Here is a 45,402-nt window from a genome sequence, read left to right on the forward strand (position 1 = left end):
AAGGAGGTGCTGCTCGGCTGGTACCCCCGCACCCGGCTGGAGATGGACGAGGAGTCCCGCACCCGTAAGCACGGCAAGTTCGGCGCTCCCGCCCCGCCCGTCACTGTTCGCGTTCGGGCAACCGCAGCAGCGGAGACCGGCCCGGTGGCTGCTCGGGCGGCGGACCGGACGGCTCGGCCGGCGGCACCGGTACCGTCACCGGCTCGTCGCAGGTCACCCGCAGCATCTGGTCATGGTGGCGAAGCTCCACCACGTCGTCCGGGCCGCCGTGGCGCAGCGAGTACGTCGTCTGGTGCGGTCGGACATCCACCCGCAGCGCCAACCCCCGCCACTGGAGTGAGAACTCCAACCGGCTGAGTCGGCTGGAGAGCCGGGGGGCGAAGGACAGCTCGCCGTCGTGGTCCCGTAGACCGCCGAACCCGCTGACCAGGGCGAGCCACGCGCCGGCCAACGACGCCATGTGTACGCCGTCGCGGGTGTTCTCGTTGAGGTCGTGCAGGTCCATCAGCGCGGCCTCACGCAGGTAGGTGTGCGCGAGTTCGGGGTGGCCCACCTCGGCGGCGAGCACCGACTGGGTGCAGGCCGACAACGACGAATCGCGTACGGTGCGGCGCTCGTAGTAGAGGAAGTTGCGCACCTTCTCCTCGGGGGTGAAGGCGTCCCCCCGCCAGTGCATGGCGAGGACCAGGTCGGCCTGCTTCACCACCTGCTTGCGGTACAGCTCGAAGTACGGGTAGTGCAGCAGCAACGGGTACTTCTCCGCCGGTGTGTGCGTGAAGTCCCATTCCTGGAGGCGGGTGAAACCCTCGACCTGCTGGTGGACCTCGAGCTCCTCGTCGTACGGGATGTGCATGGAAGTGGCGGCGTCCCGCCAGCTCGCGGCCTCCTCGTCGGTGACGTCGAGGTGGAACGCCTCGTCCCGGTAGCGCATGACCACGTCGGCGGCCGCGAGCAGGTTCCGCTGCGCCATCAGGTTGGTGTAGACGTTGTCGTTCTTCACTGCGGTGTACTCGTCCGGGCCTGTGACACCGTCGATGTGGAACTGCCCGTGCCGGTCGTGGTGGCCGATCGAGCGCCACAGTCGGGCGGTCTCCACCAGCAGCTCCAGCCCGATCTCCCGTTCCACCTGGGTGTCCCCGGTGACCATCACGTAGCGGCGCACGGCGTCGGCGATGTCGGCGGCGATGTGGAAGGCTGCCGTTCCGGCCGGCCAGTACCCGGATGACTCCGGGCCGCCGATCGTGCGCCACGGGAATGCCGCGCCCCGGAGGTTGAGCGTCTCGGCGCGTTCCCGCGCCGAATCCAGCGTGCTGTGTCGCCACTGCAACGCGCTGCGTACCGCGCTCGGCTGGGTGTACGTGAGCACCGGCAGGACGAACATCTCGGTGTCCCAGAAGGCGTGACCGTCGTAACCGGGGCCGGTCAGCCCCTTCGCCGAGATCGGCCGCTGCTCGGCCCGCGCGCCGGCCTGCAACACGTGGAAGAGCCCGAACCGGACCGCCTGCTGCACCTCCGGGTCGCCCTCGACCAGCACGTCGGAGGCGTCCCAGAACGCGTCGAGGTAGTTGCGCTGCTCCCGGTGCAGCCCGTCCCATCCGTCGAGGCGGGCACCGGCGAGTGCCGCGCCGACCTGGTCGCGCAGCGCCGGCAGGGAGCGGCGACTCGACCAGCTGTACGTCAGATACTTGATCACCCGCAGCTTCTCGCCGGGTTGGAGCACGCAGGCGATCGTGGTGCGCACCCAGTCCTGGTAGCCCTCGGATTCGATGGTGGTGTGGTCCGGGCCGTGCACCTCGTGCTCCATGGCGGCGGCGACCCGCAGACCGGAGACCTTGGTGCGGTGGATCAGCTGGCCGCCGTCGGGGGTGGTCAGCTCCTCCTCGGCCTGGAGCGGCGACTCCAGCACCGCCGCGACCCGCGGGTCCTTGCTCTGCGCGGGCAGCGACTCGTTCGCCACCAACTCGGACTGCACGATCAGCCGCAGCGGGCCGCCGACGGCTTCCACCTCGTAGCTGATGGCGGCCACGGACCGTTGGGTGAACGAGACGAGACGGGTGCTGCGGACCTTGACCTCCCGGCCGGCGGGCGAGCGCCAGTGCAGCTCCCGGTGCAGCGTGCCGGCCCGCAGGTCGAGGATCCGCTCGTGGGCGATCAGCTCGCCGTAACGCACGTCGAGGGGTTCGTCGTCGACCAGCAGCCGGATCAGTTTGCCGTTCGTGACGTTGACGATGGTCTGCCCGGACTCGGGGAAGCCGTAGCCCGCCTCCGCGTACGGCAACGGACGCAGTTCGTAGAACGAGTTGAGGTAGGTGCCGGGCAGGCCGTGCGGTTCGCCCTCGTCGAGGTTGCCCCGCAGGCCGACGTGCCCGTTGGAGAGCGCGAAGACCGACTCCGACTGGGCCAGCACGTCCATGTCCAGCCGGGTCTCCCGGACGTGCCACGGCTCGACCGGATAGGCGCGCTCCCGAATCATCCGGAGCCTCGTTCGGCGGCGAGCGGGTCGGTCGCGGTGCGGTGCGGTGCCGGTGGATCGGCGCTGTCGAGGAGGTCGGCGAGGTCCGTCACCACGATGTCGGCGCCGTGGGCGAGCAACTCGTCGGCCTGCCCGACCCGGTCGACGCCGACCACGTAGCCGAAGCCACCGGCGCGGCCGGCGGCCACCCCGGAGAGCGCGTCCTCGAAGACGGCGGCCTGCGTCGGGTCGACGCCGAGCACCCTGGCCCCGGCGAGGAACGTGTCGGGGTGTGGTTTGCCGCGCAGCCCCTGCGCGCGGGCGACCAGCCCGTCCACCCGGGCCTCCAGCAGCGGCTCGAACCCGGCGGAGGCGACCACCTCACCTCCGTTCGCGCTGGCGGTGACCACGGCTCGGCGGAGCCCGGCGGCGGCCGCCGCCTTCAGATACCGCACCGAGCCCGGGTAGACCTCGACGCCGGCGGTCCGTAGACGTTGCAGCAGCAGGACGTTCTTGCGGTTGCCCAGGCCGTTGACGGTCTCCGCCTCCGGCGGGTCGTCCGGGCCGCCCTCGGGCAGCACGATCCCGCGGGAGGCGAGGAACGACCGGACGCCGTCGGCCCGGGGGCGACCGTCGACATAGCGGTTGTAGTCCGGGCCCGGATCGAACGGTTGGAACGGTTCGCCGGAGACCGTGGCGCGCTGGCGGAGAAACTCGTCGAACGTCTGCGTCCAGGCGGCGTTGTGTACGCGGGCGGTCTGCGTCAGCACACCGTCCAGATCGAAGAGACAGGCGGTCACGTGAGCAGGTAGGCCCAGCACGGTTCGAATCTATCCACCCTGCTGGGCCCGCAAACCCGTTTCGGCCGCCCTGAGGCATTTCAGTTCGGTCGCAGCGTCCAGATCACTGTCATCTCCGAGGTCGGCTTGCCGTCCTCGGTGGCGATCTGAACAGCGACGGGGAATTCCGGGCGCCGACCGGCGGCCAGTTCCTCGGTCACCTCGACCGCCGGCCGGCCGAGTCGCGCGGTGGCCAGCACCGGGCCCATGGCGAGTTTCCGGTAGGCGATCTCGGCCCGGACGGCCAACGGCACGGCCCGGTCGAGCAGCTGCCCGAAGGCGGCCAGCACGACCGCGCCGGAGGCCGTCTCGCCGAGGGTGAACATGGCGCCGGCGTGCGGGCCCCCGATGTGGTTGTGGGTGGCCGGCGAGTCGGGCAGCCGGACGACTGCCCGCACGCCGCCCTCCGCCTCGGGCGCCACCTCGACGAACTCGATACCGAGCGTACGAGCGAACGGCACCGCTTCCAGCATGCCGGCCGCCACCTGGCGGGAGTCGATAGTCATGGCCTGACGTTACTAACCGGTAACCAGGCCGGCAACCAGCGACTTCGCCGTCAGGGCACGGTCAGAGGTTGCCGATGATGCGCAGGATCTCCGCGTAGAAGTTGCCGTCGATGCTGCGGAAGAAGGAGAAATCCTGCCCCGGGTCGCCAAAGAACGGGCGCAACGTCCACGCCAGCTGGGTGCCGACAAAACCGAAGAGCAGGATCCAGATGTAGAGCAGGGTCATGCTGGCCGGCCGCTGCGTCGGCTCACCGCGTCGGGCCGTACGGCCGTCCCACGGGCGTTGCGCCACGTAGCCGGGCGGCAGCATGCCGGGCGGGAACGAGGCACCCGCCGGCTGACCGGCCCACTGCGTCGGAACCTGGGCCGGAGCCGTCGCGGTGGTCACGGCACCGTTCGCTGTCGACTCGGCCACTGCGGCCCCGGCCGGCACGGCGACCGGCTCGGCGCTCTGACCGGCGGCCGGAGACGGCCCGGCGGGCACCGCGGCGGGCACGGCCTGGACCGGCGCCGGGGCGCTGGCCCGCTCGTCGACAGTGACCTTGGCGGCCTCGGGCGCGAGCAGCCCGTTGTCGTTGAGCACCTGCATCCCGCTGGTCAGGAAGCGCAACCCGACCAGCGCCGACAGGGTCAGGATCGACACGTTGAGCAGCTTGAAGAAACCGTAGTCGTTGGCCGTGATCAGGAAGAAGAGGCTGATCGGCGCGAACGCCACCGCGAGCATCGAGGTGACAGTGATCGCCACCATCACCAGCGCCAACGACTGCCGCACCGAGAGCCGGGCGCCGAAGACCAGGTTGAAGAGGTAGAGCGTGGGCAGGCAGATGACCAGGGTGACCAGGAACAGCAGCGGCAGCTTCAGCGCCGAGGTCAGCGCCATCAGCGGGCTGTGGAAGAAGCCCAGCACCGCCCCGTAGCAGGCCAACGCGATGGCGGAGCTGGTCAGCATCCGCCCGGTGAGGGCGTTGAGGTCACGCTCGGCCACGATCTGCTGCCAGATGCTCTCGCGATCCCGCAGGATGCGCTCGATGACGAGCGGGCTGGGACGGTCACCCGACACGGGTGCACCCCTCTCGGTGGTCTTTCACAGTGGACTGGTGGGCAGACGGTAGGGCACGGGGTGGCGGGCCCGCCACCCCGTCCGGGTACGTCGTCAGCGCCAACCCACGTCGATCCGGTCACCGCGCTCGTCGAAGAAGTGCAGCGCGTCCATCCGTACCGAGACGGCGAGCGGGTGACCGGCGCTGACCGCCGGGTACGGCGCCAGCCGCACCGCCAACTCCGCCGGGCGGCGGTGGTGCCGGCCCGGATCGGGAAGCACGCTGGTCTGGACGCCACTGGCCTGGGCCTCCTGCGCCTCCACCGGCTTGCCGGTGAGCCGCTGCATCACCGAGCCGAAGCGGCGCAGGCCGCGCTGGCCGACCGGCGGCGGTTCGAGCGGGGCACCCATCTCGTCGACCACGATCGCTGTCGCGCCGATGTCGAGGAACGCCAACGACTCGTGCCCGTGGTGCTCCAGGTAGCGGATGCGCCCACGCAGCACGTCGCCGGGGCTGTCCGGTGCGACCGGAGTGAGCGCCTCGGCTCGCATGCCGACCACGATCCGCTCACCGTGGTAGTGCGCCACCGCCCGACTGCGGATGTCGTTCCAGGGCAGGTAGAGCGACTGGTCACCGAGGTTGAGGGTGACGTACCGGTCGAGATGGACGTAGACCGACGCCTCCAGCAGATTCATCCGTGGGCTGCCCAGGAACGCCGCCACGTAGAGCGTCGCCGGCCTGCCGTAGACCTGGGTCGGTGTGCCCACGTCCTGGAGCACGCCGCGGCGCATGATGGCCACCCGGTCGGCCATGGTGAGCGCCTCGGCCTGGTCGTGCGTGACGTAGACGGTGGTGACGCCCAGCTCGCGGGTAAGGCCGGAGATCTCCGCACGCAACTCGGCCCGCAGGCCGCTGTCCAGGTTGGACAACGGCTCGTCCATCAGGAACAGGCCGGGCCGGCGGACGATCGCGCGCCCCATCGCCACCCGCTGCCGCTGCCCGCCGGAGAGCTGACCCGGCTTGCGGGCCAGCACGTCACCGATGCCCAGCGCGCTCGCCACGTCGCTGACCCGTTCGCCCCGCGGCTCGGGCTCGACCCCGGCCAGCCGCAGCGGAAACGCGATGTTGTCGCCAACTGTCATGTGCGGGTAGAGGGCGAAGTCCTGGAAGACCATGGCGATCCTGCGGTCCCGTGGGGGCAGGTCGTTCGCCACCTCCCCGTCGAGCATTACCGCGCCGGTGGTCGGCTCCTCCAACCCGGCGATCATCCGCAGCACAGTCGACTTGCCGCACCCGGACGGCCCAAGCAGCACCATGAACTCGCCGTCGTTCACATCCAGGTTGATGCTGTCGACGGCCAGCGTGCCATCCCGGAAAACCTTGGTCACATCCTTGAGCGTGACGGTGCTCACCGTCTTCCCCCCCAGCGCGCGTCGACCGAACCCCACAAGACTGTGACCAGGATCATGGGTTTGTGACATCGGGTAAACGTCTCATGTTCGATCGATGACACTGCTATTACACGACAGAAACCGCGATCAGCAGCGCGTGGACCGCTCGCCCGGCTCCCCGAGGAACACCTGCCGCACCACCCGCTCCGCCGCCCGCCCGTCGTCCAACGTGCAGAACCGGGCCCGGAAATGCTCGCGGGCCTTGGTCGCCGCGTCCGAGCGCACCCCGTCGGTACGAAACAGGTCGAGCAGATCGTCGAAAGTGGATGCTACAGCGCCCGGCGGTTCGGCGGTGACGTCGAAGTAGACCCCCCGGGCCAGCCGGTACGCCTCCCAGTCCGGGGTGTAGAGCACTATCGGCCGGTCCAACACGGCATAGTCGAACATGGCCGACGAGTAGTCGGTGACCAGCACATCCGCCACCAGGTAGAGATCCTCCACCCGTTGATGGCCACTGACGTCACGAACCCGCTCCCAGTCCCTCGGCTGGCCGAGGCGTCGATCACGGTCGTGGAAGTAGTGGCTGCGCATCAGCAACCGGCCCGAGTCACCCAGCGCCTGGACGAACCGGTCCGGGTCGAACGGCGGCCGGTAGCCGGGCAGGTGCTCGCGGTGCGTCGGGGCGTACAGGACGACAGGCTCGTCGGGGTCGAGGCCGAACTCCGCGCGGAGTCGGCGCACCTCGGCCGGGCTGGCGGTGACCAGGCGGTCGTTGCGCGGGTACCCCACCTCCAGCGTGGTGTACGTGGCCGGGTACGCCCGGTCCCACATCTGGGTGGAGAAGCTGTTGGCGCTGACGCTGTAGTCCCAGCGGTCCACCCGGCGCAGCAGCCCGGCGAAGTCCATCCGGCCCGCACCGATCGGGTAACGCTGTTGATCCAGCCCCATCACCTTGACCGGCGTGCCGTGGTGGGTCTGCACGTGCACCTGCTCCGGCCGTTTGCGGACGAAGTCCGGAAAGTTGACGTTGTTGACCAGCCATCGGGCGCGGGCGAGCACCCGGTAGTACGCCGGCGTGCCGGCCACCACGTACTCCACTCCGGCCGGCACGGTGTCCACCCGGTCCCGGCGCACCACCCACACCCCGCGCACCCCCGGCGCCAACCGGCGGGCGACCTCGTAGATGGCCGCCGGGTTGCAGGAGTAACCCCGGTACCAGTACGCCGCGTACACCGCGAGCGTCGGGTCGACCGGCCGCCGCAACTCGGTCCGGTAGTACTCGCGCAGCAGCCCGTCCCGGGTCAGCCGGGCACCGCGCCGGGCGACCGGGCCGACAGTGCGGCGCGCGGTGCGGGCCCGCCGGCGGGCGGCGTCGCGGGCTCGGCTGGCGGCCCGCAACGCGCTGAAGGTGCGCCACCGGCCGGAGGCGACCAGCTTGTGCTTGATCCCCTCGACCCCGTCCGGTACCGGATAGCCGCCGGCCGGCAGCCAACGCTCGTAGTCGGCGGTGATCTGCGCGAAGAACGCCTCCCGCAACTCCGGCGCGATCCGCTGGCCGTTACCGAGCACTGTCAGGTAGTGCCAGATCATCCGTTCGAAGACCGCCGGACGCAGGGCCTCGGTCGCCGGCCCCCACGAATCCATCAGGTGGAAGACCCGGTGCCACTGCGGGAAGACCTCGAAGTGCCGGTCACCCCGGGTCCGGGTGATAGCGCCGGCGCGGCGTTGGCGGTAGTTGACGCAGACCCGGTCCAGTACGCCGATCCGGTGCGCGGCCATCAGCACCGGGTAGCTGAACGAAACGTCCTCGTACCAGCCGGGCGCGAAGCGCAGCCCCAGGTCGGCGAGGAACTCCCGACGGACCAGCCGGTTCCACGCGGTGTGCAGCAGGTGCATCGCCTGCGGCCGGTCCCGCAGGCGGAAGGTGCCTGGGCCGGGCGACTCCGGAAACACCTCGGCCATCGCGCTGCGGGTGGCGGTGTCGTTCCAGTGGGTGCGGACGTGGTCGACCAGCAGGACGTCCGGGCGGGTGGACCGCAACCGTTCGGCGACCTCGGTCAGGCACTCTGGCGCCAGCCAGTCGTCGCCGTCGAGGAACCACACGTACTCGCCGACGGCCCGGTCCAGCCCGATGTTCCGGGCCGGACCGAGGCCGACGTTCTCCGACAGCCGGACCGAGTGCACCCGCTGGTCTCGGGCCGCGTACTCGTCGATGATGTCGCCGCTGGCGTCCGGCGAGCAGTCGTCGACGGCGATCACCTCGATGTCGGTCTCCGGCTGACCGAGGATGGAGTCCAGGCACTCCCGCAGGTATCCCTGCACCCGGAAGGCCGGCACCACGAAGCTGATCAGAGTCATCCGGCCGCCCTCCGTCAGCGCGGCGCGGCACCTCCAGCGCCCGCCGGCGCCACCGACGCCCGCGCGCTACGGGCCGGTCGCACGAACCAGGCCAGGACGACGCTCACCACGAAAACCACGAGAAGGTACGCACCGAGTGTAGCCAGTCCGATACCCGCAATACCGGCGATCGCCGCGAGGGCCAGCAGCACCGAGCGCCCCTCCCAGCCCAGCGTCGCCGCGTGCAGGGGCGGTGCCGCCTGTCGCTTCTCCAGCCGGGCGGTCAGGTCGTAGTGGTGCACGGTGAGCACGAAGACGTACCCGAAGATCAGCCAGCCAGGCGCTCCGCCGACCACCCCGACCGCGATGGCGAACAGGTACTCGGCGGCCCGCAACGCCGCGGGCACCAGCCAGTCCAGCGGACCGTTGTGCGCCGCCCCGGCGCCCAGGCCGCCGACCAGCAGCACCAGCAGCGCCACCGGCACCGCCCAGCGCAGCCCCCCGGGCGCGTCGCTCAGCAGCGCCCCGACCAGCAGCACCGCCGGGCCCAGCGCGGCGACCACCGCCAGGGTCAGCGGCCCCATCGGGCGGACCACAGGCAACCAGCGGGCCAGCGGTCCGTCGTCGCGGTGCAGTGTGGCGTCGACAGTGTCCAGCACCGGCACCCACATCCAGCGGGCCCGCAGCGTCCGCAGCGCCCCGGTGTACGCGAACGCCAGCACCCCCCAGACCAGCACGGCGATGAGGCTGACCAGCGGGTTGAACAGCGCCACCGTCAGCGCGATCAGCGCCCACCGCTCACCGATCGGGAAGACCACCGTCCGCTTCAGCCAGTACGACACCGACCCGGTGTCCGCCTGCACACGTGTCGACGCCGCGTTGAGCCGGTCACCGATCCCGCCGCTGGCGTTCGTCGCCGTACGCGGGCGACGGGCTGCCTCGTCGTGCAGCACCCCGTACCAGGTGTCGGTCATGTGCCGGACGGTCTGCAACGTCATCGCGGCGATCGCGAGCGCCCACCCGTTGCCCAGCCCGGCGTGGCTCACGCCGAAGCCCAGCCCGGCGTAGACCAGGTACTCCTTGGCCCGGTCCGCCATGGTGTCCAGCCAGCCACCCCAGGCGCTGAAGTGCCGGGTGTAGCGGGCCAGTTGGCCGTCCACGCAGTCCAGCACGAAGCCCAGGTAGAGCAGCACCGCGCCACCGACCAGCGCGGGCCGCCCACCGACCCCGAACAGCACCGCCGCGCCCAACGCGAAGAGCACCGAGATCACCGTCACCCCGGTCGGGGTGAGCCGGAGCCGGGCCGAGAGCCGGACCACGTACGGCGACCAGGTGCTGACGAAGTAGGTGGAGAAGAAGTCGTCCTTCTCCTTCACCGACAGCCGCAGCTCGGCCCGGTCCTCGTCGACAGCTGTCACCGTCGCCTCGGCGGCGGTCAGCCCGGCCTGGTCCTCGACCCGGTGGGCGACGAGCAGGCGTACCCGCTGGGCGAAGATCAGGGTGCCGAGCGCCGCGAGACCCGCGAAGAGCCGGTCCACGGCGGACCCGGGGCCACCGGCCGCTACCGACCCTCCGGAGCCGGTTCCGCCGGTCGCCGGCAGCGGCGCCACGTCGCCGGCCGGGCCGATCGGGGCGGCGACGGGGAGCATCCCGGACGCGGCGGCCCGGGCGGCGGCCGCGAGGGTCGGCAGGTCGTCCACGCCTACCCGCAGCGCGCCGCCGAACACGCCGGTGGCGGCCCCGTCGAGGGCATCCAACGCGCCGGCGTCGACCACCTGGCCGCGCTCCTCGCGTACAGCGGTCCGACCGGGCACCGGCGGGTCGCCGAGCACCAGCGCCACTGTGGGGCCCACCGGGCTGGTGGCCAGGTGCCGCAGTACGGCGGTGTGCGCGACCAGGTCCGTGCCGGTGATCAGCACCGGGGCGGTCGCGCCGGTGACCAGGTCGGACAGCTCGTCGAGGTTGGCGGCGAAGCGCACCTCGTCCGCCCCGGCCAGGCGCAACTGGGCGGCCAGCCGGTCGGCCAGCGGCTCACCGGTCGCAGTGGTCAGGCCCGCCGCGGGCATCCCGGCGGCGAGCACGATCGCGAGCGTCACCGCGGGACCGCGGCGTGGTACGCGTCGAGCGCCTCGGCGATGGTGCCGTCGAGAGTCAACCGGCCCGCGTCGAGGTACAACCCCCGACGGCAGAACCGGGTCAGGTCCTTTTCGTTGTGTGACACCAGCACCAGCGTGCGCCCCTCCCCGAGCAGACGATCAATAGTCGCGTAACACTTCTTGCGGAACTCCGCGTCCCCGACCGCAGTCACCTCGTCCATCAGCAGGATCGGATGCGGCAGGTGCGAGATGATCGCGAAGCCCAGCCGCACCTTCATCCCCGACGAGTAGTGCCGCACCGACGTGTCGATGGCCCGTTCCACCTGCTCACCGGCGAACTCGACGATCTCGTCGAAGTGCCGCTTCAGGTAGCTCGTCGACAGTCCGTGCAGCCCACCGACCAGGTGCAGGTTCTCCCGCCCGGTCAGGTCGTTGGAGAAACCAGCGGACAACTCCAGCAACGGCGCCACCGCGCCGTGCACCCGGATGCCGCCCTCGTCCGGTATGAGCACCCCGGCGATCAGCCGCAGCAGTGTGCTCTTGCCCGTGCCGTTGCGTCCGATCACGCCGACCGTCTCGCCGGGCTCGATGGTGAACGACACGTCCCGCAACGGCCAGAACTGGCCGGGCAACGCGCCACGGGCGCCCCGGTGGATGAACAGCTCCCGCAGCCGTAGCTGGCGGCGACGGTTGCGGACGAACCGAATGCCCAGGCCGTCGGCCTCGATGATCGGCGCGGCCACCTCAGAGCTCCTTGAGCACGGCGGGCTCCAACCGGCGGAACGACCACCAACCGGCGGCCAACACCAGCGCGCTGCCGACGATCGTGGTGGCGAGCAGCCGGGCGTCCGGGAACTCGTCCGGATACCAGATCGCGTGGTGCAGTTGGAAGATCCCGACCAGCGGGTTCAGCTCGTACACCACCTTCAACCAGCCGGGCAGCCCGGACTCTCGGACCAGGCTGAGCGGATAGATGATCGGCGTGGCGTAGAAGAGCACCCGGATGATCAGCCGCATCAGCCGTTCCACGTCGCGCATCAGCACGTTCCACGCGGACAGCAGCAGGGCGAGCCCGGTCAGCAGGACGGCCTGGACGGCCACCGCCAGCGGCAGAGAGAGCAGCGACCAACCGGTGTGGATCCGACCGTGCACCGCGTAGATCACCGCGATGGCGATCAGGATCGGCAGGCCGGCCGCGTACTCGGCGAACCGGCCGGTGACCCTGCCGATCGGAAAGACCTGACGCGGCACGTTCATCGTGGTGATCAGCCGGGACTGGCCGGTCAGCGCGTTCGTCGCCTCACTCAGCGCCGAGCTGGTCCACATCCAGGCGAAGATGCCGGTGATCAGGAACAACGGGTACGACTCGGCCGCCTCACCGAGGTGCCGACCGGTGTCGGAGGAGTAGAGCACCCCGAAGACGAACCAGTAGATGGCGCCCATGCCGAGCGGCTCGATCAACGACCAGAAGTAGCCAAGCACCGACTGCTGGTACTTGACCGCGAGATCCCGCCTGACCAGGATGCGCAGCGAGTTGCGGTGCGACCACAACGCCGCGACGCCAGAGGTCACCGCGAGCCTCCCGCCTCCTGAAACGGACGACAGGTTAGCAGTCGGTGAACGATTGCCCCGAATCGACCGGACTCAGCACTCGATCACGTTGACGGCCAAACCGCCACGCGCCGTCTCCTTGTACTTGACCTTCATGTCGGCGCCCGTCTCCCGCATGGTCTTGATGACCTTGTCCAGCGACACCTTGTGCACCCCGTCGCCGCGCAGCGCCAGCCGGGCGGCCGTGATCGCCTTGATGCTAGCCACCGCGTTCCGCTCGATGCAGGGGATCTGCACCAGGCCACCCACCGGGTCACAGGTCAACCCGAGGTTGTGCTCCATCCCGATCTCGGCCGCGTTCTCCACCTGCTCAGGGGTGCCACCGAGCGCCTCGGCCAGCCCCGCCGCCGCCATCGAGCACGCCGAACCGACCTCACCCTGGCAGCCCACCTCGGCGCCCGAGATCGAGGCGTTCTCCTTGAACAGCACACCGATCGCGCCCGCCGTCAGCAGGAACCGCACCACACCCTCGTCATCGGCGTCCGGCACGAACCGGGTGTAGTAGTGCAGCACCGCCGGAATGATCCCGGCCGCACCGTTCGTCGGCGCGGTGACCACCCGGCCGCCGGCGGCGTTCTCCTCGTTGACAGCGAGCGCGAACAGCGTCACCCAGTCCATCACGTGCAGCGGGTCGACCGAACCGGCCTCCGCCTCCAGGCCGCGCCGCAGCTCCGCCGCGCGCCGCCGAACCTTCAACCCCCCGGGGAGTACGCCGTCCCGCTCGCAGCCGCGCTGCACGCACTCCTGCATCACCCGCCAGATCTCCAGCAGACCGGCCCGGATGTCCGCCTCGCTGCGCCAGGAGCGCTCGTTGGCCAGCATCACCTCGCTGATCGACAGCCCGGTGCGGGTGGTGACCTCGAGGAGTTGCGCCCCGGTCAGGAAGGGGTACCGCACCGCGGTGCTGTCCGGCTTGATCCGGTCCGCCCCGGCCGCCGCCTCGTCCACCACGAACCCGCCACCGACGGAGTAGTAGGTGCGGCTGCGCAGCACGGCGCCGGCCCCGTCGTACGCCACGAAGGTCATCCCGTTCGGGTGGTACGGCAACGACCGGCGGCGGTGCAGCGTCAGGTCCCGATCCGGGTCGAAGTCGATCTCGTGCGCGTCGAGGATGTTGATCCGCCGCTCGGCCCGGATCCGCTCGACCCGAGGACCGACGGTGTCAGTGTCGACAGTCTCCGGCGACTCGCCGGCCAACCCGAGCAGCACCGCCGGACCGCTGCCGTGGCCGTGCCCGGTGGCACCCAACGAGCCGAACAGCTCGGCCTGCACCCGCGCCGTGTCGCTGAGCAGCCCGTCGGCCTTCAGCCCGCCGACGAACGTCCGCGCGGCCCGCATCGGCCCCACAGTGTGTGAGCTGGACGGCCCGATACCGACGCTGAAGAGGTCGAAAACACTGATCATGGCTGCGCTTCCTCGCCGTCGTCCCGGCGTACGGGACCCGGCCGGGTCGTGACCGCCGATCTGGCGGCCCCGCTCGTAACCGTCCGGGGTATGGGGTGCCGGCCCTCCGGGGTGTGGGAGGCCGATCAGCCAGCCTACCCGCCCAGCTCACCGCCCACCCGGTCCGGGACGTGAACACCCGACCACCGTCCCCCGCCCGGCGCCGCCCCCGCCCTGCCCTGCCCAGCGCCGCGGTCGGGCGCGGGCGGTCGTGGAGGCGTCAGCGGGGGGCTGCCCGGGTAAAGCACCTACGGGTCCACGGGTTGCCGCTCCTCCTCGGGACCGAGGGCGAGGTGGTCATCCCTTTCTACCGTGGATTGCAGACGCGGCGCACCGCCGCAGAGTGGGAGTACGACGATGAGTCGCAAACTGGTCCGGCCCCGCGAGGGGCGCATGATCGCCGGTGTCTGCGCCGGCCTCGGACGGCGGTTCGGCATGTCGGCCGGAATGGTCCGGCTGCTGTTCCTGCTGTCGCTGCTGCTGCCCGGCACGCAGGTGATCGTCTACCTGATCCTGTGGGTGCTGATGCCGAACGAGGACCGCTACCTGGCGTCCACCGGCCACTGACCCGCCCGGCGCACCTGACGTAATCGCGGCCCCACTGGCATTCCAGATCCGGCAACTCGGCGGCCGGGGAGCGGATTGGGGGCCGCAGGCCCACCCGCCGGGCATCACACGCAAGCGCCCGCTCCGACGGACGTCGGGGCGGGCGCTTCGGCGTACGGGGGCAGGTCAGGGAGCTACGTACGTGACAGTGATCTGTTGGTAGCCGAGGGAGCGGAGCAGCCCCTCCAGCATCTTGCGAGTGTTCTCCTCGGCTCGGGCCGAGAGCCCGCTATCGCGGGCGGCGGCGGTGATCCGGTCCTCGGCGAGCTTGTAGACCTGCTGCTGCCGGTTGGGGTCGTTGCCGACCAGGTCACCGAGCCGGTTGAGCAGACCGCGCTGCTCGGCGAAGACGTAGCTCTTCTCCATGTCGAGGTTGGTCTCGCCGAGCTGCGGCGCGGGCAGCTTGATCTCGACGGACTTGCCGTCGGCGGACTGGACGACGGCGCCCTCAGCGATCTTGGTGAAGTCGACGTACGCCTCGACACTGCCGGCCCCGACGAACAGGGTGCGCTCGTTGAGCAGGAAGTCCGGAACGTTGCGCCGGTCGTTCTGCGTGTCGACCACGACCTGGAAGTTGCCCTCCGCCGCCACGTAGCGGCTGAGGTCCTGGATCGACTTCAGCAGCGGTGGCTGACTGCGGTCGGTCTGCTCCTTGGCGAACGGGTTGCGGAACTCCGGCAGGATGCCGGTCGCCTGAATGCCGAGTAGCACGACAACGGCCAGCGCGGCGGCGCCGAGCAGCAGGAGCAGACCGCGGGCCGCCCCACCGCCACCCCCACCGACGGGGCCATCGCCACCGCTCGTCGGGCCACCGGGGCCAGCAGGCCCACCGGGACCGGCCGGCTCGACGGGTTCACCCGGCGTATCAGTGGTCCACCCGGGTGTCGCGGTCGACCGCGCCTTGAGATCGTCACCGGTCGGGTAACCGGGGAACTCTCTCGTGGGCTCGTTGCTGCCAGCGTCGCGGGCCATCACGCTCACCGTCCTCGTCAGACACGTCGTCTGTCAATGACGGTACGGCCCCGATACGACAGTCGCGCGGCGAGCGCCAGGAAGCGACAAAAGGGCAGGTCAGGCGAACGCGGAGAGCCCGGTGAGCCGCTGCCCGATGACCAGTTGGTGGATCTCGGAGGTGCCCTCGTAGGTCAGCACGCTCTCCAGGTTGTTGGCGTGCCGCATCACCGGGTACTCACCGGAGACACCGTTGGCGCCGAGGATGGTGCGGCACTGCCGGGCGATGGCCAGGGCCTCCCGCACGTTGTTCAGCTTGCCAACGCTGACCTGCTCGGGCCGCAGCCGCTGGGCGTCGGCGAGCCGGCCCAGGTGCAGCGCGAGCAGTTGCCCCTTCACCAACTCGACGGCCATGTCGGCGAGCTTGGCCTGGGTGAGTTGGAAGCCGGCCAGTGGGCGACCGAACTGGGTGCGGGTGGTCGCGTACGCCAGTGTGGTTTCCAGACAGTCGCGGGCCGCGCCGACAGCGCCCCAGACGATGCCGTAGCGGGCCTCGGTGAGACAGCTCAGCGGCGCCTTGAGCCCGACCGCCTCGGGCAGTTGGGCGTCGGCCGGGAGCCGGACGTCGTCGAGCACGATCTCGCCGGTCACCGACGCGCGCAGCGACATCTTGCGGCGGATCTCCCGGGTCGTGACGCCGGGGGTGTCAGTGGGTACGGCGAAGCCCCGTACGCCCTCGTCGGTGCGCGCCCAGATCACCGCGACGTCCGCGATCGGGGCGTTGGTGATCCACATCTTCCCGCCGGTGAGCACCCAGTCGTCGCCGTCGCGGCGGGCCCGGGTGGCCATCGAGGCGGGGTCGGATCCGTGATCCGGCTCGGTCAGGCCGAAGCAACCGATCGCCTCACCGGTGGCCATCGACGGCAGCCACAGTTGCTTCTGCTCCTCGCTGCCGTAGCGCCAGATGGCGTACATGGCGAGCGATCCCTGCACGGAGACCAGCGAGCGGAGGCCGGAGTCGCCGGCTTCCAGCTCCTGGCAGGCCAGCCCGTAGGCGACAGCGGAGGCGCCGGCGCAGCCGTAGCCGGTCAGGTGCATGCCGAGCAGGCCGAGCTTGCCGAACTCGCGGGCCAGTTCCCGGGCGGGCACCTTGCCGTCCTCGTACCAGTCGGCGACGTGTGGGCGCACCCGGTCGTCGACGAGTTGACGGACGACGTCGCGGATCTGCCGCTCCTCCTCGCTGAGCGACGGGTCCAGGTCGAGCAGGTCCAGCGCAGCGGTCATGGACGCCACCCTAACGAAGGTTCAGCGCGGGAAAGAAGGGCTCGTCACTCGATCGGCTCGGAGAGCACCAGCACCCGCGCGTGGATCTGGTTGCGCTGCTGGAGGGCGGCGCGCAGCGCCCGGTGCAGCCCGTCCTCCAGGTAGAGCCCGCCGTTCCACTGCACGACGTGCGGAAAGAGGTCACCGTAGAAGGTGGAATCCTCGGCGAGGAGCTTGTCCAGCGCCAGCTCGCGCTTGGTGGTGATCATCTGATCCAGGCGCAGTGGCCTTGGCGGGATCTCCGCCCACTGCTTGAGCGTCAGATTGTGCTCCGGATAGGGACGCCCGTCCCGAACCGCTCTGAAGATCACGACGGCACGCTCCCCTCCCCGTGGCCGGGCCGACCGACGGCGCCGAGCCGGGCCGCGGCGGGCACCGCGCGGCGCGGCACCGATGACCGTGCCAGCCTAGCGGCCCAGCGCACGCTACGTTCTGCTCCCTGATGTCAGTTTCGCTATCGCTCGTCCGATCCTCAACCGGACGAACGGGACGTCCGCGTCAGTTCCACCGGCCGCGCCGCACGACCTCGTCCATCGGGCGACGCCCACGGCGCAACGATGGTGACCGATGGTCGGCTGCGCGGTAACCGATTGTGACGGCACCGATGGGTTGGTACTCCGCCGGCACGCCGAATGCGTCCCGGTAGGCGGCGAGCCGCTGCGGCGGAATGCCGAAGAAACACGCCCCCAGCCCCTCGTCCACAGCGGTGAGCAGCATCAGCAACGCAGCGAATCCGGCGTCCACGTGCCAGTACGGCACCGGCCACCGGTCCGTGGACTGATCGGTCCAACCCTTGTCCGGCTCCGCGTACCGCCGCAGGTACGCCGACTCGTTGGCGTGCGGCACCACGATCAGTGGCGCCCGACGCATGCCAGCGAGCCAGCGCTCCCGCCCACCGCCATCGGGGGTGGTGGCGGCCCAGAACCGGTCCCGATCGGCCAACTCCTCCAACACCAGGAAACCCCAGCCCTGGGCGAAGCCGGCCGACGGCGCGCGGACCGCGTGGTCGAGCAACCGGTCCACCACGTCGGGCGGGACCGGGCGGTCCGGGTCGTAGTTGCGCACCATCCGCCGACGGCGGACGACCTCGGCGAACTCCATCAGGCGCCGGGGCGGATGCCCCAGGCACCTCGCCAGGTGGTGCCGGGCTTGAGGGTGAGCAGATCCTTGCCCGACCGGAACGCGTCCGGTGGGCAGGTCATCGGCTCGATCGCCACCGAGCGGCGGTGCCGCTCGCCGGTGAGGGCGTCCCCGGTGAACACCTGCCACCAGCCGAACTCGGCGTCCGCCCAGATGCTCACAGCGGCCGAACCGTCCGGCGCGGTGAGGCTCACCGACGAACCACCGTCGGCGTCGGAGATCACGTCGCCGAAGCAGGAGTCCAGCACAGCCGCGCCGATCCGGCGAGGGCTGGTCCAGTCGTACTCGGTGCCGGCCACCGGGGTCACCCCCACCGGCAGCAACCGACCGTCCACCAGCACCCGGCTCCGGGTGGGCAGCCGCAACACCAGGTCGTCCACGGCGACGCCCGGCAGTTGCAGGTACGGGTGCACGGAGAAGCCGAACGGGGCCAGTTCCCCGCCGATGTTCGTCACCTCGTGCTCGGCGCGCAGCCCGTCCGCGTCGACGCTCCACCGGCTGCGCAGTCGCAGCGGCCACGGGTAGCCGGGCTGCGGCGGCAGGTCGTAGCCGACAGTCACGGCGTCCGCCGACTGCTCCAGCAACTGCCACGGCACCCAGTTGACCAACCCGTGGATGGCCACGTGCCGCTCCGGCTCGGTCAGCGAAAGCTGCTGCGTCCGCCCGTCGAACGAGTAGCGACCATCGCGGATCCGGTTCGGCCAGGGTGCCAGCACCTGCCCTGTGCAACCGGGGCAGACCTCGTCGGTCTGGTACCCGTCGAGCAGGTCGACGCCGTCGTGCCGGTACGTCCGGAGCCCACCGCCGACCTCCACGATGACGGCCTCGTGGCCGGCGGCGGAGATGGTCCACTGGGCGCCGGAGAACGGGCGCTGATCGGGGCTTTCCATGTCGGCGACCCTAACCGGTCAGGTCCGGTTGTCGCTCGACGCCGCCGCCGCCCGGTAGCGCAGCAGCGCCGGGAACGCGACAGCGAGCACCACCACGAGCACCGCGGAGGCGAGCCCACCGGCCACCCAGGCCACCCCGCCACCGAACCCGGCGGCCATGGTGCCGGCGCGTAGATCGCCCAGGCGTGGGCCACCCGCCACCACTACCGTGTTCACGCCCTGGAGTCGGCCGCGCATCCGGTCCGGTGCGTAGACCAGCAGCATCGACTGACGCAGCACCGCGCTGATCAGGTCGGCGGCGCCGGCCACGGCGAGCAGCACGACCATCAGCCAGAGCTGGTGGGCCAACCCGGCCGCGGCGATAGCGAGGCCCCAGCCGACCACAGCGAGCACCAGGCCGAGCCCCTGGCGGCGGAGCCGGCCGATCCAGCCGGAGGTCAACCCGCCGATCATCGAGCCGATCGCGATGGCGCTGTAGAGCAGACCGACCGAGCCACCGCCGCCGAACCGCTCGTGCGCGATCTCCGGAAAGAGGGCACGCGGCATGGCGAGGATCATCGCGATCAGGTCCACCCCGAAGGACAGCAGCAGGACCGGTGTGGTGGCCAGGTAGCGGAACCCGTCGACGACGCTGGCCAGACCGGCACGGCGGGCCTGGCCGTCGGCGGTGGGCTCGGGCGGGAGTGCGGGCAGCCGCAGCGCGGCCCAGAGCATCGCGGTGAACAGCACCGCGTCCAGCCCGTAGGCGATCGGCAGGACCACAGTGGTGTCCGGCGAGGCGGAGAGGATCAGGCCGGCGGCGAGCGGGCCGGCGACCGAGGCTGCGGTGAAGGTCGTGTAGTTCAGGGTGGTGGCGGACGCCACCAGGTCTTCCGGCACCAGCCGGGGCAGCATGGCGCTGCGGGCCGGCGAGCTGATCGCGAACGCCACCGACTGCAACGCCATCAACGCCAGCAGCAGCACCGGGCTGCCCACGTCCAGCACCGCCTGAAGCAGCAGCCCGAGAGTGGATGCCCAGAGCAACAATGAGCCGCCGAGCAGCACCGCACGCCGGTCACGGGCGTCGGCGACCGCGCCGCCCCAGAGCCCGAAGACCAGCAACGGTACGAAGGCCGCCACGCCCAGCAGGCCCACCCAGAACGAGTCCCGGGTCAGGGCGTACATCTCCACCGGCACCGCGACGGCGGTGAACTGGAAGCCGAACATCGCCACCGTGTTGCCGAGCCAGAGCCGGCGGTACGCCGGAACCCGCAGCGGGCGCACGTCGATCGCCCAGCGGCGCGCTGCGCGCGGCCGGGTCTCCCGCACACCCGTCACGGCGCCAACCGCTCGACGATCCAGCCACAGTCGTCGAGGCGACGGAAGCGGAGCCTGTCGTGCAACCGGCCGGCCCGGCCCTGCCAGAACTCCACCGACTCGGGTTGGACCCGCAGCCCGCCCCAGTGCGAAGGGGTCGGGATCTCGGCCTGGTCGGCGAACCGCTCGGCCACCTCCTGGTACCGCTGCTCCAGCGCCGCCCGACCCGACACCACCTGGGACTGCGGGCTGGCCCAGGCACCCAGTTGGGAGCCGCGCGGCCGGCTGGCGAAGTACGCCTCGCTCGTGGCGCGGTCGACGGGCACGACCCGTCCGGCGACCACCACCTGACGCTGCATGGGAAACCACGGAAAGACCAGGCTGGCGTACGGGTTGGCAGTCGTCTCGACGCCCTTGCGCGACAGGTGGTTGGTGAAGAAGACGAAGCCCTCCGGGTCGTACCCCTTCAGCAGCACCGTCCGCCCGCTCGGCCGGCCGGCCGAGTCGGCGGTGCCCACCACCATGGCGTTGGGTTCGGGTAGCCCGAAGGCCACCGCGTCGGCGAACCAGCTGTCGAACTGGGTGTGCCAGTCGCTGGCCAGGTCAGCCTCGGTCAGGCCCAGGTCCGCGGCGTACTCGTTACGCATCGCGGCCGGGGCGGGTGTGTCACCCGTCACGTCCCCACTCCTTCTCGGGGGCCCCGCCAGCACCCTCCCGCGCTGACCAGCCCACCCTGCCCCAGTCTCACTGAGCCGGGCGGAGAATGCGCGTCCGGGGATGTCGCGTGCAGCACAGTCGCAGCGGGTCGCGTATCCCTTACTCAGCAGGCAGTATGTTCCGAACACATCCCTGAGGGTCGCCTTGAGGCGCTCGGCCGATCGGGCCGGATGAGCGATCGGGCGCACCGACCAGATCCAGGAGAGCGACATGGCTGATTTCAAACCCGGGCTGGAGGGCGTCGTCGCCTTCGAGACCGAGATCGCCGAACCTGACCGTGAGGGCGGTGCGCTGCGCTATCGCGGGGTCGACATCGAGGATCTGATCGGCCAGGTGTCGTTCGGCAACGTGTGGGCACTGCTTGTCGACGGCCGGTTCGGCCCGGGCCTGCCGCCGGCGGAGCCGTTCCCGGTGCCGGTGCACTCCGGTGACATCCGCGTCGACGTGCAGTCCGCGGTCGCCATGCTGGCCCCGTACTGGGGGCTCAACCAACTGCTGGACATCTCCGACGAGCAGGCCCGTGAGGATCTCGCCCGGGTCTCGGTGACCGCGCTCTCCTTCGTCGCCCAGTCCGCCCGCGGCCTCGGCCTGCCGGCGGTGCCGCAGAAGGAGATCGACAAGGCGCAGACCATCGTCGAGCGGTTCATGAAGCGCTGGCGCGGCGAGCCCGACCCGCGGCACGTCAAGGCCGTCGACGCGTACTTCATCTCGGCCGCCGAGCATGGCCTGAACGCGTCCACCTTCACCGCCCGCATCGTCGCCTCCACCGGGGCGGACGCGGCTGCCTGCATCTCGTCGGGCATCGGCGCCCTCTCCGGCCCGCTGCACGGCGGCGCCCCGTCCCGCGTGCTCAGCATGCTGGAGGCGGTGGAGCGCAGCGGCGACGCGGAGGGCTACGTCAAGGGCGTCCTCGACCGCGGCGAGCGGTTGATGGGCTTCGGCCACCGCGTCTACCGTGCCGAGGACCCGCGCGCCCGAGTGCTCCGGCGTACGGCCAAGGAGCTGGGCGCGCCGCGCTTCGAGATCGCCGAGGCGCTGGAGAAGGCGGCACTGGCCGAGCTTCAGGCCCGCCGCCCGGACCGGGTGCTGGCCACCAACGTCGAGTTCTGGTCGGCAGTGGTGCTGGACTTCGCCGAGGTGCCGGCGCACATGTTCACCTCGATGTTCACCTGCGCGCGGATGGGCGGCTGGAGCGCGCACATCCTGGAGCAGAAGCGCCTGCAGCGGCTGGTCCGCCCGTCCGCCCGCTACATGGGCCCGGAGACCCGCAAGCCGTCCGACGTCGAGGGCTGGGCGGCCATCCCGCACGGCGTCTGAGCTGGTAGACAAGGGCCCCTCCCCGACGCCGGGCGTCGAGGAGGGGCCCTTGTCTACGTCGCGCGTCGGAGGGTGGTCATTGTCGTCGGCCACCGGAGCCGACTGTGGCGAAGGACTCAGACCGACCGCCGGGACCCCGCCCATCGCCGTCCGGTGCGGGTGCGAGGATGAGGGCCGGCAGTGTCGCCGGGCCCGCCCTCGCCCTTGCGGAAGGATCTTCAAGACCGTGGCTGACGCACCGATCATCCGGATTCCCGATGAGATCAAGCCCGCCGATGGACGCTTCGGCTGCGGCCCGTCCAAGGTCCGCCCGGCGGCGGTGTCCGCTCTCGCCGAGGTCGCGACCACCTACCTCGGCACCTCGCACCGGCAGAAGACGGTCCGTGACCAGGTGGCCCGGCTGCGCTCCGGCATCGCCGAGTTCTTCTCGCTGCCCGAGGGCTACGAGGTGGTCATCGGCAACGGCGGCACCACCGCGTTCTGGGAGGTCGCCACCTTCGGCCTGATTCGCGACCGGGCCCAGTTCGCCAGCTTCGGCGAGTTCGGCGCCAAGTTCGCCAAGTCGGTCAAGGACGCCCCGTTCCTCGGTGAGCCGACCGTCCGCAAGTCCGACGCGGGCAGCGCGCCGACCCTGGTCGCCGAGTCCGGCGTGGACGCGTACGCGACCCCGCAGAACGAGACCTCGACCGGTGTGGCCGTCCCGATCAGCCGGGTGGCCGGTGCCGACGAGGGCTCGCTGCTGCTGGTCGACGCGACCTCCGGTGCGGGTGGCCTGGAGGTCAACGTCGGCGAGACCGACGTCTACTACTTCGCCCCGCAGAAGTGCTTCGGCTCCGACGGCGGTCTCTGGCTGGCTCTGATGTCTCCGGCCGCACTGGACCGGGCCGCCGAGATCAAGGCGTCCGGGCGCTACATCCCCGCCTTCCTCGACCTGGTCACCGCGATCGACAACTCGCGGCTGGAGCAGACCTACAACACCCCGGCGCTGGCCACCATCTTCCTGGCCGCCGAGCAGACCGACTGGATGAACGCGCAGGGTGGCCTGTCCTGGGCGGCGAAGCGCACCGCCGAGAGCGCCGCCGCTGTCTACGGCTGGGCCGAGCGGTCCAGCGTGGCCACCCCGTTCGTCACCGACCCGGCGCTGCGCTCCAACGTCGTCGCCACCATCGACTTCGCCGACGGGGTGGACGCCACGGCGATCGCCAAGGCGCTGCGCGCCAACGGCATCGTGGACACTGAGCCCTACCGCAAGCTCGGTCGCAACCAGCTGCGGGTGGCGCTGTTCCCGGCCGTCGAGCCGGCCGATGTCGAGGCGCTCACCGCGTCCATCGACTACGTGGTCGAGCGACTCTGACGTTCGGTCACGGTCGGTGTCCGTTGGGGCTTCCACGGACACCGACCGTGATCATCGCCGCAGCTCAGTCACGACATGCGGGGTGTCGCTTCCCCCACCCTGAGGCAGATGCGCGTACGGTGGTCCGAGACGCCTGGGTGGCCGACTCGTGGCGTGCGGCCAGCGAAGCGGGACGGAGGCAACGCTATGCGCCCAGTACGCTTCGTCGCCCTCTCCGAGGACGGCCATGCCCTGGTTCTCGCCGACGAGGTCGGGCGGCTGCTCGCCCTGCCGATCGACGAACGGATCTCCGGTGCGCTGCACGCCGAGCCCGGTGCGCCGCCGCTCGCTGTGGCGCCGACCGCGGCCGACCCGGTTCCGTCACTGTCTCCTCGGGACATTCAGGCCCGCATCCGCTCCGGTGAGTCCGCTGAGGATGTCGCCCGGATCGCCGGGGTGCCTGTCGACCGGGTGCTGCGCTACGCCGGCCCGGTGTTGCAGGAGCGGGCGATGCTCGCCCAGCACGCCCGCCGCACCCGCCTCAAGGGCGCGGAGAAGCCCACCCCGCTCGCCGAGGTGGTGAACGGTCGGCTGAGCCAGCACGGCATCGACACCGAGAAGATCTCCTGGGACGCGTACCGGCGTGACGACGGCACCTGGCGGATCATCGCCACCTGGCCGTCGGGCAAGGCCACCGCTCAGGCCATCTGGGATCTGGACAAGACCCGGCAGTCGGTCGCCCCGCACGACGACATGGCGCAGTACCTGTGCGCCGAGCGACCCACGCCGATCCTCGGCCAGGAGCCGGCACCGGAGCGCGGCGGGCATGCCCTGCCTGGTCCGTCGCGTGGTGAGCCGAGTCGTGGCGGGCACGGGTTGCCGGCGGCGTCCGAGCACCCGCGTCCTGGCCGTGATCCGATCCGGGCCGGCCGTGACGCCCTGCTCGCCTCCCTGGACCGCCCGCTCGGCGCCTCGTCGGGTCGCGGGCTGGAGCCGCGTACCCCGGCTGCCCTGGCCGGGTCGGACGCGCCCCGGCAGCGGCCGGTCGGTGGGGGTGCCGCCGCGCTGCTCGGCGGTGGCCAGGGTTCGGCCTTCGACGACGATTCGGACGCGCCCAAGGAGGTCCCGGCCGTGCCGTCGCTGGCGGTGCTGCGGCCCCGCCGGACGGGCGCCGCGGCGGCCGCCGGCGGCGAGTCCACCGACGCCAACGGCAAGCCGCGCAAGCGGTTGCCGAGCTGGGACGACGTGCTCTTCGGCAGCGGCCCGGCCGCCCGCGAATCTTCCTGACGCTGGGCGTTGACGGGTGACCTCGCGTCACCCGTCAACGCGCGCGTTCGGATCTCACCGAATGTCTCCGGCGTCTTCGCGATGAGGGGCGGCGACCCCGCGTACGGCCTCGGCGACGGCGCGGAAGTCCTTCTTGAGGATCGCACCGTGGTTGCTGGCGACCTTCGCCCCGATGGTGATGTGCGGGTTGCGGGCGGTCACCGTGTCGAGGCTGGCGCGGATCTGCTCCTGTTCGTCCCCGCGACTGCCGAGGGATGTTCCCGAGGCGACCACGTACCGAACCGGGACGGTGATGGTGTCCAGCACCGGGCCGAGTTCGCGCTCGCGGGAGAGTTCGCCCAGTTCGATGTTGCTGTCCGCCATCTGGCCGGCGTTCATCCGTGGGGTCAGGCCGGTCGGGCGCAGCAGCGGCATGAACAGGTTCATCCGTCGGAACATCTTGCGGATCCGCTGCGCCATGGCCTCGTCGAGCCAGTCGTGCGGGAACGCACCGTCGACCAGGACCGCGCCCAGGGCCCGTTCCGGGTTCCGGTTGGCCCAGTGCGCCCCGACCACCGCTCCGTAGGACCAGCCCACCAGCACCGCCCGGGCCACCCCCCGAGCTGCGAGAACGGCGTCGACGTCCCGGACTGCCGCTTCGAACGAGTAGTCGGCTGATCGCTTCGACTTCCTGCCACGGGCCCGCTCGTCGTAGGTGATGTGCCGGAATTCGGTGCCCAGCTCGGTGATGACCCGCCGCCAATAGCCCTGGGTGGCGAACTGGCCGTTGAGGTAGACCACTGGGATGCCGGGGCCGCCGGTGTCGGTGACGGCCAGGGCCGTGTCGTCGACCGGCACCATGCCGGTCCACGCCGAACTGGCCGAGGACACGCTGTTGTTCGTCATCTCGATCCGTCCTTCTCAGAGGCTGCGGGCGTTGATGTCGCCCTGCATGGTGCTGGCGTGGATGTCGAGCTCGAGGGTGCCGTCGTTCTTGAGGGCGTTGCTGACGCGGCCGTGGCCGGTGCCGGCGTCCAGTGCGGCCGAGACGCCGGCCGCCGCCGCGACCGAGATGTCGCCGGACTGGGTACGGAGGACGACAGTGCCGCGCACGGCCTCGGCGACAGTGATGTCGCCTCGGGCGGTGCTGATCTCGGCGGGTCCGTTGAGCCGCCCGATCTCGACGTCACCGTCGATGGCGGTGAGGCGAACGCTGGCGGCCTCGTCAATCTTGATCTGCCGGTACGCCCCGTCGACTGTGACGTCGCCGAGGCGGCCGACGCCCCGCAGCTCGGCGCTGGCGGCCCTGGCCTCGATACGGGAGTCGGCGGGCACCCGGACGGTGACCTCCAGGGAGCCGGAGGGGCCGAAGGGCTTGTTGATGGGACGTGCGGTGGTGATTCGCAGGACGCCGTCGGCGTAGGCGACTGTGGTCTGGTCGGCGGCAGTGGTGTCGCTGCTCTTGGCGGGGTCGGCCGGGAGGACCTCGACTGTGGTGTCGGCGCGGTCCGCGGCGATGAGCTGGATGCGTCCGGCGGGGATGTCCAGGACGGCGGAGATGGGGGCGGGGGTGTCGAACGTCTGCATCGTGCTCTCCCAGGTCGGCGCTTGTTTCCGATGTGGGAAACGCTACGTTGCTTTCCAGTTTTTGCAACAACCCTGTTGCAGCAGGACAGCGTTCTGGCTGTTCATAGCGATGGGATTGTTGCAAACGCCCTGAACCTAACGCAACGCATTCCCTGTCGTCGTTGCATTGATGTGTGGGTTAACGCTATGGTGGCGGGGTCTGGGGCCGCCGCCCTACGGGGACCACGAGGGAGATCGCGATGCCAGGAGGCAGGCTCACCCAGCAGGAGCGCCAGCAGATCGCGCTGGGGCTGGCCGACAGCCTCCCCTACGCCGAGATCGCCCGACGCCTCCACCGCCCCACCTCGACCGTGACGCGCGAGGTGATGCGCAACGGCGGCCCCACCGGCTACCGCGCCGATCTGGCCCACCACGCGACCGAGCGCCGCGCCCACCGGCGCAAGCCCGCCCCCTCACGTGGCGCCGAGGCTGCCCATCGACCAGACGGACGCGACGCCCAGGCCATGGCCGACTACGAGGAGGTGTTCACCACAGTCCTCATGGCCTCCGGTCTGAACAAGATGGGGGCCCGAGTGTTGGCCAATTTGTTCCTCACCGACTCGGGCAGTCTCACCGCGTCCGAGCTCGCCCAGCGCCTCCAGGTCAGCCCGGCGTCGATCTCCAAGGCGATCACCTTCCTGGAGAGCCAGAGCCTCGTCCGCCGCGAACGCGACGATCGCCGCCGCGACCGCTACGTCGTCGACGACGAACTCTTCTTCCAGGCGACGATCGCCAGCGCTCGGGCCAATGACCATCTCGTCGCTACCGCACGCCAGGGTGTCGCCCTCCTCGGCGCGCACACCCCAGCCGCCGTTCGTCTGGAGAACATCGCCCGCTTCCTCGACTTCATCAGCGAGAGCATCACCCGTGCCGCCGAACAGGCCCGCGAGGTTCTTCGCAGCAGGCCGTCCAGCGCGACCAGCCACGTGCCGCCGGGTCACAGCGACCAGGCGGCTATCCGTTCGTAGCGTGGTCGGCCGCCGAGGTGGCTGCGCACCAGCAGCAGCTCCGATGCCGGCCACGATGGCCCTTCGTACCCGTCCAGGCCGACCCGGCCGCCACCGCCGAGACTCAACCGGGGCACGGCGTCCCGGCCGTTCCGGAACCGCTCGACGGCCAAGCCGAGCGCACTGTCCACCTCGACCAACCGGGCAGACTCGACCGCACCGAGGAACGCCACTGTGAGGTGCAGGTCGGCCGGGTCGGCGAGGCGGACACTGACGCCGGCGGCGGCCGCCGCAGCGACGCGCAGACGCGCGACCTGTGCGGCGAGATGGTTGACGGCCTCGACGGACGGGCGGACCGCGACGAAGAGTCGCACAGCGTGCGTCCGCTCAGCGGTGCCGCTGCCGAAGCCCGGCTCGGGCCGCCGGAAGGGCCAGCCCGGCGGCATGCAGCACGCCCTCCACCCGGACCCGCTCGATCTCCTGGTCGACGCCCTCGAGCTCGGCGAGGTGCTCGGCGATGCCGAGCGCGCGGCAGGCGAGACGAAGCCGGTCGTCGTACGCCTCCAGCAGTGCGCTGTGCCAGACCATCGAGCGACCGCTGCCGCCGACCCGCTGACCGCCGAGACGGCGCAGGTCGGCGGCGAGCTGCTCCAGCGGCCGGCGGTCAGCGCTGTCGAACTCGCTGAGGTCGATGTCCCGGGTCAGCGCGTCGGCTTCGATGGCCCGGTCGAGACGGGCGATCGTGCGCCTCTCCCGGCGCCGGTCACGCCACTCGGACCAGCCGCAGACCACCCGGTCGAGGATCTCGTCGTAGCAGAAGAGCAGGGCGAACGCTGCCGGCAGCGTGGCCACGGCGAGGAACGCCAGGGCCAGCATCAGCGCGCGTCCGACTCCCACGTATCGACGCTAAGCCCCACCGTGCCACCCCGCCAGCGGTTTGGCCGCATCCGCGCAACCGGACGCGGCCGGCGCCGGCGGTAAACCTCAGCAGTCGGTGGAGGTGACGTAGAAGCGGGGCATCGGCAGCACCCGGAACCGCAGCCGGGCACCGGAGTGGCGCAGCTGCCAGGTGAGGGCGACCAGCGCGGCGGCCAGCGAGATGAGCCCACCCATCCAGATGCTGGCACCGGCACCGTAGTGCTCCGCGACCCAGCCGATCAGCGGCGCGCCGACCGGGTTGGTGCCCAGGAACACCAGCACCCACAGGGCCATCACCCGTCCCCGGAAGGCCGCGTCGACGCCCATCTGGATCCGCTGGTTGGCTGCCTGGGCGAAGAAGACCATGCAGAAGCCGGTCGGCACCAGCAGCGCCACCACCAGCCAGTACGCCGAGGAGAGGCCGACCAGGGTGCCGAAGCTTGCGCAGGCGATCGCCGCGCCGAGCACCAGCCACACAGACGGGCGGCTACGCCGACCGGTGCCGCTGAGCGCGCCGCCGAGCGCGCCGACGGCCAGCGCAGTGCTGAACAGGCCGAAGGAGGCGGCACCGGTGTGGAAGACCGTCTTCGCCAACGCGGCCAGGGTGAGCTGGAAGTTGAACAGCGACATGCCGATCACCGACATGATCGCCATCGGCAGCAGCAGGTCGGGGCGGCGCCACACGTACCGCAGCCCGTCGACGACCCGGGCGGACGCCCGCTCGTCGCGGGGCAGCAGGGCGTCGCGGTGCAGCTCGGTCGTCCGCATCCGGACGACGTTGACCAGGGGCGCGACCGAGCTGAGGGCGGTGAAGAGGAAGACCGGGCCCACGTCGAACGCGGCGATGGCCAGGCCGGCCACGGCCGGGCCGACGATCCGGGCGGAGTTGAACACGGCGGCGTTCAGCGACAGCGCGTTGGGCAGCAGCGGCGTGCCGACCAGTTCGGAGACGAACGCCTGCCGGACCGGGGTCTCCACCGCGTTGGCCGTGCCGAGCAACGCGGCGAAGGCGAAGACGTGCCAGAGCTGCACCAGGTCGGTGAGGACCAGCACCGCCATGCCGAGCGCCAGCAGGCTCCAGAAGGCGTTGGCGGCGAAGAGCAGCACCCGCTTGTCGTACCGGTCGGCGAGCCGGCCGGAGAGCAGGGTGAGCAGGAGCACCGGGGTGAACTGGCAGGCGGTGACCACGCCGAGCGCGGTCGCCGAGTTGTTGGAGAGCTCGAGGACGAGCCAGTCCTGGGCGATGAACATCATCCAGACGCCGATCAACTTGATCAGCTGCCCGGATGCGAAGAGGCGGTAGTTGCGGACCTGTAGGGACTGGAACATCGTGCTCAGCTTCGCCTGCACTCTTGGTGCGCCTCCTCCGGACGTACGCGTCATCGACACGTGACGGCACGGACCCGGTGGCGCGGGCGCGGCTCAGGCGCGAGCGAGCTGCTGAAGAATCTCGGCGGCCCTCTGCAGGGTCTCCCGTTCGTCCTCGTCGAGTGCGGCCAGCCGGTGGGCCAGCCACTCGTCGCGGGCCCGCTCGAACTGGTCGAGCACGGCCTGTCCTCCCTCGGTCGCCGCGAGGATGACCTGCCGCCCGTCGGTCGGATGGGGTGTCCGCCGCACGAGGCCGCGGTCCTCCAACTTTCCGACGATCTTGGTCATCGTCGGCGGCTGCACCCGCTCAACGTCGGCCAGTTCCCGGGGTGTCATCGCGCCCGCCAGCCGCAGGCTGGTGAGCGCGGAGACCTGGGTGACCGTGAGGTCGCCGACCGGCCGGGCCTGTCGGACCCGCCGGTTGAGTCGGGTGATCGCATCACGCAGCTGGGGAGCCAGCTGCGCCGGTGGCACGCGTTCCGCCGTCACCGTCCGCTCCGTCACAGTAGTTAGCTTAACTAATGAGCATGGCTAACGACATCCGTTATGACCAGGCTCACGAGGGGATTCAGATGGTACGGGCGGGGAATCCCGATCGACTCCCCGCCCGGACGCGCTCACAGCACCAGGGACTCGATCGGCCCACGCAGGAAGTACAGCACGAAGAGCGCGGCCACCCCGTACAGCAACGGGTGGATATCCCGGGCCTTGCCCCGCGCCAGCTTGACCACCACGAAGGTGATCAGACCAGCGCCGATCCCGTTGGAGATCGAGTAGGTGAACGGCATCAACACAATGGTGAGGAACGCCGGAATGGCGATCTCGTAGTCGGACCAGTCGATCGTCCGCACCGCTGTCATCATCAGGAACCCGACCACCACCAGGGCCGTCGACGCCGCCTCGAACGGCACGATCACGACCAGCGGCGCCAGGAACATCGCAAGCAGGAAGAGCGCGCCGGTGACCAGGTTGGCCACGCCGGTCCGCGCACCCTCCGCGACACCGGCGGCGCTTTCGATGTACGACGTGTTGCTGGAGGCGCTGGCCGCACCGCCGGCCGCCGCCGCGATCGAGTCGACAAGCAGGATCTCCTTGGCCTTCGGCGGGGTGCCCTGCTCGTCGAGCAGGCCACCTTCCTGGCCGACCGCGACCATCGTGCCCATGGTGTCGAAGAAGTCCGTGATCAACAGCGTGAAGATGAACATCAGCACGACAAGCCAACCGGCCCGGCCCCACGAGTCCAGCACGTTGAACTTGCCGAGCAGCGACAGGTCCGGCAGGTCGACCACCGACTTCGGCAGCTCCGGCACGTTCAGCGACCAACCCTTCGGGTTGGGCTGACCGTTGACGAACGACGGGCCGATGTTGCCGACCGCCTCCACGATCACCGCGAGCACCGTCGAGGCGAGGATGCCGATCAGGATCGCGCCCTTCACCCGACGGACCACCAGCACCAGCGTGATCAGCAGGCCCACCACGAAGACCAGCATCGGCCAGCTCACCAGCTTGCCGCCGATGCCCAGGCCGACCGGAACCGTGGTGTTGGCATCATCCGGGATGCGCCGGACGAAGCCGGCGTCCACCAGGCCGATGATGGTCAGGAACAGACCGATGCCGACCCCGATCGCGCTCTTCATCTGGGTCGGCACCGAGCGGAACACAGCGGTCCGCAGACCGGTCAGCACCAGCACCGCGATGATCAGACCCTCGATCACCACCAGGCCCATCGCATCTGCCCAGGTCATCTCGGGTGCGATCTCGTACGCCACCAGGGCGTTGACACCCAGGCCGGCGGCGAGCGCCAGCGGGAACCGGCCAACCACACCCATCAGGATGGTCATCAGGCCGGCGACCAGCGCGGTCGCGGCAGCCAGCGCGGGAATCGGAAGGCTCTTGCCGTCACCGTCGACTGCGCCGCCCAGGATCAGCGGGTTGAGCACCACGATGTACGCCATCGTGAAGAAGGTCGCCAGGCCACCGCGTACCTCACGGCTCACCGTCGAGCCACGGGCGGAGATCTCGAAGAAACGGTCGAAACCGTTACGCGGATGAGCGGGGTTGGGAGGTGTGCCGTTCTCGGGCGGCGCTACTGCCATCAGGTCCTCGCAGGTGATCTTCCAGTTGTCGCGCGCATCGTCCCAGATCGTCGGTGGGCAGGGGAAGTAGATCCCGTACGCTTGCCGAATGCCGAACGAGCAGCCACCGCGGCCCGCACCACTGGATCCGCCGATGGTGCCGTTCGCCCTCGCCGGGTTGATCGCGTGGGCGGTGGCCGGGCTGGTCCTGCTGATCTTCTTCCGGGGCTGGCTGACCGACCACGGTCACCAGAACTGGCTCTGGACCTGCCTCGCCGGTTTCCTGTGGGGTTTCCCGGGCCTCGCCGTGATGATGCGGCACGACGCCAACAGACGACGCCGCCGGGCGAGGTGAGCTGGCCGCGCCCGGACGCACTCCGGCGCGGACGATCAGGAGTGGCCGTACGGCTCCGCCGGCTCAGCGGCCTCCACCGAGCCCGGAGCCCGGCTGACCGACATGGCCTCCACCGCGCTGTCGTCGTACACAGTGGGCAGCTCGTCGACGGCGGTCTCGGCCGCCTCGATCAACGTCTCGGAGTGGGCGCCGCAACCGTGGTCGGCGCTCACCACCCGCCCGTCGTCGGGGGCGTAGAAGTTGCCGCACGCCCCGAATGCCTGCCGCATCGCACCGGCCAGCGGCAGGTAGAACCCGCAGGTGCCGCAGCGGGCGGCGGACGGAGCGGCGGACGAGATGGCCGCGGCGGGGCCGTGGTCACCTTCGTACCAGCGCTGCGCCGTGTCGATGCGGCCCTCCCGGGAGAGCACGCGGGCCCGCCCGAGGCCCAACTCCCAGGCCGTCTCCTCGACCGCCGGGTCGTCGGAGAGCAGGTAACCGGGGACCAGTCGATCGTCGTCGGGCGAGGTCGGGAGCAGGTCACCCGGCCCCAGGTCGCCCGGCTTGAGCCGCTCCTGCCAGGGCAGCCAGCCGGGCGCGAGCAGTGCGTCCGGGCCGGGCAGCAACACCGTCTCGCAGATGGTCACCGTCTTGCTGCGCGGCACCCGGGTGACGGTGACCGCCCAGCGCCAGCCGTTGTAGCCGGCGAGGCGACATTCGAAGTAGTGGGTGACCAGCCGATCGCCCTCGGCAACGACCTGCAGGTGGTCGCCGACATCGTCGGCGTCCACCTCGGTGATGCCAGCGCGGGCCACCTCGACGGCGGCGGCGCAGACCTGGTCGAGACGGGCGGCACGGGTGGAGGCGGGCCTGGTCACCAGACCATTGTTCCCCATGCGCCTCGCAGGGGTGACAGGGACTCCCGGGGAACCTTTCCCAGCGGTGGTGCGGCGTACCCGGATCAGATGGGCGAGGATGGTGCGCATGCCGTCGTACTCCCGCTCCGGGCGTTCCGTCCTCGGGCGGACCGTCGGCACCGGCATTCGCGCCATCCGTCTGCTGTTGCGTGGTTCGGTGGGCAGCGGCCGCTGGGTGACCCGCCGAGCCGGTCGGGCCCGCGCCCGGGGTGCCGGCGGCGAGGTCGGCATGGTTCGCCTGTTCGACCTGCACGCGCTCTCCTGCGCCGGTGACACCCTGATCGCCATCGGTCTGGCCGGCACGATCTTCTTCAACGTGCCCCTCGGCGAGGCCCGCAGCAAGGTCGCGCTCTACCTGCTGGTGACCATGGTGCCGTTCGCGATGCTCGCCCCGGTGGTGGGCCCGCTGCTGGACCACTTCCGGCACGGCCGGCGGTACGCCCTGGCCGCGACGATGCTCGGCCGCGCCTTCCTGGCCTGGTTGATCTCCGACTACATCCACGGCTTCGGGCTCTACCCGGCCGCGTTCGGGGTGCTCGCGCTCTCCCGGGCGTACGGCGTGGCCCGCTCCGCGGCGGTGCCCCGATTGCTGCCGGAAGGGCTCGGCCTGTCCCAGGTAGGTGCCCGGGCCAGCGTCTACGGCACCGTCGCGGGTGCGCTGGTGGCACCGATCGGGTTGGCCGCGTTCTGGTTCGGGCCGCAGTGGCCGCTACGGGTCGCATCGCTGATCTTCCTGGTCGGCATGGTGATCTCGCTGCGGCTGCCGCCGAAGGCCGACTCGGAGCCACCGGAGCGGGTCCCCCGGCCCCTGCGCGCGCTGGGCCGCCGCCGTGGCGACCGGCCGTTGGGCCGGGGCCGACCGTCCGGCCGGCTGGTGATCGCCACCCTGATCGGCGCGGCGACACTACGCGCGCTCTACGGCTTCCTGCTGCTCTTCCTCGCCTTCGCGATCAAGAAGGGCGACCTGACCACAGTCGTGTTCGGCCGGGATCTGGGCGCCGAGTGGGCGTTGGGCGTGGTCGGCGGCGCGCTCGCGGTCGGCACCTTCCTGGCCACCGCCATCGGCACCCGACTGCGCATCCACCGGCCGACCGCCATCCAGTCCAGCAGCATGATCATCGTGGCCGGGGTGGCGGTGCTCGCCGTCATCCAGTTCTCGCTGCTGATGGTCGCCCTGCTCTGCCTGGTCGCCGCGCTGGCCAGCGGGATAGCGAAGCTGGCCGTGGACGCCTCGATCCAGGAGCGCATCCCGGAACGGTTACGGGCCAGTTCCTTCGCCCACTCGGAGACGGTGCTGATGCTCGCCTTCGTCGCCGGCGGCGGGCTCGGGCTGGTGCCGTTCGATGGCAGGATGGGCATCGCCGTGGCCGCCGGGGTCGGCGTACTGGCCGCGATCCGGGGTGTGCTGGCCGCGGCCCGGCTGCGCGGCGAGAAGCTTGCCGGCCGACCGCTCGGTGACGACGAACTGACCGAGGACGAGCCGGCGGACGAGCCCGGGGACCCCACACCGACCTCACCGGCGCCGGCCCAGACCAGCTCACCGCAGTACGACGACCCGAGCCTCGCCCCGCCGGGCTACCACATCTACCGCCCGTCGTCGGCAGTTGGCGGCCCGGGTGGCGGGGCCGACGACGAAACCCGCCGCGAGTCCCCCGGCTCACTCTCGTGACCGGTCTGCTGGTGGTGACTGCGGTTCCTGCCGAGGCGGACGCGGTCCGCGCCGGGCTGACCGACCCCACCGTGACGGTCACCCCGATCGGTGTGGGTCCGGCCGTCGCCGGTGCCGCCACCGCCCGGCTGCTGGCGCTGGCCGAGGCCGCCGGCCGCCCGTACCGTGCTGTCGTCAGCGCCGGCGTGGCCGGCGGCTTCACCGGGCGGGCCGAGGTCGGCGACACGGTGCTAGGCACCGCCAGCATCGCCGCCGACCTGGGCGCCGAGTCGCCCGACGGCTTCATACCGGTCGACGAGTTGGGCATGTCGCCCGCGCTCCTCGGTGCGGGTAGCAGGGTTCCGACGGACCCGGGTCTGCTGGCGGCACTGCGAGCGGCCCTGCCGACGGCCACGGCCGGCCCGGTGCTCACTGTCAGCACCGTCACCGGCACCACGGCCAGCACCGACGAGCTGCGCCGGAGGCATCCGGAAGCGGTCGCCGAAGCCATGGAGGGGTACGGCGTGGCGGTCGCCGCAGCGCAGGCCGGGGTTCCCTTCGCCGAACTGCGCACCATCTCCAACCCGATCGGCCCCCGCGACCGGGACGCCTGGCGGCTGCGCGAAGCCCTGGCCGCCCTGACCGCGGCAGCCCCGGCGCTGCGCTGACCCGGCGCTGCGCTGACCCGGCGCTGCGCTGAACGGACGACGGTCAGGAGAAGTAGCGTTTGCCCGGGTGGCCCAGGCGCAGTGCGGTGGGGCGGCGTGCCTCGGCCTCGAAGCCGCACGCGCGCAGCAGGTCGGTGCCGGATCCCTCGGCGATAGCCGCCGCGTCGTCGATGCCCGCCTCGCGCATCCCGGTCACCAGCGCGGTGACCAGCCGACGCCCGAGCCCCAACCGCCGGTACCGGGCGTCGACAAGCACGCCGTCGAGCACCATCTCCCGCTCCGGCAGGTGCGGATGCCACTCTCCGTACTCCAGGAATGGGCTCCGCTCATGGGCCCGCAGCTCACCAACCAGCTTGCCGTCGGGAAGCTCGGCAACATATCGCCAGCAGGTGGCCGGCAGGTCGCTACTGATCACCCGACGCACCTGCGCAGTCCGCCGGACCTCGGCAGCCCAGCGCCGATTGTCGCGATAGCGCCGGTTCAGCTCGTACGCGGCCGGTGGCAGCGGGAGCGGATACCGCTCGGGTGGCAACCGGTACCACTCCGCCCACCAGGCACCGGGCCAGTCCCGAGGCTCGTGGACCGGCCAGACGTCCAGGTGAGCCGGGTATCGGCGGCCCGCCTCGTCGCGCATGTCGTCGTGCGGAACCGGCGTGAGTTCGGTGACGCCGGAGATGGATGGTGGGACGCCAACGGCCAACGTCCCACCCGCCGCCTGGACGAGGCGTTCCACTGTCCGGAATCGGGGATCGAGCGCCCGCCCCGACTCGATTCGGGCAAGCGTCGGCTGCGGCACCCCGGATTTCTCGGCCAACTGCCGCTGACTCAGATCGGCCCGCCGACGCAGCGCGCGGAGCGCCTGCCCGAGATCGGCTCCGCCGGCCTCGTCGGTGTGGTCACTCGCCTCGGTCACAGGCCGATGTTCCCGGCTGGTCAGCGAGCTATCAACACCCTGCGCCGAGCTGTGGATAACGCTGTGGACAACCTCGCCGACCGGTGGATGACCTACTCCCTCGACCCCTTTGGAGCTGAATCGTTTGCGGCATCACCACCGTCTCGGGGCCCCGGGCAACCAGGGCCGGGCCGGGGCTGGGGCTGGGGTCGGGGCTGGGGCCGGGGCTGGGGTCGGGCCCGGGGCTGGGGCCGCAGCCGGGCCCGGGGCTGGGGCCGGTGCCGGTGCCGGGGGTTGGGGCCGGGGGTTGGGGCCGGGGGTTGGGGCCGGGAGTTGGGGCTGGGGTTGGGCTCTGAGCTAGCACCCTTGCTCCAGCGCCGGGCCATTGTCGCGACTCCCGGCGATTCGTTTACGACATCAGCTCCAAAGGGAGACCGGGATGGGTGCCCCACCCTGCTCGACCAGTCGATTCCACGCGTTGTTCCAACCGGCGCCGTCCGCCGCAGCTCGTACGGCCGCCCCGCCGCAGATCACAGCCGCAGATCACAGCCGCAGATCACAGCCGCAGATCAAGGCTGCGCGGCACGGACGCGGATCACAGTCGTGGGGTGGGCACAGAGCCCGGGCGGAGGGCGGGGCTACCGTGAGGGTGTGGCGCTCTCCCTGGCGATCTCGCCCTGCCCCAACGACACGTTCGTCTTCCACGCGCTGGTGCACGGGCGGGTGCCCGGCGCGCCGCCGGTCGAGGTGACGTATGCCGACGTGGACGTCACCAACACGGCGGCCGAGCGGGGCGCGTTCGACCTGGTGAAGGTGAGCTTCGCGGCGCTGCCCTGGCTGCTCGACGACTACCACCTGCTGCCCTGCGGCGGCGCCCTCGGTCGCGGCTGCGGTCCGCTGGTGCTCACCCGGGGCGACAGTGACGGCGGGCCGGACCGCACCGACCTGACCGGCGCCACGGTGGCGGTGCCGGGCGACCGGACCACCGCGTACCTGTTGTTCCGGCTCTGGTCGGCCGGGCGACCGCCGGCCCGGATCGAGGTGGTCCCGTTCCACGAGATCATGCCGGGCGTGGCGGCTGGGCGTTACGACGCTGGGCTGGTCATCCACGAGGCCCGGTTCACCTACCACCGGCACGGCCTGAGCGCCCTTGTCGACCTCGGCGAATGGTGGGAGGCCGACACCGGCCTGCCCATCCCCCTCGGCGCGATCCTGGCCCGACGCGGGGCGGTCGACCCGGCGGCCGCGGCCGGCTGGGTCCGCGAGTCGGTCCGGCAGGCCTGGGCGGACCCGGCGGCCAGCCGAGAGTACGTGCTGGCGCACGCCCAGGAGATGGAGCTCGACGTGGTCGACCGGCACATCGGCCTCTACGTCAACGAGTTCACCGCAGACCTGGGTGAGGCCGGTTTCGCCGCGGTGGCGGCACTGCTCGACCGGGCCGCCACCGCCGGCCTGGTGCCTCAGACCTCCAGCTCGCGGGCCACCGCGTGGACCAGCTGAGCGATCTTCTGCGCGGCCTTCTTGTCCGGGTACCGACCTCGGCGGAGGTCCGGCTGGACCTTCGCCTCCAGCACCTTGATCATGTCTTCGACCAGGCCGTGCAGTTCCTCGGCCGGCCGACGGCGCAGCTCCGACATCGACGGCGGCGCGTCCAGCAGCTTGACCCCCATGGCCTGCGCGCCCCGGCGGCTGTCCACCACGCTGAAGTCGACCCGCTGGCCACCCTTGAGGTCGGTGACACCCGCCGGCAGCGCCCCCTTGGGCAGGAACACGTCGCCGCCCTCGTCACTCGTGACGAAGCCGTATCCCTTGGCCGTGTCGTACCACTTCACTCGACCCGTAGGCACCTGAAAACCCCTGCTTCACTTGAGCCGCTACTGCTCCAAGGCTAGCTGGATCATCCGGTCGAGCGCCGCTGGGAATTCGGTGAGCTCGTCCAGCACCACTTCCGCCCCGGCCGCGCGCAGCTCATCGGCGGAGCACGGACCGGTTGCCACACCGATGCCGGGCACCCCGGCCGCTGCGGCCGCCACCATGTCCGCGACATGATCACCGACGTAGTGGGTCGCGCCGTGCTCCCGCAGAGCGGTCGCCTTCTGCTCGGCGAACAGGTCGCCGGCCAACTCGTCGACAGCGAGACCGAGGTGGTCCAGGTGCAACCGGGCCAGCCGGCCGATCTTGGACGTGACGACCAGCACCCGGCCACCCCGCGTACGGATCGCCTCGATGGCGTCTCCCGCACCGGGCAGCAGGAGCGTCGGGGTGATCGCGTACGCCGGGTACAGCTCGCGATACACCCGCACGGCCGACTCGACCTGCTCCGGCGGGAACCAGTGCGCGATCTCGGTACGCAGCGGCGGCCCGAGCCGGGACACCGCCAACTCGGCGTCGACCGGCACACCGGTCCTCGCGGTCAGCGCCCGGTACGCCGCGGCGATGCCGGGGCGGGAGTCCACCAGGGTCATGTCGAGGTCGAATCCGACGGTCAGTGCGGGCATGTCGAGAAACGTACCGGCTACTCCCAGTCGACCGGACGTCCGAGGGGCGCGGAAGCCCGGTGCCGGGCTAGCGTGGAAAGACGATGACCACCTCACTCGCCGACCACCTGCGGTCGCTGCCCGACGAGTCACTGGCCGCGCTCCTCCAGCTGCGGCCCGACCTCGTCGTGCCCGTGCCGGCCGACGTCTCCGCCCTGGCCATCCGAGCCCAGTCCCGGGTCTCCGTGGCCCGCGCGCTGGACGGTCTGGACCAGTTCACCCTCCAGATCCTCGACGCCGCCCGCCTCACCCGGAGCCCGGACGACGCCACCACTGCCACCGACACAGTGCTCGCGATGGCGACCTCGGGGCCGCAACCGCCGGCTCCGACGGCCGTCCGGGCCGCCGTGGGCCGACTGCGTGCGCTCTTCCTGCTGTACGGCCCGGAGCACGCGCTCCAGGTGCTGCCCGCCGTGGACGAAGTCTCCCCGTACCCCGCTGGGCTCGGCCGACCGGCCGCGGAGCTGGACCCGCGCACTGCGGCGCTCTGCGCGGACCCGGCGAAGCTCCGACGGACGGTGCTCGCCGCCCCGCCCTCGGCCCGGGCGATCCTGGACCGGTTGGCGGCCGGCCCGCCGGTGGGCAGCGTGCCGCCGGGGGCGTTGCAGGCGCCGCCGCTCGGCGCGGCGGACCCGGTCCTCTCCGACCCGACAAACGGGGGCGCGCCGACCGGCTCCCCGGTGCGGTGGCTCGTCGACAACCGACTGCTGGTCCCGGCGACGACCGGCTCGTCCACTGCCAGCGGAACTGTGGAGCTGCCCCGCGAGGTCGGCCTGCTGCTGCGCCGCGACAGCGGCCCCCTCGGGCCGCTGCGTACCAGCCCACCGCCGGTGGCCGCCACGCCGCGCGAGCCGAAGGCGGTCGACTCGGCCGGGGCCGGGCAGAGCATGGAGGTGGTCCGGCACACCGAAGGGCTGCTGGAGCAGCTCGGCGACGAGCCCGCGCCGGTGCTGCGTTCGGGTGGCATCGGTGTACGGGACCTGCGCCGGTTGGCGCGTACCGCCGGGCTGGACGAACCGACCACAGCGCTGTTGCTGGAGGTCGCGTACGCGGCGGGGCTCCTCGGTGAGCTGGAGATGCCCGGTGCTACCACCGGCCGGTACGGGGCGGATCAGCAGGTGCTGCCGACCGGCGGGTACGAGGTGTGGCGGGCCGCTTCGCTGGCCCAACGGTGGGAGCAGCTCGCCCGAGCGTGGCTGACCATGACCCGGCAGGTGGGGCTGGTGGGCCGCCGTGACGACCGGGACCGGCCGATCACCGCGCTCTCCGCCGAGGCGGAACGGGCCAGCGTGCCGGCCACCCGACGGGCGGTGCTCGGCGTACTCGCCGATCTGGAGCCGGCGACGGCGCCCACCCCCGAGGAGGTGCAGGAGCTGCTGGACTGGCGGGCTCCGCGTCGCAGCCGGGGCCGGGACGCCGCCCACCGGGAGGTGCTGGCCGAGGCCGCACAGCTGGGCGTGACGGGGTTGGGGGCGCTCACCTCGTACGGTCGGCTGCTGTTGGGGGACCTGACGTCGACCGACGAGCGGGGTGACGACCCGCTGGGTGTGCACGCCGACGTCGAGAGCGGCGACCCGTCCAGTGCCGCGCGGGCGCTGGACGCCCTGCTGCCCGCACCTGTCGACCACTTCCTGGTGCAGGCCGACCTGACAGTGGTGGTGCCCGGCCCACCCGAGCCGGCGCTCGCCGTCGAGTTGGAGGCGATGACCGAGCTGGAGTCGGCCGGCGGGGCCAGCGTGCACCGGGTGACCACGGCGAGTGTGCGGCGGGCCCTGGATTCCGGCTACACGGCCGACGACCTGCACGACGTGTTCCGGCGTCGGTCACGTACCCCGGTGCCGCAGGGGCTCACCTACTTGATCGACGACGTGGCCCGTAAGCACGGCGGGCTGCGGGTCGGCCTGGCCGGGGCGTACCTGCGCAGCGACGACGAGACGCTGATCAGCGAGGTGTTGGCCGACCGGCGGCTGGAGTCGTTGGCGCTGCGCCGGCTCGCGCCGACGGTGCTGTGTACGCAGTACCAGGTTGGGCGGCTGCTGGGCGCGCTGCGCGACGCGGGGTACGCCCCGGTGCAGGAGGACGGCACCGGCAGTACGGTGCTGGCCCGGCCGCGAATCCGGCGGGCCCCGCCCCGGGTGTCGGTGACCACCCGGACGATCGACCCGCTGGCCGCCCCGAAGCTGCCCATGCCCCGGCTGCTCGGCGTGGTGGAGCACATCCGGCGAGGCGACGCGGCAGCGCGGGCCGCCCGACGGGCGCCGGCGGTGGTGCGCGGCGGCGCGCCCGGGTTGGGCGGCGGCCCGGTGCCGGCGCACACCCACAGCGAGGCCCTGGCGGTGCTCCAGCAGGCGGTCCGGGACAAGGCGCTGGTCTGGGTGGGTTACGTCGACGCGCACGGGGCGACGGCGTCACGCCTGCTCAAGCCGGTCTCGATCGGTGCCGGCTATCTGCGGGCCGAGGACGAACGGACCGAGATGCTGCACACGTTCGCCCTGCACCGGATCACTGCGGCGGTGGTGGCGGACTGATCGATGGCGCCACCGCGCGGGCGCCGTCGGTCAGCGGCGGCTGCGGCGTACGGTGCCGACCACCGAGATGATCAGCAGCAGCGCGAAGCCGGCGCCGGCGGATTCCCCGACCGAGTCGACGAAGCCCTGCTGCAGCACCAGCCAGCCGAAGAGGAACCACCCGAGGAGGAGCGTCGCCGCGACGGCGTACGCGATCACCGTCGCTCGGGACACCTCGTCGGGTGGTGCGTGCTCGTGCTCCGCGATCACGTCACGGTCGACCGTCATGCCCAGCCTCCCCGCCCGGTCCGGCCCTGGACTCCAAGGGTGACACTCGAAAGTCTGGTCGGACAGGGGGTTATCGCCGCGATTCGCTCCGTGTCACTCAGGTGCCGGGGCGCCGGCCGATCAGCACCACCCGGGTGCCGACCTTGCCGAGCTCCCACATCCGGACGGCGTCGGCGTGCAGCAGGTTGACGCAACCGTGCGAGCCGATCGACTTCTCGTGCAGGTAGGTGGTGGTCTCGTGGAAGCCCATCCCCTGGGTGAAGTGCTGCCAGTAGGGCAGCCACACCTCGTACGGGTTGGACCATTCCTTGGGGTTGCGGTAGTTGACGGCGTACGTGCCGGCCGGGGTGCGGTAGCCGGACATGCCGGTGCGGGTCACCGTCGGTGCCATGATCACCTTGCCGCCGCGGAGCGCCCAGACGGTCTGCCGGGTCAGGTCCACGCAGAACGTGGTGCCGGTGCCGGCCTTGCAGCGGGTCGTGTCGGTGGTGGCGAGGCGCTGGGCCACGTCGAGGGTGGTTGGTCCGGCGCGACCCTCGACGGGGCGAATGCCGTACCTCTTCTGGAACTTCTTGATCGCCGCGCAGTCGGCGGCGGACTGCCGACCGTCAACTGTCACGGCCCCGAACCCGCCCAAGCGGGCCAGGTGGGTCTCCACCGCCCGCTGGTGCTGCCCCTGGGGGCAACCGGCGACGGTCGGCGTACCGGTGCCGGGGGTCGTGGTGGGTGCCGGGCGGGTCGGCTTGGGCGTGGGTTTCCGGGAGGGTTTCGGGGTGGGCGAGGCCGGCGTGGGCCGGCCGTGCTGGTCGGGCTCGGGCGTGTCGCCCGCCCCCGTTGCCTGTTCCGCCGCACCGGCTGGGGCGGCTCCCCCGCCACCACTCCCGCCGGACTGCGGATCGAACGCGCACGCTCCCGCGCCGACCAGCACGACCACCACGAGGGCGACCAGCCGGGAAGTGATCCGGACATGCTTCATGGGCCCTCCCCAGACAGTCGTCCCTTTACTAGACGTTCGTGAGTGCCATCACGGTTGCGCCCGGTGAGCATCTTTCTTCCGCCGTCCCGCATCGTGCAACACTGGATGGTCGGCCAGCAGCGGGTAAGCGACCCGTTCGGCCGGTCGGCCAACCGAGGAGAGGACGCTGGCGTGAGCGGTGGACCACTGATCGTGCAGTCGGACAAGACCCTGCTGCTGGAGATCGACCACCCCGACGCGCAGGCCTGCCGGATGGCGATCGCGCCGTTCGCGGAGCTGGAACGCTCGCCGGAGCACGTGCACACGTACCGGCTGACGCCGCTGGGTCTGTGGAACGCCCGCGCGGCGGGGCACGACGCCGAGGGTGTCGTGGATTCGCTGCTCAAGTACTCCCGCTACCCAGTGCCGCACGCGCTGCTGGTGGACGTGGCCGAGACGATGGACCGGTACGGCCGGCTTCAGCTCGCCAACGACCCGGCGTACGGGCTGGTGCTGCGCGCACTGGACCGGCTGGTGCTGATCGAGGTGGCCAAGAGTAAGAAGCTCGCCGGGATGCTCGGCGACAAGATCGACGACGACACCATCCGGGTGCACCCGTCCGAGCGTGGGCGGCTCAAGCAGGCGCTGCTCAAGCTGGGCTGGCCGGCGGAGGACCTGGCCGGTTACGTCGACGGTGAGGCGCACCCGATCGAGCTGGCCGAGGCCGGCAAGGACGGGCGCAAGCCGTGGACGCTGCGCTCGTACCAGCGGGAGGCCGTGGAGGCGTTCTGGGCCGGCGGGTCGGGAGTGGTGGTGCTGCCTTGCGGCGCCGGAAAGACCCTGGTCGGCGCGGCGGCGATGGCCGAGGCGAAGGCGACCACACTGATCCTGGTCACCAACACGGTCGCCGGCCGGCAGTGGAAGCGGGAGCTGATCGCCCGCACCTCGCTGACCGAGGAGGAGATCGGCGAATACTCCGGCGAGCGCAAGGAGATCCGCCCGGTCACCATCGCCACGTACCAGGTGCTCACCTCGCGGCGCGGCGGCGCGTTCACCCACCTTGACCTCTTCGGGGCCCGCGACTGGGGCCTGGTCGTCTACGACGAGGTGCACCTGCTGCCCGCGCCGATCTTCCGGTTCACAGCGGACCTCCAGGCCCGCCGCCGGCTGGGCCTCACCGCGACTCTGGTACGCGAGGACGGCCGCGAGGGTGACGTGTTCAGCCTGATCGGGCCCAAGCGGTACGACGCGCCGTGGAAGGACATCGAGTCGCAGGGCTGGATCGCCCCGGCCGAGTGCACCGAGGTCCGGGTGACACTGACCGACGCGGAGCGGATGTCGTACGCGACGGCGGAGGCCGAGGAGCGCTACCGGATGGCGGCGACCGCCCGCACCAAGCTGCCAGTGGTCAAGGCGCTGGTGGACCGGCACCCGGACGACCAGGTGCTGGTGATCGGCGCGTACATCGACCAGCTGCACCAGCTCGGCGAGTACCTCGACGCGCCGATCATCCAGGGCTCGACCACGAACAAGGAGCGGGAGCGGCTCTTCGACGCGTTCCGGTCCGGTGAGTTGCGGACCCTGGTGATCTCGAAGGTCGGCAACTTCTCGATCGACCTGCCCGAGGCTGCGGTGGCGATCCAGGTGTCCGGCACGTTCGGCTCACGCCAGGAGGAAGCCCAGCGGCTGGGTCGGGTGCTGCGGCCGAAGGCCGACGGTCGACAGGCGCACTTCTACACTGTGGTGTCCCGGGACACGATCGACACCGAGTACGCGGCACACCGGCAACGCTTCCTCGCCGAGCAGGGGTACGCGTACACGATCGTCGACGCCGACGACGTCCTCGGCCCGAAGCTACCGACCGTCGACTGACCCTTTTCGCCTTGATCGGCTCGGTTTCCCGGCCTTGATCGACTCGGTTTCCAGGAAGTCGCGGTGTCCAGGGCGCTCTGATGCCCCGGTTTCCTGAAAGCCGAGTCGATCAGCGCGGGGAGAAGCGGTCCACCAGGACCGCGAGCCGGCGGTCGTGGTCGGCGCGGCGGAGCCGGCCGCTGCGCATCAGCGTGACCAGCCCGTGCAGGCCGGCCCAGAAGGTTTCGGTGACCGTCTCCAGGTCGTCGTCCTCGGCGACCGGGCGCACCGTCTCGGCCAACTCGGCGAAGCCCCGGGCCAGGTCGGTTGGCACGTCCTGGCTGGCGAACGGCAGGTCCACGGCGAGGGTGAACATCGCGTCGTAGATCGCGGGCCGCTGCTGAGCGAACGCGACGTACGCGGCTGCCACGTCGGCGACCGCCTGCCGGGGGTCGGCGGCGGAGGCTCGGGCCGAGACCAGCGCGGTTGCCAACTCGGCGAAGCCCTCGACGGCTACCGCCGCCATGATGGCGTCCTTGCCCTTGAAGTGGCTGTAGAGGACGGGCTGGCTGTACTCGATCTCGGCGGCGAGCCGTCGGGTGGTTACCGCGTCCCAGCCTTCGGCCAACGCCAGGTCCCGTGCCGCGGTGATGATCGCCTGCTCCCGTTCAGCCCGCTCACGCTCCCGGCGCGCCTGTGTCGACATGACAGCAACCCTAGCACCGCTAGCGATCCTGTCGGTGCTCTGCTAGCGTCGCTCTCATATCTAGCAGTGCTAGGAATTGGAGCGAACTCATGCTGTCACCCCTCGCCTACGGGCTCGCCGTCGTACTCAGCCTCTTCGTCGCCTTCATCGGCGCGCGCTTCCTGCTGGTGCCGCAGGCCGCAGCCGCCGGGTACGGCGTGCCGGCCCGCCCGGACGGCGACCCCGCCTACCTGACTGTCAAAGGGCTCAAGGACCTCACGTTCGGGCTGCTCGGCCTCGCCCTGATCGCCTTCACGACCGCCGACGCGGTCGCGTGGTTCATGCTGATCGTCGCGCTCGTCCCGCTGGGCGACACCGTCATCGTGCTACGGAACGGCGGCACGAAGGCTGTCGCCTTCGGCATCCACTTCGCCACCGCCCTCGTCGTCCTCCTGGACGCCGCCCTGCTGTTCGCCCTGTAGCTGCCAAGATCGCCGGCCGCGCCCCCACCCGTGTTGATCAAGAGGTTTGCGTCATCGATCCTGGAAGATCCTGGAGTACCCGAAGCTCGCCGTCGAACTCACCGGCCCGTCCAGCGCCCAGGCCTCCACCCTGCCCTGGGTCTCGGTCGG

The 45,402-nt window shown here is 71.2% G+C and carries 43 protein-coding genes; 12 read left to right on the top strand and 31 right to left on the bottom strand.

The window, feature by feature from the left end; genetic code table 11:
* Positions 1-100: 100 nt before the first annotated feature.
* From AB0C20_RS12580 to AB0C20_RS12625, 10 genes are all read right to left on the bottom strand, one after another.
* Positions 101-2,473, bottom strand: a complete 2,373-nt coding sequence (locus tag AB0C20_RS12580; RefSeq protein WP_357189106.1) for a glycoside hydrolase family 65 protein — start codon at positions 2,471-2,473, stop codon at positions 101-103.
* Positions 2,470-3,273, bottom strand: a complete 804-nt coding sequence (locus tag AB0C20_RS12585; RefSeq protein WP_357567986.1) for a beta-phosphoglucomutase family hydrolase — start codon at positions 3,271-3,273, stop codon at positions 2,470-2,472. Before AB0C20_RS12585 ends, AB0C20_RS12580 begins: the two co-directional genes overlap by 4 nt.
* Positions 3,274-3,332: 59 nt before the next feature.
* Positions 3,333-3,797, bottom strand: a complete 465-nt coding sequence (locus AB0C20_RS12590; RefSeq protein ID WP_357189100.1) for a DUF4442 domain-containing protein — start codon at positions 3,795-3,797, stop codon at positions 3,333-3,335.
* A gap of 61 nt (positions 3,798-3,858) precedes the next feature.
* A complete protein-coding gene (locus AB0C20_RS12595; RefSeq protein WP_238683792.1) occupies positions 3,859-4,857 on the bottom strand; it encodes a hypothetical protein in 999 nt (332 codons plus the stop codon).
* 93 nt (positions 4,858-4,950) lie between these two features.
* A complete protein-coding gene (locus AB0C20_RS12600) occupies positions 4,951-6,249 on the bottom strand; it encodes an ABC transporter ATP-binding protein (protein ID WP_357189096.1) in 1,299 nt (432 codons plus the stop codon).
* Between the two features lie 126 nt (positions 6,250-6,375).
* Complete coding sequence (locus AB0C20_RS12605) at positions 6,376-8,586, bottom strand: bifunctional glycosyltransferase family 2 protein/CDP-glycerol:glycerophosphate glycerophosphotransferase (protein WP_357189092.1); 2,211 nt, start codon at positions 8,584-8,586, stop codon at positions 6,376-6,378.
* A 14-nt stretch (positions 8,587-8,600) separates the two neighbouring features.
* Positions 8,601-10,631, bottom strand: coding sequence for a DUF5941 domain-containing protein (locus AB0C20_RS12610; protein WP_357189183.1), 2,031 nt, complete (start codon positions 10,629-10,631; stop codon positions 8,601-8,603).
* Between the two features lie 26 nt (positions 10,632-10,657).
* The gene (locus AB0C20_RS12615; protein WP_238683795.1) at positions 10,658-11,404 is read right to left on the bottom strand and encodes an ABC transporter ATP-binding protein; all 747 of its coding nucleotides are present in this window, start codon (positions 11,402-11,404) and stop codon (positions 10,658-10,660) included.
* A gap of 1 nt (position 11,405) precedes the next feature.
* Positions 11,406-12,233, bottom strand: a complete 828-nt coding sequence (locus tag AB0C20_RS12620) for an ABC transporter permease (RefSeq protein ID WP_357189088.1) — start codon at positions 12,231-12,233, stop codon at positions 11,406-11,408.
* Between the two features lie 72 nt (positions 12,234-12,305).
* Positions 12,306-13,676, bottom strand: coding sequence for an L-serine ammonia-lyase (locus tag AB0C20_RS12625; protein WP_357189085.1), 1,371 nt, complete (start codon positions 13,674-13,676; stop codon positions 12,306-12,308).
* A 396-nt stretch (positions 13,677-14,072) separates the two neighbouring features.
* Here AB0C20_RS12625 and AB0C20_RS12630 point away from each other — a divergent pair, with 396 nt between their 5' ends.
* Positions 14,073-14,282: a PspC domain-containing protein gene (locus AB0C20_RS12630; protein ID WP_030486383.1), complete on the top strand. Its 210-nt coding sequence runs from the start codon at positions 14,073-14,075 to the stop codon at positions 14,280-14,282.
* A gap of 165 nt (positions 14,283-14,447) precedes the next feature.
* Here the strand turns inward: AB0C20_RS12630 and AB0C20_RS12635 are convergent, their stop codons facing one another.
* From AB0C20_RS12635 to pdxH, 7 genes are all read right to left on the bottom strand, one after another.
* Entirely contained in the window at positions 14,448-15,293 is an 846-nt protein-coding gene (locus AB0C20_RS12635) for a DUF4230 domain-containing protein (RefSeq protein ID WP_357567988.1), read from the bottom strand.
* Positions 15,294-15,392: 99 nt separating this feature from the next.
* Entirely contained in the window at positions 15,393-16,556 is a 1,164-nt protein-coding gene (locus AB0C20_RS12640) for an acyl-CoA dehydrogenase family protein (protein WP_357189078.1), read from the bottom strand.
* A gap of 44 nt (positions 16,557-16,600) precedes the next feature.
* On the bottom strand, positions 16,601-16,906 hold the full coding sequence (locus tag AB0C20_RS12645) for a type II toxin-antitoxin system VapB family antitoxin (protein ID WP_030329612.1): 306 nt from the start codon (positions 16,904-16,906) through the stop codon (positions 16,601-16,603).
* A 187-nt stretch (positions 16,907-17,093) separates the two neighbouring features.
* Positions 17,094-17,696: a nitroreductase family protein gene (locus AB0C20_RS12650; RefSeq protein ID WP_091395235.1), complete on the bottom strand. Its 603-nt coding sequence runs from the start codon at positions 17,694-17,696 to the stop codon at positions 17,094-17,096.
* Positions 17,696-18,625 (bottom strand): aldose 1-epimerase family protein, encoded by a 930-nt coding sequence (locus AB0C20_RS12655; protein ID WP_357189073.1) that lies wholly within the window; start codon positions 18,623-18,625, stop codon positions 17,696-17,698. Before AB0C20_RS12655 ends, AB0C20_RS12650 begins: the two co-directional genes overlap by 1 nt.
* Positions 18,626-18,643: 18 nt before the next feature.
* On the bottom strand, positions 18,644-19,942 hold the full coding sequence (locus AB0C20_RS12660; RefSeq protein ID WP_357189070.1) for an MFS transporter: 1,299 nt from the start codon (positions 19,940-19,942) through the stop codon (positions 18,644-18,646).
* The gene (gene pdxH / locus AB0C20_RS12665; RefSeq protein ID WP_357568001.1) at positions 19,939-20,568 is read right to left on the bottom strand and encodes a pyridoxamine 5'-phosphate oxidase; all 630 of its coding nucleotides are present in this window, start codon (positions 20,566-20,568) and stop codon (positions 19,939-19,941) included. Before pdxH ends, AB0C20_RS12660 begins: the two co-directional genes overlap by 4 nt.
* 280 nt (positions 20,569-20,848) lie before the next feature.
* On the opposite strand from pdxH, the gene AB0C20_RS12670 reads away from it, so the two are divergent.
* The 3 genes from AB0C20_RS12670 (at position 20,849) to sepH (ending at position 24,575) form a co-directional block, all read left to right on the top strand.
* Complete coding sequence (locus tag AB0C20_RS12670) at positions 20,849-21,955, top strand: citrate synthase 2 (RefSeq protein WP_091395245.1); 1,107 nt, start codon at positions 20,849-20,851, stop codon at positions 21,953-21,955.
* Positions 21,956-22,181: 226 nt separating this feature from the next.
* Positions 22,182-23,309 (top strand): phosphoserine transaminase, encoded by a 1,128-nt coding sequence (gene serC / locus AB0C20_RS12675; RefSeq protein ID WP_357189066.1) that lies wholly within the window; start codon positions 22,182-22,184, stop codon positions 23,307-23,309.
* A 186-nt stretch (positions 23,310-23,495) separates the two neighbouring features.
* Positions 23,496-24,575: a septation protein SepH gene (sepH, locus tag AB0C20_RS12680; protein ID WP_196920761.1), complete on the top strand. Its 1,080-nt coding sequence runs from the start codon at positions 23,496-23,498 to the stop codon at positions 24,573-24,575.
* Between the two features lie 54 nt (positions 24,576-24,629).
* Here sepH and AB0C20_RS12685 read toward each other — a convergent pair whose 3' ends face one another.
* Positions 24,630-25,460, bottom strand: a complete 831-nt coding sequence (locus AB0C20_RS12685) for an alpha/beta fold hydrolase (RefSeq protein WP_357189062.1) — start codon at positions 25,458-25,460, stop codon at positions 24,630-24,632.
* Positions 25,461-25,475: 15 nt separating this feature from the next.
* Entirely contained in the window at positions 25,476-26,141 is a 666-nt protein-coding gene (locus AB0C20_RS12690; protein WP_357567990.1) for a DUF4097 family beta strand repeat-containing protein, read from the bottom strand.
* Positions 26,142-26,380: 239 nt separating this feature from the next.
* Here AB0C20_RS12690 and AB0C20_RS12695 point away from each other — a divergent pair, with 239 nt between their 5' ends.
* Complete coding sequence (locus AB0C20_RS12695) at positions 26,381-27,148, top strand: helix-turn-helix domain-containing protein (RefSeq protein WP_357189056.1); 768 nt, start codon at positions 26,381-26,383, stop codon at positions 27,146-27,148.
* On the opposite strand, the gene AB0C20_RS12700 is transcribed toward AB0C20_RS12695, so the two are convergent.
* From AB0C20_RS12700 to AB0C20_RS12720, 5 genes are all read right to left on the bottom strand, one after another.
* Positions 27,118-27,501 carry a 2'-5' RNA ligase family protein gene (locus AB0C20_RS12700; RefSeq protein WP_357567991.1) on the bottom strand — a complete coding sequence of 128 codons (384 nt, stop codon included), beginning with the start codon at positions 27,499-27,501 and terminating at the stop codon, positions 27,118-27,120. The two genes, AB0C20_RS12695 and AB0C20_RS12700, sit on opposite strands and share 31 nt — an antisense overlap.
* A gap of 13 nt (positions 27,502-27,514) precedes the next feature.
* Positions 27,515-28,024, bottom strand: a complete 510-nt coding sequence (locus tag AB0C20_RS12705; protein WP_357567992.1) for a hypothetical protein — start codon at positions 28,022-28,024, stop codon at positions 27,515-27,517.
* 87 nt (positions 28,025-28,111) lie between these two features.
* Positions 28,112-29,395, bottom strand: a complete 1,284-nt coding sequence (locus AB0C20_RS12710) for an MFS transporter (protein WP_357189047.1) — start codon at positions 29,393-29,395, stop codon at positions 28,112-28,114.
* 72 nt (positions 29,396-29,467) lie between these two features.
* Positions 29,468-29,917: a MarR family transcriptional regulator gene (locus AB0C20_RS12715; RefSeq protein ID WP_030486369.1), complete on the bottom strand. Its 450-nt coding sequence runs from the start codon at positions 29,915-29,917 to the stop codon at positions 29,468-29,470.
* A gap of 113 nt (positions 29,918-30,030) precedes the next feature.
* A complete protein-coding gene (locus tag AB0C20_RS12720; protein ID WP_357567993.1) occupies positions 30,031-31,509 on the bottom strand; it encodes an NCS2 family permease in 1,479 nt (492 codons plus the stop codon).
* 88 nt (positions 31,510-31,597) lie between these two features.
* On the opposite strand from AB0C20_RS12720, the gene AB0C20_RS12725 reads away from it, so the two are divergent.
* A complete protein-coding gene (locus tag AB0C20_RS12725) occupies positions 31,598-31,843 on the top strand; it encodes a DUF2530 domain-containing protein (RefSeq protein ID WP_091395273.1) in 246 nt (81 codons plus the stop codon).
* A 35-nt stretch (positions 31,844-31,878) separates the two neighbouring features.
* Here the strand turns inward: AB0C20_RS12725 and AB0C20_RS12730 are convergent, their stop codons facing one another.
* Positions 31,879-32,718 (bottom strand): DUF3027 domain-containing protein, encoded by an 840-nt coding sequence (locus AB0C20_RS12730; RefSeq protein WP_357189039.1) that lies wholly within the window; start codon positions 32,716-32,718, stop codon positions 31,879-31,881.
* A gap of 88 nt (positions 32,719-32,806) precedes the next feature.
* Between AB0C20_RS12730 and AB0C20_RS12735 the strand changes: the two genes are divergently transcribed.
* On the top strand, positions 32,807-34,408 hold the full coding sequence (locus tag AB0C20_RS12735) for an MFS transporter (protein WP_238659646.1): 1,602 nt from the start codon (positions 32,807-32,809) through the stop codon (positions 34,406-34,408).
* Positions 34,405-35,055 (top strand): futalosine hydrolase, encoded by a 651-nt coding sequence (locus tag AB0C20_RS12740; protein ID WP_357567994.1) that lies wholly within the window; start codon positions 34,405-34,407, stop codon positions 35,053-35,055. The genes AB0C20_RS12735 and AB0C20_RS12740 overlap by 4 nt, the downstream gene beginning before the upstream one ends.
* A 43-nt stretch (positions 35,056-35,098) precedes the next feature.
* On the opposite strand, the gene AB0C20_RS12745 is transcribed toward AB0C20_RS12740, so the two are convergent.
* Positions 35,099-35,968, bottom strand: a complete 870-nt coding sequence (locus AB0C20_RS12745; protein WP_357567995.1) for a helix-turn-helix transcriptional regulator — start codon at positions 35,966-35,968, stop codon at positions 35,099-35,101.
* 630 nt (positions 35,969-36,598) lie between these two features.
* Between AB0C20_RS12745 and AB0C20_RS12750 the strand changes: the two genes are divergently transcribed.
* Positions 36,599-37,447, top strand: a complete 849-nt coding sequence (locus AB0C20_RS12750; protein ID WP_357567996.1) for a 1,4-dihydroxy-6-naphthoate synthase — start codon at positions 36,599-36,601, stop codon at positions 37,445-37,447.
* On the opposite strand, the gene AB0C20_RS12755 is transcribed toward AB0C20_RS12750, so the two are convergent.
* Positions 37,408-37,794, bottom strand: coding sequence for a cold shock domain-containing protein (locus tag AB0C20_RS12755; RefSeq protein ID WP_196920747.1), 387 nt, complete (start codon positions 37,792-37,794; stop codon positions 37,408-37,410). The genes AB0C20_RS12750 and AB0C20_RS12755 overlap by 40 nt on opposite strands.
* Before the next feature lie 27 nt (positions 37,795-37,821).
* The gene (locus tag AB0C20_RS12760) at positions 37,822-38,445 is read right to left on the bottom strand and encodes an HAD hydrolase-like protein (RefSeq protein WP_357189026.1); all 624 of its coding nucleotides are present in this window, start codon (positions 38,443-38,445) and stop codon (positions 37,822-37,824) included.
* Positions 38,446-38,528: 83 nt separating this feature from the next.
* On the opposite strand from AB0C20_RS12760, the gene AB0C20_RS12765 reads away from it, so the two are divergent.
* Positions 38,529-41,012 carry a helicase-associated domain-containing protein gene (locus tag AB0C20_RS12765; protein ID WP_357189023.1) on the top strand — a complete coding sequence of 828 codons (2,484 nt, stop codon included), beginning with the start codon at positions 38,529-38,531 and terminating at the stop codon, positions 41,010-41,012.
* Between the two features lie 30 nt (positions 41,013-41,042).
* Here the strand turns inward: AB0C20_RS12765 and AB0C20_RS12770 are convergent, their stop codons facing one another.
* Together AB0C20_RS12770 and AB0C20_RS12775 are read right to left on the bottom strand one after the other, a co-directional pair.
* Positions 41,043-41,279, bottom strand: coding sequence for a hypothetical protein (locus AB0C20_RS12770; protein ID WP_091395293.1), 237 nt, complete (start codon positions 41,277-41,279; stop codon positions 41,043-41,045).
* Positions 41,280-41,376: 97 nt separating this feature from the next.
* Positions 41,377-42,255 (bottom strand): L,D-transpeptidase family protein, encoded by an 879-nt coding sequence (locus tag AB0C20_RS12775; RefSeq protein WP_357567997.1) that lies wholly within the window; start codon positions 42,253-42,255, stop codon positions 41,377-41,379.
* 171 nt (positions 42,256-42,426) lie between these two features.
* On the opposite strand from AB0C20_RS12775, the gene AB0C20_RS12780 reads away from it, so the two are divergent.
* The gene (locus AB0C20_RS12780; protein WP_091395299.1) at positions 42,427-44,106 is read left to right on the top strand and encodes a DNA repair helicase XPB; all 1,680 of its coding nucleotides are present in this window, start codon (positions 42,427-42,429) and stop codon (positions 44,104-44,106) included.
* Positions 44,107-44,215: 109 nt separating this feature from the next.
* On the opposite strand, the gene AB0C20_RS12785 is transcribed toward AB0C20_RS12780, so the two are convergent.
* Entirely contained in the window at positions 44,216-44,791 is a 576-nt protein-coding gene (locus AB0C20_RS12785; protein ID WP_357567999.1) for a TetR/AcrR family transcriptional regulator, read from the bottom strand.
* An 89-nt stretch (positions 44,792-44,880) separates the two neighbouring features.
* Here AB0C20_RS12785 and AB0C20_RS12790 point away from each other — a divergent pair, with 89 nt between their 5' ends.
* A complete protein-coding gene (locus tag AB0C20_RS12790) occupies positions 44,881-45,252 on the top strand; it encodes a DUF4267 domain-containing protein (RefSeq protein WP_357568000.1) in 372 nt (123 codons plus the stop codon).
* Positions 45,253-45,402: the final 150 nt, after the last annotated feature.

Source organism: Micromonospora sp. NPDC048843 (assembly GCF_040649965.1).
GTDB lineage: Bacteria > Actinomycetota > Actinomycetes > Mycobacteriales > Micromonosporaceae > Micromonospora > Micromonospora hortensis.

Coding starts and splice junctions, on each gene's coding strand:
- AB0C20_RS12580 (WP_357189106.1), bottom strand. CDS start 2,473: ATGATTCGGGAGCGCGCCTATCCGGTCGAGCCGTGGCACGTCCGGGAG.
- AB0C20_RS12590 (WP_357189100.1), bottom strand. CDS start 3,797: ATGACTATCGACTCCCGCCAGGTGGCGGCCGGCATGCTGGAAGCGGTG.
- AB0C20_RS12605 (WP_357189092.1), bottom strand. CDS start 8,586: ATGACTCTGATCAGCTTCGTGGTGCCGGCCTTCCGGGTGCAGGGATAC.
- AB0C20_RS12610 (WP_357189183.1), bottom strand. CDS start 10,631: ATGCCCGCGGCGGGCCTGACCACTGCGACCGGTGAGCCGCTGGCCGAC.
- AB0C20_RS12625 (WP_357189085.1), bottom strand. CDS start 13,676: ATGATCAGTGTTTTCGACCTCTTCAGCGTCGGTATCGGGCCGTCCAGC.
- AB0C20_RS12630 (WP_030486383.1), top strand. CDS start 14,073: ATGAGTCGCAAACTGGTCCGGCCCCGCGAGGGGCGCATGATCGCCGGT.
- AB0C20_RS12635 (WP_357567988.1), bottom strand. CDS start 15,293: ATGGCCCGCGACGCTGGCAGCAACGAGCCCACGAGAGAGTTCCCCGGT.
- AB0C20_RS12640 (WP_357189078.1), bottom strand. CDS start 16,556: ATGACCGCTGCGCTGGACCTGCTCGACCTGGACCCGTCGCTCAGCGAG.
- AB0C20_RS12650 (WP_091395235.1), bottom strand. CDS start 17,696: ATGGAGTTCGCCGAGGTCGTCCGCCGTCGGCGGATGGTGCGCAACTAC.
- AB0C20_RS12655 (WP_357189073.1), bottom strand. CDS start 18,625: ATGGAAAGCCCCGATCAGCGCCCGTTCTCCGGCGCCCAGTGGACCATC.
- pdxH (WP_357568001.1), bottom strand. CDS start 20,568: ATGCGTAACGAGTACGCCGCGGACCTGGGCCTGACCGAGGCTGACCTG.
- AB0C20_RS12670 (WP_091395245.1), top strand. CDS start 20,849: ATGGCTGATTTCAAACCCGGGCTGGAGGGCGTCGTCGCCTTCGAGACC.
- sepH (WP_196920761.1), top strand. CDS start 23,496: ATGCGCCCAGTACGCTTCGTCGCCCTCTCCGAGGACGGCCATGCCCTG.
- AB0C20_RS12685 (WP_357189062.1), bottom strand. CDS start 25,460: ATGACGAACAACAGCGTGTCCTCGGCCAGTTCGGCGTGGACCGGCATG.
- AB0C20_RS12690 (WP_357567990.1), bottom strand. CDS start 26,141: ATGCAGACGTTCGACACCCCCGCCCCCATCTCCGCCGTCCTGGACATC.
- AB0C20_RS12695 (WP_357189056.1), top strand. CDS start 26,381: ATGCCAGGAGGCAGGCTCACCCAGCAGGAGCGCCAGCAGATCGCGCTG.
- AB0C20_RS12720 (WP_357567993.1), bottom strand. CDS start 31,509: ATGGCAGTAGCGCCGCCCGAGAACGGCACACCTCCCAACCCCGCTCAT.
- AB0C20_RS12725 (WP_091395273.1), top strand. CDS start 31,598: ATGCCGAACGAGCAGCCACCGCGGCCCGCACCACTGGATCCGCCGATG.
- AB0C20_RS12730 (WP_357189039.1), bottom strand. CDS start 32,718: ATGGGGAACAATGGTCTGGTGACCAGGCCCGCCTCCACCCGTGCCGCC.
- AB0C20_RS12735 (WP_238659646.1), top strand. CDS start 32,807: ATGCCGTCGTACTCCCGCTCCGGGCGTTCCGTCCTCGGGCGGACCGTC.
- AB0C20_RS12760 (WP_357189026.1), bottom strand. CDS start 38,445: ATGCCCGCACTGACCGTCGGATTCGACCTCGACATGACCCTGGTGGAC.
- AB0C20_RS12765 (WP_357189023.1), top strand. CDS start 38,529: ATGACCACCTCACTCGCCGACCACCTGCGGTCGCTGCCCGACGAGTCA.
- AB0C20_RS12770 (WP_091395293.1), bottom strand. CDS start 41,279: ATGACGGTCGACCGTGACGTGATCGCGGAGCACGAGCACGCACCACCC.
- AB0C20_RS12775 (WP_357567997.1), bottom strand. CDS start 42,255: ATGAAGCATGTCCGGATCACTTCCCGGCTGGTCGCCCTCGTGGTGGTC.
- AB0C20_RS12785 (WP_357567999.1), bottom strand. CDS start 44,791: ATGTCGACACAGGCGCGCCGGGAGCGTGAGCGGGCTGAACGGGAGCAG.
- AB0C20_RS12790 (WP_357568000.1), top strand. CDS start 44,881: ATGCTGTCACCCCTCGCCTACGGGCTCGCCGTCGTACTCAGCCTCTTC.